This window comes from Rhodococcus sp. 008, assembly GCF_001682295.1.
GTDB lineage: Bacteria > Actinomycetota > Actinomycetes > Mycobacteriales > Mycobacteriaceae > Rhodococcus_F > Rhodococcus_F qingshengii.
Window position 1 is genome coordinate 287763 of record NZ_CP015203.1, and the last position, 57671, is coordinate 345433.

At 61.8% G+C, this 57671-nt stretch carries 54 protein-coding genes and 2 pseudogenes (2 of these 56 cut by a window edge); 29 read left to right on the forward strand and 27 right to left on the reverse strand.

All coding sequences use genetic code 11. The features are described 5' to 3' along the window. Nucleotides 1–182: the end of a LacI family DNA-binding transcriptional regulator gene (locus tag AOT96_RS31730; RefSeq protein ID WP_058227845.1), read on the forward strand. 856 nt of this gene lie to the left of the window's left edge; only the last 182 of its 1038 coding nucleotides appear in the window; the start codon falls outside the window, past its left edge; it ends in the stop codon at nt 180–182. A gap of 1230 nt (nt 183–1412) precedes the next feature. Here AOT96_RS31730 and AOT96_RS31735 read toward each other — a convergent pair. Then, nucleotides 1413–1619, reverse strand: a complete 207-nt coding sequence (locus tag AOT96_RS31735) for a hypothetical protein (RefSeq protein WP_058227847.1) — start codon at nt 1617–1619, stop codon at nt 1413–1415. Nucleotides 1620–2029: 410 nt separating this feature from the next. Between AOT96_RS31735 and AOT96_RS35535 the strand changes: the two genes are divergently transcribed. The 6 genes and pseudogenes from AOT96_RS35535 (at nt 2030) to AOT96_RS36675 (ending at nt 5686) form a co-directional block, all read left to right on the forward strand. Beyond that, nucleotides 2030–2188: a hypothetical protein gene (locus AOT96_RS35535; RefSeq protein WP_156779013.1), complete on the forward strand. Its 159-nt coding sequence runs from the start codon at nt 2030–2032 to the stop codon at nt 2186–2188. Next, nucleotides 2185–2337, forward strand: a complete 153-nt coding sequence (locus tag AOT96_RS35540; RefSeq protein ID WP_156779014.1) for a hypothetical protein — start codon at nt 2185–2187, stop codon at nt 2335–2337. Before AOT96_RS35535 ends, AOT96_RS35540 begins: the two co-directional genes overlap by 4 nt. After that, complete coding sequence (locus tag AOT96_RS31740) at nt 2334–2900, forward strand: STAS domain-containing protein (RefSeq protein WP_058227848.1); 567 nt, start codon at nt 2334–2336, stop codon at nt 2898–2900. Before AOT96_RS35540 ends, AOT96_RS31740 begins: the two co-directional genes overlap by 4 nt. Nucleotides 2901–2976: 76 nt before the next feature. Continuing rightward, nucleotides 2977–4401: a WS/DGAT/MGAT family O-acyltransferase gene (locus tag AOT96_RS31745; RefSeq protein WP_058227849.1), complete on the forward strand. Its 1425-nt coding sequence runs from the start codon at nt 2977–2979 to the stop codon at nt 4399–4401. Between the two features lie 794 nt (nt 4402–5195). After that, a pseudogene (locus tag AOT96_RS36670) lies at nt 5196–5342 on the forward strand (hypothetical protein); the annotation flags it as partial. A gap of 155 nt (nt 5343–5497) precedes the next feature. Beyond that, complete coding sequence (locus tag AOT96_RS36675) at nt 5498–5686, forward strand: putative Ig domain-containing protein (RefSeq protein WP_412778655.1); 189 nt, start codon at nt 5498–5500, stop codon at nt 5684–5686. Nucleotides 5687–6101: 415 nt separating this feature from the next. On the opposite strand, the gene AOT96_RS31760 is transcribed toward AOT96_RS36675, so the two are convergent. From AOT96_RS31760 to AOT96_RS31775, 4 genes are all read right to left on the reverse strand, one after another. Next, nucleotides 6102–6401: a chorismate mutase gene (locus AOT96_RS31760; RefSeq protein ID WP_058227920.1), complete on the reverse strand. Its 300-nt coding sequence runs from the start codon at nt 6399–6401 to the stop codon at nt 6102–6104. 423 nt (nt 6402–6824) lie between these two features. Continuing rightward, on the reverse strand, nt 6825–7571 hold the full coding sequence (locus AOT96_RS31765; RefSeq protein WP_058227853.1) for an SDR family NAD(P)-dependent oxidoreductase: 747 nt from the start codon (nt 7569–7571) through the stop codon (nt 6825–6827). A 107-nt stretch (nt 7572–7678) separates the two neighbouring features. Further along, nucleotides 7679–8848, reverse strand: coding sequence for an acyl-CoA dehydrogenase family protein (locus AOT96_RS31770; protein WP_442978626.1), 1170 nt, complete (start codon nt 8846–8848; stop codon nt 7679–7681). A 52-nt stretch (nt 8849–8900) separates the two neighbouring features. Beyond that, a complete protein-coding gene (locus tag AOT96_RS31775) occupies nt 8901–9581 on the reverse strand; it encodes a TetR/AcrR family transcriptional regulator (protein WP_058227855.1) in 681 nt (226 codons plus the stop codon). Between the two features lie 118 nt (nt 9582–9699). Here AOT96_RS31775 and AOT96_RS31780 point away from each other — a divergent pair, with 118 nt between their 5' ends. The 9 genes from AOT96_RS31780 to AOT96_RS31820 all read left to right on the forward strand — a co-directional run bounded on the left by AOT96_RS31780 (nt 9700) and on the right by AOT96_RS31820 (nt 20313). Further along, nucleotides 9700–10491, forward strand: coding sequence for an enoyl-CoA hydratase/isomerase family protein (locus AOT96_RS31780; protein ID WP_063892142.1), 792 nt, complete (start codon nt 9700–9702; stop codon nt 10489–10491). Beyond that, a complete protein-coding gene (locus tag AOT96_RS31785) occupies nt 10488–11351 on the forward strand; it encodes a cyclase family protein (protein ID WP_058227857.1) in 864 nt (287 codons plus the stop codon). Before AOT96_RS31780 ends, AOT96_RS31785 begins: the two co-directional genes overlap by 4 nt. A gap of 26 nt (nt 11352–11377) precedes the next feature. After that, entirely contained in the window at nt 11378–12385 is a 1008-nt protein-coding gene (locus AOT96_RS31790) for a hypothetical protein (RefSeq protein ID WP_058227858.1), read from the forward strand. A gap of 1 nt (nt 12386) precedes the next feature. Next, on the forward strand, nt 12387–13145 hold the full coding sequence (locus AOT96_RS31795; RefSeq protein ID WP_058227859.1) for an enoyl-CoA hydratase/isomerase family protein: 759 nt from the start codon (nt 12387–12389) through the stop codon (nt 13143–13145). Continuing rightward, nucleotides 13142–14311: a CaiB/BaiF CoA transferase family protein gene (locus AOT96_RS31800; RefSeq protein WP_058227860.1), complete on the forward strand. Its 1170-nt coding sequence runs from the start codon at nt 13142–13144 to the stop codon at nt 14309–14311. The genes AOT96_RS31795 and AOT96_RS31800 overlap by 4 nt, the downstream gene beginning before the upstream one ends. Next, entirely contained in the window at nt 14308–16275 is a 1968-nt protein-coding gene (locus tag AOT96_RS31805; RefSeq protein ID WP_214516667.1) for an acetoacetate--CoA ligase, read from the forward strand. The genes AOT96_RS31800 and AOT96_RS31805 overlap by 4 nt, the downstream gene beginning before the upstream one ends. Nucleotides 16276–16314: 39 nt before the next feature. Then, nucleotides 16315–17970 carry an AMP-binding protein gene (locus AOT96_RS31810; RefSeq protein ID WP_058227861.1) on the forward strand — a complete coding sequence of 552 codons (1656 nt, stop codon included), beginning with the start codon at nt 16315–16317 and terminating at the stop codon, nt 17968–17970. Nucleotides 17971–17998: 28 nt separating this feature from the next. After that, entirely contained in the window at nt 17999–18577 is a 579-nt protein-coding gene (locus AOT96_RS36680) for a DUF2889 domain-containing protein (protein ID WP_058227862.1), read from the forward strand. Nucleotides 18578–18957: 380 nt separating this feature from the next. Then, the gene (locus tag AOT96_RS31820) at nt 18958–20313 is read left to right on the forward strand and encodes an MFS transporter (protein WP_058227863.1); all 1356 of its coding nucleotides are present in this window, start codon (nt 18958–18960) and stop codon (nt 20311–20313) included. Between the two features lie 131 nt (nt 20314–20444). On the opposite strand, the gene AOT96_RS31825 is transcribed toward AOT96_RS31820, so the two are convergent. Continuing rightward, complete coding sequence (locus AOT96_RS31825) at nt 20445–21635, reverse strand: MFS transporter (protein ID WP_058227864.1); 1191 nt, start codon at nt 21633–21635, stop codon at nt 20445–20447. A gap of 183 nt (nt 21636–21818) precedes the next feature. On the opposite strand from AOT96_RS31825, the gene AOT96_RS31830 reads away from it, so the two are divergent. From AOT96_RS31830 to AOT96_RS31840, 3 genes are all read left to right on the forward strand, one after another. Continuing rightward, entirely contained in the window at nt 21819–23606 is a 1788-nt protein-coding gene (locus AOT96_RS31830) for a flavin-containing monooxygenase (RefSeq protein ID WP_058227865.1), read from the forward strand. A gap of 244 nt (nt 23607–23850) precedes the next feature. Further along, entirely contained in the window at nt 23851–25326 is a 1476-nt protein-coding gene (locus AOT96_RS31835; protein WP_058227866.1) for an aldehyde dehydrogenase, read from the forward strand. 306 nt (nt 25327–25632) lie between these two features. Then, nucleotides 25633–26442: a mycofactocin-coupled SDR family oxidoreductase gene (locus tag AOT96_RS31840; RefSeq protein WP_065352990.1), complete on the forward strand. Its 810-nt coding sequence runs from the start codon at nt 25633–25635 to the stop codon at nt 26440–26442. A gap of 1551 nt (nt 26443–27993) precedes the next feature. Here AOT96_RS31840 and AOT96_RS31855 read toward each other — a convergent pair. The 8 genes from AOT96_RS31855 to AOT96_RS31890 form a co-directional block, all read right to left on the reverse strand. Continuing rightward, the gene (locus tag AOT96_RS31855) at nt 27994–28599 is read right to left on the reverse strand and encodes a hypothetical protein (RefSeq protein ID WP_058227870.1); all 606 of its coding nucleotides are present in this window, start codon (nt 28597–28599) and stop codon (nt 27994–27996) included. Nucleotides 28600–28642: 43 nt separating this feature from the next. Further along, nucleotides 28643–30049, reverse strand: coding sequence for an MFS transporter (locus AOT96_RS31860; protein ID WP_231917500.1), 1407 nt, complete (start codon nt 30047–30049; stop codon nt 28643–28645). A gap of 176 nt (nt 30050–30225) precedes the next feature. Further along, complete coding sequence (locus tag AOT96_RS31865) at nt 30226–31827, reverse strand: FAD-dependent oxidoreductase (RefSeq protein ID WP_058227871.1); 1602 nt, start codon at nt 31825–31827, stop codon at nt 30226–30228. 89 nt (nt 31828–31916) lie between these two features. Further along, nucleotides 31917–32885, reverse strand: a complete 969-nt coding sequence (locus tag AOT96_RS31870) for an alcohol dehydrogenase catalytic domain-containing protein (RefSeq protein ID WP_058227872.1) — start codon at nt 32883–32885, stop codon at nt 31917–31919. A gap of 2 nt (nt 32886–32887) precedes the next feature. Then, a complete protein-coding gene (locus AOT96_RS31875) occupies nt 32888–33502 on the reverse strand; it encodes a nuclear transport factor 2 family protein (RefSeq protein ID WP_058227873.1) in 615 nt (204 codons plus the stop codon). Next, the gene (locus AOT96_RS31880; RefSeq protein WP_058227874.1) at nt 33499–34464 is read right to left on the reverse strand and encodes an SMP-30/gluconolactonase/LRE family protein; all 966 of its coding nucleotides are present in this window, start codon (nt 34462–34464) and stop codon (nt 33499–33501) included. The genes AOT96_RS31875 and AOT96_RS31880 overlap by 4 nt, the downstream gene beginning before the upstream one ends. A gap of 37 nt (nt 34465–34501) precedes the next feature. Beyond that, nucleotides 34502–35245 (reverse strand): SDR family NAD(P)-dependent oxidoreductase, encoded by a 744-nt coding sequence (locus tag AOT96_RS31885; protein WP_058227875.1) that lies wholly within the window; start codon nt 35243–35245, stop codon nt 34502–34504. Between the two features lie 75 nt (nt 35246–35320). Next, nucleotides 35321–36958 (reverse strand): flavin-containing monooxygenase, encoded by a 1638-nt coding sequence (locus tag AOT96_RS31890; protein ID WP_058227876.1) that lies wholly within the window; start codon nt 36956–36958, stop codon nt 35321–35323. Nucleotides 36959–37221: 263 nt separating this feature from the next. On the opposite strand from AOT96_RS31890, the gene AOT96_RS31895 reads away from it, so the two are divergent. The 3 genes from AOT96_RS31895 to AOT96_RS31905 are packed head-to-tail and all read left to right on the forward strand — an operon-like array spanning nt 37222 to nt 41359. Continuing rightward, nucleotides 37222–38427, forward strand: coding sequence for a CaiB/BaiF CoA transferase family protein (locus tag AOT96_RS31895; RefSeq protein ID WP_058227877.1), 1206 nt, complete (start codon nt 37222–37224; stop codon nt 38425–38427). Beyond that, entirely contained in the window at nt 38427–40175 is a 1749-nt protein-coding gene (locus AOT96_RS31900) for a class I adenylate-forming enzyme family protein (protein ID WP_082654913.1), read from the forward strand. The genes AOT96_RS31895 and AOT96_RS31900 overlap by 1 nt, the downstream gene beginning before the upstream one ends. Further along, nucleotides 40172–41359 carry an NAD(P)/FAD-dependent oxidoreductase gene (locus tag AOT96_RS31905; RefSeq protein ID WP_058227878.1) on the forward strand — a complete coding sequence of 396 codons (1188 nt, stop codon included), beginning with the start codon at nt 40172–40174 and terminating at the stop codon, nt 41357–41359. Before AOT96_RS31900 ends, AOT96_RS31905 begins: the two co-directional genes overlap by 4 nt. Before the next feature lie 18 nt (nt 41360–41377). Here AOT96_RS31905 and AOT96_RS31910 read toward each other — a convergent pair whose 3' ends face one another. The 3 genes from AOT96_RS31910 to AOT96_RS31920 all read right to left on the reverse strand — a co-directional run bounded on the left by AOT96_RS31910 (nt 41378) and on the right by AOT96_RS31920 (nt 43837). Continuing rightward, nucleotides 41378–41974: a TetR/AcrR family transcriptional regulator gene (locus AOT96_RS31910; protein WP_058227879.1), complete on the reverse strand. Its 597-nt coding sequence runs from the start codon at nt 41972–41974 to the stop codon at nt 41378–41380. Nucleotides 41975–42109: 135 nt separating this feature from the next. Beyond that, nucleotides 42110–42622: a VOC family protein gene (locus tag AOT96_RS31915; RefSeq protein ID WP_058227880.1), complete on the reverse strand. Its 513-nt coding sequence runs from the start codon at nt 42620–42622 to the stop codon at nt 42110–42112. A 3-nt stretch (nt 42623–42625) separates the two neighbouring features. Beyond that, complete coding sequence (locus AOT96_RS31920; RefSeq protein WP_058227881.1) at nt 42626–43837, reverse strand: thiolase family protein; 1212 nt, start codon at nt 43835–43837, stop codon at nt 42626–42628. Between the two features lie 151 nt (nt 43838–43988). Between AOT96_RS31920 and AOT96_RS31925 the strand changes: the two genes are divergently transcribed. Continuing rightward, complete coding sequence (locus tag AOT96_RS31925; RefSeq protein ID WP_082654914.1) at nt 43989–44603, forward strand: TetR/AcrR family transcriptional regulator; 615 nt, start codon at nt 43989–43991, stop codon at nt 44601–44603. 71 nt (nt 44604–44674) lie between these two features. Here the strand turns inward: AOT96_RS31925 and AOT96_RS31930 are convergent, their stop codons facing one another. The 8 genes from AOT96_RS31930 to AOT96_RS31965 form a co-directional block, all read right to left on the reverse strand. Next, nucleotides 44675–44890: a ferredoxin gene (locus AOT96_RS31930; RefSeq protein ID WP_231917501.1), complete on the reverse strand. Its 216-nt coding sequence runs from the start codon at nt 44888–44890 to the stop codon at nt 44675–44677. 38 nt (nt 44891–44928) lie between these two features. Then, nucleotides 44929–46173, reverse strand: a complete 1245-nt coding sequence (locus AOT96_RS31935) for a cytochrome P450 (protein ID WP_058227882.1) — start codon at nt 46171–46173, stop codon at nt 44929–44931. Between the two features lie 67 nt (nt 46174–46240). After that, nucleotides 46241–46981, reverse strand: coding sequence for an SDR family NAD(P)-dependent oxidoreductase (locus tag AOT96_RS31940; RefSeq protein WP_058227883.1), 741 nt, complete (start codon nt 46979–46981; stop codon nt 46241–46243). 184 nt (nt 46982–47165) lie between these two features. Further along, a complete protein-coding gene (locus AOT96_RS31945) occupies nt 47166–47999 on the reverse strand; it encodes an enoyl-CoA hydratase/isomerase family protein (protein ID WP_058227926.1) in 834 nt (277 codons plus the stop codon). Further along, the gene (locus tag AOT96_RS31950; RefSeq protein WP_174519515.1) at nt 47996–48412 is read right to left on the reverse strand and encodes a Zn-ribbon domain-containing OB-fold protein; all 417 of its coding nucleotides are present in this window, start codon (nt 48410–48412) and stop codon (nt 47996–47998) included. Before AOT96_RS31950 ends, AOT96_RS31945 begins: the two co-directional genes overlap by 4 nt. Beyond that, complete coding sequence (locus AOT96_RS31955) at nt 48409–49635, reverse strand: thiolase family protein (RefSeq protein ID WP_058227884.1); 1227 nt, start codon at nt 49633–49635, stop codon at nt 48409–48411. Before AOT96_RS31955 ends, AOT96_RS31950 begins: the two co-directional genes overlap by 4 nt. Continuing rightward, entirely contained in the window at nt 49635–50114 is a 480-nt protein-coding gene (locus AOT96_RS31960) for a MaoC family dehydratase (RefSeq protein ID WP_058227885.1), read from the reverse strand. Before AOT96_RS31960 ends, AOT96_RS31955 begins: the two co-directional genes overlap by 1 nt. Further along, nucleotides 50111–51247: an acyl-CoA dehydrogenase family protein gene (locus AOT96_RS31965; protein ID WP_058227928.1), complete on the reverse strand. Its 1137-nt coding sequence runs from the start codon at nt 51245–51247 to the stop codon at nt 50111–50113. Before AOT96_RS31965 ends, AOT96_RS31960 begins: the two co-directional genes overlap by 4 nt. 189 nt (nt 51248–51436) lie before the next feature. Here AOT96_RS31965 and AOT96_RS31970 point away from each other — a divergent pair, with 189 nt between their 5' ends. The 4 genes from AOT96_RS31970 to AOT96_RS31985 all read left to right on the forward strand — a co-directional run bounded on the left by AOT96_RS31970 (nt 51437) and on the right by AOT96_RS31985 (nt 55210). Next, the gene (locus AOT96_RS31970; protein WP_058227886.1) at nt 51437–52198 is read left to right on the forward strand and encodes an enoyl-CoA hydratase/isomerase family protein; all 762 of its coding nucleotides are present in this window, start codon (nt 51437–51439) and stop codon (nt 52196–52198) included. 81 nt (nt 52199–52279) lie between these two features. Next, nucleotides 52280–53830, forward strand: a complete 1551-nt coding sequence (locus tag AOT96_RS31975; protein ID WP_058227887.1) for a class I adenylate-forming enzyme family protein — start codon at nt 52280–52282, stop codon at nt 53828–53830. Then, nucleotides 53823–54158 (forward strand): hypothetical protein, encoded by a 336-nt coding sequence (locus tag AOT96_RS31980; protein ID WP_058227888.1) that lies wholly within the window; start codon nt 53823–53825, stop codon nt 54156–54158. The genes AOT96_RS31975 and AOT96_RS31980 overlap by 8 nt, the downstream gene beginning before the upstream one ends. Before the next feature lie 275 nt (nt 54159–54433). After that, complete coding sequence (locus AOT96_RS31985; protein WP_058227929.1) at nt 54434–55210, forward strand: enoyl-CoA hydratase-related protein; 777 nt, start codon at nt 54434–54436, stop codon at nt 55208–55210. A 147-nt stretch (nt 55211–55357) separates the two neighbouring features. Here AOT96_RS31985 and AOT96_RS31990 read toward each other — a convergent pair whose 3' ends face one another. Next, on the reverse strand, nt 55358–55966 hold the full coding sequence (locus AOT96_RS31990; protein WP_058227889.1) for an acyl-CoA-like ligand-binding transcription factor: 609 nt from the start codon (nt 55964–55966) through the stop codon (nt 55358–55360). 159 nt (nt 55967–56125) lie between these two features. Between AOT96_RS31990 and AOT96_RS31995 the strand changes: the two genes are divergently transcribed. Beyond that, entirely contained in the window at nt 56126–56872 is a 747-nt protein-coding gene (locus AOT96_RS31995) for a glucose 1-dehydrogenase (protein ID WP_058227890.1), read from the forward strand. A 546-nt stretch (nt 56873–57418) separates the two neighbouring features. On the opposite strand, the gene AOT96_RS35555 is transcribed toward AOT96_RS31995, so the two are convergent. Beyond that, on the reverse strand, nt 57419–57571 hold the full coding sequence (locus AOT96_RS35555; protein ID WP_156779015.1) for a hypothetical protein: 153 nt from the start codon (nt 57569–57571) through the stop codon (nt 57419–57421). A gap of 57 nt (nt 57572–57628) precedes the next feature. On the opposite strand from AOT96_RS35555, the pseudogene AOT96_RS32005 reads away from it, so the two are divergent. Next, nucleotides 57629–57671 (forward strand): annotated as a pseudogene (locus AOT96_RS32005) (IS6 family transposase) (it continues 687 nt past the right edge of the window).

Genomic DNA, 57671 nt, shown 5'->3' on the forward strand with positions numbered 1-57671 from the left:
ACCGCGACGAACCCGCCCTGCTGACGTCCGCTCCTCCGATCACCGCCGTCGATTTCTTCCCCGCAGAGCAAGCGACCACAGCCGTGCAGAGACTGCTGAACCTGATCAACGGCGACACCCCCGCTACGCTGAGCCACTCTCGCAGTGAACTACGCATCCGGGCCAGCACCGCACCTGTGTGAACCCCACGACCGTCGTTCAGTACAGATCTCACCGTCCACTGAGTCCCTGTTCGAGCCTTCACTCCGGAATCGAATGCCCACGCAGGTAATCCATGGGGAAACCGGCCGAGTTGGGAGTGCCTACTATGCGATTCACGCTACGCATCCTTCAGATGCCCAGCCCGCGGCTTGTCTCCAACATCGCTTGGCACCATATGGATTCGTCGTCTGTTCCGCGGCCCGGACCTTCTGGAGGACCGAAGGGCAGCGCGGCTCGCGCGGCGGCCTGGCACAGTACCGTCCCGGCGAGCCTCTGCAACGGCGCCGCGACCACGAACCGCCCTCCGTTGGCGATCTCACCGTGCAAACACCACATCGCACCCAACCAGTAACACAACCGTGAACTAGTTTCGCGTACAGTCGGGCGGCAGCCTGCGGGATGGGCGCTACTTCAAATCCTGTCGGTCCACCGTCGACGTCGACGCATTCACTTCGCAGGCTGCACGGCACTTCTCGCAGAACCGCACCTCGATCGCCGACTCGTTGCCGAACCCCACATCCAAACCTCTCACCTGTTCGAGTGCTCATTCCTTGCCCAGTATGGGCACACGGCTCATCGGCGCGGCACTTGCACGCCACCCGATGAGCCACCCCACACCACCCACCAGCCCGGCTACAGGATCCCCCCGAATCGGCATCCCCGCCCCGCCTCTGAACTCAAGCGCCGCAACCCAACGCAACACGGCCGCGGTGCCCATGCCCCGGGGGGGCACACCGCTGTCCGGCCGACTCCTCCGATTAGCGAAACCTCCCCACTCCGCGAGCAAAGTGGACCCCGGGGCGCGTCGCCCTGTCCCCTACCCAGAGCACTGACCCTCCAGTAGACAGACAATCGTCTGAGCGGCCGAAGTCCGGGCCCTGCGCCCCCGAGCACGTCCGACAAGGCGAGCTGCCGGCGGACGCGAACCCGACATCGCCCTGCCCTCGACGAATAGCACCCGATCCCACCCGCCGATGAAGGTTCTCCCTGTAAACACCGAACAGTGTGGCCCCGGCACACGGCGCGGCGGAAAATCAAGCCCAGCAGCACAACCAATCGCCGCAGCAATCGCCAGCGGTATCTGATCAGTAACTCGTGAACGCCCACCGATGCCTGTTCCACCCTCATGGCGGGTCGTCGCCGGCACATCCCCGGCGCCTCTTCCTTACACGACCGGGGATGCTGCCCGAAGCGTCAGAGGCACTCCAGCGTTAGGCGGCGTCCACCGCGCGCCGACGGGGACGCCGGCGCGCGCGGAGCTGCGCATCGCGGGATTGGTCGCCGGCGGCGGGCAATTCCCACTCCTCCCCGGCCATACACGAGGCCGCGACCGCGATACCCAACACCTCACACCACCACGCGTGACGCTCCTGGGACTCGGTCCACACCACTACGTCCATGTCGGATGGATCCATCATCACTCCCTCGAATCGCCCCCAATTACCCTCTTGGCTTGTTACCCAGGTCACACACTCCGAAACACGGTGGGCGCGAAAAGGTTCCAACACTCCCGACCGCGGTGCCCGGGGAATCCACCCCGGCGCAACACACCCCACACCGGCACGCTCGAAAGTAACTGTGAGGCACACCCTCTCGACGACAATCTGCAACTTCGCACCGACCGGTCACTCCGACACCCCCAGGCCGCTGTTCATGGACATTCGACCAGTGGCGAGGACCGCCGGAGGTGATGTACAACTATCCACATGCGCGAAATACCGTGACGCACATCACAATTGCTTGTGACGGTCGAACACACATAAACCCGGAACGCCACCGCGCCAGACCACCGTGCCGGCTTCGACTCCACGCAGACAGGAACAAGCACATGACCACACCGACCACGGACACCAAACAGGGCTCGTCCATGAGTACCGCCGAGATCAAAGCTCACATCGCGGCCATGTTCTCCGACGACCGACACGAAGCACCCACAGCACCCCGCACCACCCGACACCGATCCCCCGGTCCGCGGATATCGGCGTGAACGCCAACCTCGCACTGCTCCTGGCAGTGATCGGCGCAGGCCCCGCAAGCCCCACGGCTTTGCGCGCAATGCCCGCCCGCGCCCAGACTGATCGGGTGGCCTTACCTGCCCACACTGCTGACGTCACCGCAGCGGTGCAACCCGGGTGAACACCCCACCGCCCGATCCCACCGAACGACAACCCGCGAACTCATCCCGACGAGCGGCACCGCTCAGCGGCCGGCACCGGCCCAGATACGACACCCCGCATTCCGCTCGAGCACCCGAGGACACACACACGCGTGCAGCCACAGCTGCCTCAGTCGCGTTCACCGCGATCCCTGCCGCCCACGACATCGTCCGCTACGCCGTATCGGGAACAATCGACGCCACCACCTGCGGAACCTTCGGCGCCCATCTCGACGAGATCACCGCAGCCGGCGGACCGTTCGTCCTCGACCTGACCGGCGTCCCCTTCGTCTCCGTCGGAGGCCTCACCCTCATCGAGGCACTCGCAGACACCACCGCCCGACTCGACATCCCTTGGACATTGGCCGCGCAGTACTCACTGCACCGGTTCCTCACCCTGCTGAACATGAACACACACATTCCCAGCTTCGACACCGACGAGGCAGCACTCGCGCACCTGATGGACACCCTGGGTCACTGCCGACCCTCGGGGACCCGGCCGGGAGCTGGGAAGAACAGCGAATCCAATCCCCCTTCCCCCTGAATCACCCTTTCGCCCAAAAACTATCGGCCGCCCGGGTCCGCACCGACTCGGCAAACCGGAACACGTGAGGACACACATGCTGTTACCGATGGCACCCACCGATTCACTGTTCCTCCACGGCGAATCCCCCGGCCATCCGATGCACGTCGGCGGTCTGGCCATCTTCACCCCCGCCGAAGGCGCAACCGCGGCGGACATGCGCACACTCCTCGAAACCGCTGTGAACCACAGCAACATCCACGCTGTCTTCCGCACCCGGGCGCGCCGCTCCCTCACTTCCCTCGGACAGTGGGGATGGGAAACCCTCACCGACGACGAAATCGACCTCGAGCATCACCTTCGCCGTGACGCTCTCCCCACTCCCGGCGGGATGAACGAACTACACGCGTTGGTATCGAGATTGCACAGCACACTGCTCGACCGCAACCACCCCTTGTGGGAAATGCACCTCATCGAAGGCCTCACCGACGGCCGCTACGCCGTCTACACCAAAATTCATCATGCACTCGCCGACGGAGCCAGTGCCATGCGATTGCTGCGCGAAAGCATGAGCGAGGACTCCGACCGCCGGAACATGCCCGCGCCCTGGCAAATTCCGCAGCCACCCACACCCCCGGCAACCCCCCAACCACGCAGCGCAGACCCAGACTCAACCCGTCAGGAATCGTTTCGACCCGAATTCTGGTGGAACACCGCTCGGACGGCCGCCGGTGAGATAGCCGGGCTCATCCCCGCGACGGTGAACACCCTCGGCCGAGCACTACGTGGCAAAGGCGGCGCTATATCACTCGCCGCACCACACACCCTGTTCAACGTTCCCATCGGCAGCACCCGCCAGATAGCCGCACTATCCTTCCCACTCGAACGAATCCGGCTGCTGGCCAAGCACTCCGACGCCACCATCAACGACATCGTCCTGACAATGTGCGCAGGCGCCCTCCGCAACTACCTCCACGAACGCGGCGCCTTACCCACCGCTCCCCTGATCGCAATGGCCCCCGTCTCACTACGCGCAACCGATGACCCCACCGACCGCACTGGCAACCGGGTCGGGGTACTCATGTGCAATCTGGCAACCCACCTCACCGACCCTGCACAGCGCCTCGAGACGATCCGCACCTGCATGAACGAAGGCAAAGACTCACTGCACGCGATGAGCCGAGCTCACGTACTCGCAATGAGTGCGCTCGGCGTCGCACCCCTCGGAATGGAAATGCTTCTCGGCCGCCGCGGCCCACAACGCCCACCGTTCAATATCGTCATCTCCAGCCTCGCCGGCCCCAATACACCGCTGTACTGGAACGGTTTCCGGCTCGATACCCTCCACCCCGTCTCGATCCCCACAACAGGACAAGCACTCAACATCACCTGCACCAGCAACGACGACCGCATCGTGTTCGGCCTCACCAGCTGCCGGCGCACCATCCCGGACCTTAACCCGTTACTCGACCACCTCGAGAACGAGCTCGACCTCCTGGAAACCTGCAGCGCCAGCAAGTAGGACAGGGTAGGACCTCACCGACCCATTTTCCACATCTACCTCAACACCCACGGTGCAGTCGGACCGAGATCGGCGCCTCGAAAAAGTAGCTGCTGGCAAACCGATGTCTGGAGAATCACGTTCATCTTCTGGGATTCGATCCGTCGCGCGGCCGATCTGTCCTGCCTGGTGCCATGTCCGGCAACCCCGTCATTGGCAGACGAAGTGTGACAACTGATCAGCGCTTGTCTCAACAGCCGACGTGCAGAAGAGCTGTTCAGCTGCCCAGACAGTGTCGGATCGACGCATCGAAACACGGTGAGAACACCGACATTCCGCCGGCCACCCGCCCCGTGATCCCGAGATGAAGGTGCCAGGCCGATTTGAGGCGAGCGTGAACGCTGGCCAATGCAACATCGAAACATTCTGCAAGAAAACCAACTCGAAACACACGGCACAGTCCTCCACAATCGCGTTCGCGCGAACGAAACGAAACGGAACGGAACGACATACTCGAAGCGACGAAGACGCCGGCCGAGAAAACCCCGTGGCGTGACCAATGAGGCCAACTGCACCGTAACCTCGTCGACGTCATCCTTGACCTTCCTTCCCCGGCCCATTGGTGTGTTCCGTAATGTCCCGGCTCGTTGGAACGAAGGCCCCGACCCATGCATCCGAGAGCGGGCGCTCAAGAACACAGGGACAAGGGCGATTGAACGAGCACAAGAATTTCAGACACCGGCGCCCATGCCTACAGAGGTACACGCCTGCGCACCCGAGGGAGATTTTGACCAGGCCTCACCCCGAACGGTTCCCGCGCATACGCCACCAGCCAGGATGCCAGCACGGTGTCGGTGATCGATATCGCCACCACCACGGTCGTCGAGGACCCCGTCACGGTCGGCAGGAATCCGGTCGCGGTTAGCGATCACCCCCGACGGTGGGCGCGCGTACGTCGCTAACATCTTCGGTAGTTCGGTGTCGGTGATCGCGGTCGAGGTATCACCGACTCTGACCGGCATCCCGCCATCCGGGGTTCTCGGCCAGCCCTACAGTCACGCCTTCACCAGGGCCGGGCAACCCGATTCCACCCTCACCGTCACCGCCGGGGCCTTGCCTGCAGGACTGGCTCTCACCGAGGGGGGCGCTCTCCGGAACCCCTACCACCGCCGGATCATTCACCTTCACCGTCACCGCGTCGAACGGTACCGGTGCAGCCGCCGTCTTGCCGGTCACTCTCATGATCATCGCCAGCACACCGCCTACGACCGGATCACTCGGATCGTTGGAGGGCTTCGGATCCTGACCGCGAGGCCGTGGCTTCGCGGCACCCTACATGCCAAACGTGGCCGTCCCCCCATCTCCGGAATGGACGGCGACGTTCCTGCATTCGGCAGATTGATCAGGGCCGGGCAGCAGTGTCGTCGTTGCCCCATTCGCCAAACCGTTTCCGCGACAGTCGAGTCCACCTGAGATGCCGACCGTTTTCTTCATCAACGAATTCGTTTCCGAATCGCAAATCAAGTGAAAGTCACTGCTCACTTGTCTTGACAAAGAGTGAACCGATACGGGTTCCACACCGCCGAGGCGCTCACGTATGCTGTCCCCACCGCATGGGGATGGCAGCTCTCCCCCTCGATACTCATGTCCGTTTTCTCCGACCGCCATGGTTTAAACGACCCAGCCGGTTCTGTGGCGGTCGAGGTCGACCATTTAGCTACTCATTCTTCCCTCGCGGCGATGATTTCGTGATGACTCACCACCTCAGAAACGACGAGCTTGAACCACTTTTCGGTAAATTCTGGGTCGAGGTTGGCATCAATCGCTAGTGCTCGAAGCCGAGCGGTCTGGCGGATCTCGCGGTCCGGATCCGTGGGAGGAAGCCCGTTCCGGGCCTTTAGAAGGCCGATTTCTTGTGTGAGCTTGAACCGCTCTGCCAGCAAATGTACGAGTGCGCTGTCTAGGTTATCGATCGATTCGCGTAGTGAGAGAAATCGGTCGAGCTCGTCGCAATCAACTATGGTTTGCTGCCCGTTTCGGTGACCGTCCTCCAACGCTCATTGCCTTTCATCCTTGTCTTGGCCGACAGAAGACCACAACCAAGTCGTGCCATCGCCAATTTTTCAATGAACGTATTCAACGGCCGTAACTGAGGATCGGAGCACCAAGGACCACGAATCGCCAACAGACGTGGTAGGTCAACTACGAAAGTCGTACGCCCTCCCCGCATCCATTGGGACCACTTCTGAGCTCGAAACTGCGTGAACTCATGTCAAGCGGCACCACTGGCACTAGATCCCAGTCATCGACAATTGGCAGCACCCGGTATCGCGGCACTGCGGTCCCATGATGCGTCGGACAAGATAATTGCTCACTCCGCAGCGCGGCTCAAGTAACGAAGTGTACGACAGCGATATCTCGTCGGTTCGGAATATGACTGAAAACTACTGTGCAGTTAGCCCAGCGTCGATCACGTGCTCCATACCGCTGATGTATGAGGAATCTTCAGAGGCCAAGAACAGTACGAGCTTTGCAACTTCTTCGGGTTCAGCCATTCGGCGCAGCGGGATATCGGCAGTGATTCCGCCTCCGTCGGCGCCACTGGCGGCTGCCATCATCGGGGTCTTGATGTAACCGGGATGGACAGAATTCACTCGAATGTTGTCCGGGCCGTACTGGACTGCAACATGTTTGGTCATTCCGCGTGACGCAAACTTACTTCCGACGTAGGCAACATTCGGAGACCCGACGATGGAGACCATGCCGGCAGTGGAGGAGATATTGACAATGGAGCCACCGCCGGCCTTCTGCATGGACGGTATGACCGTCTTCATTCCGAAGAACTGCGAGTGCTGGTTTACCGCAACCACTTTCAGGTAATCTTCTTCACTCAAGTCGAGTGTCGGGACGACGGGGCCGATGATGCCGGCATTGTTCACGAGAATAGTGACGGGCCCGAATGTCGATTCCGTTTCCTCTAGAACGCTCTGCCATCCGGCCAGTGAAGTCACATCCTGCCGGATGAAGTGCGCGTTCTCGCCCAGCTCTTCCGCGATCGCCTGCCCCCGCTCTTCGTTGAGATCGGTGAAGACCACTTTTGCGCCCTCTTTCACGAAGAGCCTTGCGTGTGCTTCTCCCATTCCCTGGGCCGCACCGGTGATGATGGCAACTCGCCCGTCTAGCTTTCCCATGTTCTTCTCCTTCTGCTGCGATCGGTATGGCTTCGTACACTGATCTTTAGATGTGAGCTGCAGTCAAATTGGATCGATATCCGGACGGATCGACGGAAAGCGAACGGTCAGTACGACCTCGGCAAGTGCAACTCGTGCTCTGCGATGTAGTTCATGATCTGTTCTTCACTGACCGGCGTGATCCGCAGCATGCGTGATTCCCGGAAGAAGCGCTCCACTTGGTACTCGACGGCATAGCCCATGCCGCCGTGCGTCTGGACCGCACGGTCGCAGGCGTAGAAGGCGGCGCGGCCGGCCAGGAACTTGGCAGTGTTTGCCTCGACGGCACATTGCTGTCCGTTGTCGTAGAGGCGGGCTGCCTGTTGGACCAACGCGGCCGCGCCTCGTAGCTGCATGTAGGCGTCGGCCAAGGGATGCTGAATGCCCTGGTTCTTACCGATGGGACGACCGAATACGATGCGCTCGTTCGCGTAATTCGTCGCGCGATCGAGCGCTACCTGCCCCAGGCCGACAGCTTCGGCAGCAACGAGTATGCGTTCGGGATTCAAGCCGTCGAGGATGGTGTAAAAACCTTTGCCGAGTTCGCCGACCAGGTTTTCCCTCGGAATCGGCAGGTCGTCGAACACCACCTCACAACTCGACACCGCATTCCTGCCCATCTTGGCGATCGGGTTGATCGTCACGTATTCGGGGTCCAGGTCCACAACGAAGAGGGACAGTCCATCGATCGGGCGCTTGCCTTCCTCGACCGGCGAGGTGCGTGCGAGAACGAGCGCCGCCGACGACTGCTGAGCCTTGGTCATCCAAACCTTGCGCCCACGCAATCGCCACCCGTCTTCTGTCTCGTGGGCGCGGGTCGAAATCCGCCCTGTATCGCTACCTGCATCCGGTTCGGTCACACTGAACGACACGTGAATTTCGCCGGACGCTACCCGTGGCAGGTACTTTTTCTGCAGTTCTGCAGACGCGTGCAGTACTACCGGGTGGAAACCAAACATCGACAGGTGAACTGCAGAGCACCCGTTGATTCCCGCACCACTCGCTGCAATTGTTTGCAGCGCCAATGCCGCATCCTCGATGGAGGCCCCCGCGCCGCCGTACTCCGGCTGCGCGAGCATCCCTACAACGCCGACCTCGACCATAGCTTCGAAAAATGCGTCGGGAAACTTGTGGTTCTGATCGTGGTCAGTCCAGTAGCTGTCGTCGAATTTGCGGCATACGTTGCTGATCGACTCGACGAACGCTTGTTGCTCCGGGGTCATCTCAAGCTGAAACACGGGTTACCACCTCACTGTTCACTAGGTGGTATCAACGTATTCGTTGACCGGGCTAGATGTCAACAGATTCGTTGACGAATCCGGCTCCGCTTTTCAGTCCAGAAATGATGAGATCCGAAACTCCGGTCCCGATCTCCTCGGCGTCCATCAGGCCTCCCGGGCGGAACCACTGATTCGAGTAGTTCAGCATTCCGATGATGCAGTTCGCCACCACACCGGCCGGTAAAGCCGTGCGGAACTGCCCTGTCGTCAGTCCCTCGCTGATCGTTGAGCGGACCAGACGGAAGTAGCGTCGGTTCCACTCCTCCACCGTGGTGATCCACGCCGCATCGGGAGACTTCCCCGAGAGCTTGGTTACGTCCTCCTGCATGAATACATACAGGTAGGGATAGTATTCCTCGAACGACCCCATGAGCGTTCTGATCATCTGGGACAGCTTCTCTGTTACGTCGAGGTCGGCTGCGGCAATTGCCTCCGCGGACGCAATGTTGGCGGCGACGGCCTCGGATACCACGTCGCGAAACAGCTGCTCTTTCGAGCCTACGTAGTAGTAAAGGGACGCTCGGTCGACACCGGCTTCCGCGGCGATGTCGTTGAGTTTGGTGCCACGAAATCCTTGCTCGTGAAATACCTTGCCTGCAGCACGTCGGATCATCTTGACGCGTTCTTGATACGCCGGATTGTTTTCCGCGGACGCGGCCGCAGCTGCACGCCTTCTGGCGATGTCACTCATTCGTTGCCTCCTGGTCGCGATCATGCTACCAATCTTGTTTATCAACACATATGTTGATAGTTTTCACGGAGTGAGTCATCCAGTGTTGACTGACTCGATCGAGAAGGGACACGTCGGAATGAGTGAAGTTCTGTACGACGTACGCGATGGCGCAGCTTTCGTGACTATCAATCGACCGGAGGCGCGCAACGCTCTGTCGAACCAGGTGATCGCGCAGTTGATCGAAGGTCTTCGACGGGCCAAGACGGACAACGCCGTACGAGTCGTCGTGCTCGCTGGCGCCGGCGACCGTGCGTTCTGCGCCGGCGGAGACTTGATGCAGATGGCCGAAGATGGCGGTGAACTCGAGGCCCACCTGGGCCGATCTCAGCTGGCAGCGATCTTCACCGAACTCTGGGGTCTCGGCAAGCCCACGATCGCCCGAGTGCAGGGATACGCGCTCGCAGGAGGTTGTGGTCTTGCGGCGGCCTGCGATTTCCTCGTGGCAAGCGACGATGCCGTTTTCGGTATTCCAGAGGTGAATGTCGGATTGTGGCCGTACATGATCACCGTGCCGCTTCTTCACGCACTATCCCCGAAGCAGGTCCTCCAGCTCATGCTGACGGGACGGCGATTCGGCGCCTCCGAGGCTCAGAGCATGGGACTCGCCACCACTGTGGTAGAGGCATCGAAACTCGATGAGACCGTGGCCACGCTTGTCCGTGATCTGAGCAAGGCTTCGCCGCAGGCGGTCGCTCTGGGCCGAACAGCATTCTATGCGGCGGTCAATACCGGATTGGAAGTCAAGCTGCAGATGCTCCAAGGCATGCTCACCGTCGGACTTGGAATGCCCGATGCCCGTGAGGGTCTCGCCGCGTTCTCCGAAAAACGCCCAGCACGATGGGCCCCAGCGGCAGAGGAAAACGCATGACAAGTCCAGCATGGGGCCGTTGGGGCGACGACGACGAGCGAGGTGCGCTCAACCGCATCACCGACGAGTCGGTTCGCAGAGCAGTCGCCGCCGTGACCACGGGTGAGGTCGTCTCACTTGCGGTGAAGATGAAGACCGGCGGAGGTCCGCACTTCAAGGGACGTGCTCCGCTGCAACACTTTATGACCAGACACGGCGGAGACTACGCTGCCGGACTCGAAGAGCGCGGCTTCGGATTCGCCGACGACTACGTTCTGATGTCCACCCACGGGACAACGCACATGGACGCACTCTCCCACGTCTGGAAAGACGGATTGATGTGGAACGGATACTCTGCGAATTCGGTAACTAGCCGTGGCGCTTTCAAGTTGGGCATCGAACATGTAGGCCCCATCGTCGCCCGAGCAGTGTTCGTCGACCTTGGCAACGAGTGCGCCGACGGGGAACGACCAATTCACGTCGACGAACTTCGTCGTGCAGTCGCCGACACCGGGGTGACACCCGAATCCGGTGATTCACTTCTGATTCGAACCGGATGGTTGCAACGCTGGCGCGATGGATCTGCCTCGGAAGACCACTGGTCAGGTCTTGCACCGGACTGCGCAGAGTGGATCGATGAACAGGGCTTCGTCTACGTCGGCGCGGACAACATTGCGGTGGAGTACGGACCTTGGCCCGATCCGATGGATGCAGCACCTCTGCACGTCGAGCTGATCCGCAATCGCGGAATCTATCTGGTGGAGCTGCTCGATCTCGAAGGCCTGGCCGGCCGATCACGTGATCAGTTCATGGTCACCCTCGCACCGATGCCGTTGATCGGCGGCGTCGGTAGCCCGGTGCATCCGATCGCCATCGTCTGACCCGTAAAGAGAGGAAACCCGACACCATGACGCAACACCCGGCTGAACGTCCTGCGGACGCCGATGCGGCAGGTCCGGAGGCGGTGACGGCGCTGAGCGAGGTCGACGTTGTCGTGTGCGAGGCCTGGTTGCGTGACGGCATCCAGGGATGGAACGAATTCGTTCCGACTGCAGCAAAGGTCGAACTTCTCGAAGCGGTCGCGGCAAGTGGCATTCGCGAGATCGATGTGACTTCGTTTGTTCCGACGAGCGTTGTACCCCAGTTCGCGGATGCGATAGACGTTTTAGGCGCTGTTCCCGCTGACGTGTTAACCCGCGTGCTCACTGTCAACGTCAAAGGAGCGCTTCGAGTTGTCGAGGCCCACAAACAGATACGGCGAATCGACCGTTGCGGCATCCCGTTCTCGGTCAGCGAGAAACACAACCTGGCCAACCTGCGCCGTGACCATCAAGCCCACCGACGCGAAGTCAGCGCAATGGTCGAATGCTTGCGCAACGACGGGATCGACACATTGCTCGGCGTCGCTACCGCATACGGCTGTCCCATTCAAGGCGAAGTACCTCGCGACGATGTATTCGCCGTCGTCGACTGGGCCCACAGCATCGGTATCCGCTCGATGATGTTCGGCGACACAACGGGCATGGCAGACCCTCGAACCGTACGCGAACTCTTCTCCCTCGCTGTAAAGCGTTGGCCCGACGTCGAATTCATTGCTCATTTTCACGACAACCGTGGTTGCGGAATAGCGAACACGATCGCAGCCATCGAGTCCGGGGCCCGCACGGTCGACGCCAGTCTCGGAGGTGTCGGGGGAGAACCTGCCGCGGTGGATCAAGGATTCGTCGGAGAAAGCGGAAACGTTGCCACCGAAGATCTGGTCGCTGCTCTGAAGCAGATGGGCATCTCCACCGGTATCGACACGGCATCCCTCCTGGACGCCGGCGCGATAGCCGAACGCACGCTGGGACGCCCACTGCACAGCCGAATTCAACGTGCGGGCGTCATTCCATTCACCCCGACCCGGAAGAATTGACATGGGATCCACCGATCTGAGTATTGACCGACACGTCGCCACCATCACGCTCAGTAATCCGACTCGCAAGAATGCGGTCGATGCCCCGATGCGTGAGGGTTTGACCGCAGCCTATGAACGCGTCGAAGAAGATGATGACATCCGCGTCGCCATCATCCGCGGTGAGGGCGAGACCTTCTGCGCGGGAGGAGACATTAACGGCTATCAAGCGGCCAACGCGTTTGGCCCGGACGGCGGCGGGCCACCTGCCATTCCGCGGCCGTGGCCAGCGCGGAAGCCGTACATCGCTGCGATCCAAGGTTACGCCGTCGGTGGCGGATTTGCACTCGCACTGACCTGTGACCTGCGAATCGTAGGCCGCGGATCCCACATCGGTCCATCCGGTCTCAAACGTGGCGCAGTGCAAGGCGCCGGGCAAAGTCAACGACTGCCCAGGCTGATCGGTGCCAGCAAAGCCCTCGAACTGCTGTTGCTGTCGAAGTACGTCTCCGGCGAGGAAGCTGCAGCAATGGGCCTCGCCAACGTCGTCGTCGACGACGATCAGGTGATGAACACAGCTACAGAATGGGCGCAGACCATCGCCGGGCACAGTCCCTGGGCTGTGGCGCGGACCAAGGAACTGACGTGGGCTGCGTTCGACCGTGGCCTCGACGCCGGTCTCGCCGAGGAGGCAGAGGTAGCTCTTCAGGGGTACCGCACCCCGGAGGCGCAGGCAGGCTTTGCGGCGTTCCTCGACCAACCGAACCGACGTCGATCATGACCGGCTCGCAACCTGCAACTACAGGTCCTCTCCATGGGATACGCGTCGTCCATCTGTCGTCCCTAGGACCCGGCCCCTACGCCGCTATGCTGCTTGCCGACATGGGTGCAGATGTCGTGGTGGTCGACCGCGTCCCGACCCTCGCCGGGTCGATGCCTCCCGAAGGCGATCCCCGCCGGCGCGGTCAGCGCAGTATCGCAGTCAACCTTCGCGACGAACGGGGGCACACAATCGTCACCGACCTCATTCGAGGTGCAGACGTGCTGATCGAGGGCATGCGCCCCGGCGTCGCCGAGCGCCTCGGCGTCGGGCCCGAAGACTCACATGCTCTCAACGAGCGCCTTGTCTACGCCCGCATGACCGGGTGGGGCCAAAACGGGCCGCTGGCGAAGACTGCTGGTCACGACATCAACTACGTCGCTGCAACGGGCGCACTGTACGCCATGGGTAACCCGTCCGACCCGCCACCGATACCGTTGAACTTGCTCGGAGACTACGCCGGAGGAGGCGTGTTTCTGGTACTCGGCGTCCTCGCCGCGCTACACGAACGCGACCACACCGGAATCGGAACGGTGGTGGACTCTGCAATCGTCGACGGCGTCGCTTCCCTGAACACGGCAACCCTCGGAATGGCGGCAGCCGGACTGTGGCACGACCGAGGACAGAATACGTTCGACGGCAGCCGCCCGTGGTACCGCACCTACGAAACACGCGACGGTGGCTACATGGCCGTCGGTGCAATCGAACCGCAATTCTACGACGCCATGCTGCGCACCCTCGGCCTCGATCAAGACCTGTGGCAGCGCAACGACGCCCTCGACATCGCCGCACTCACGGCCGAACTGACTGCAGTCTTCAGAAGCAAAAACCGAGACGAGTGGACAACCGCATTCTCCGGCGTCGACGCCTGCGTCAGCCCGGTTCTCACATTCGACGAAGCCATACAATCTCCCGAATCCGAGGAGCGCGGAGCGTACATCGGCATCGCGGGCGTGGTTCAGCCGGCCCCGCTGCCCAGATTCCAGAATCGGCCCGCTCCGGTGCCGCATCAACCGCCCGCTGCGGGACGCGACACTGCCACAATCTTGGAAGAGTTGGGCCGAGGCGAGGACGAGATCGAACTCCTGGAACGAGAAGGCTGTGTCATGATCGGAGGGAACCGGTGAGCGCGCACGAATCCGACTCGCAGGTGAGGGGTGAGTTGCTCTATGAGCCCACCTCGCAGGCATTCGAGAATTCACGTATGGGCCAGTTTCTGAGGCGCGCGGAGAAAGATCACGGTCTTCAGTTGGCGCACTACCGGGCCTTGTGGGAATGGTCCGTCGAACGTCCATCAGACTTCTGGACCTCGGTGATCGATTTCTTCGACCTTGACATCGACAACCGCACTGTTGTGCTCGGAGATCGTGAACCTCCTCGCGCGGAATGGATGCCCGGTTCGCGGCTCTCGTACGCCGAACATGCGCTGCGCCAAGACATCGACGGACCGGCCTTGGTCGGGATCTCGCAGACACGCCAGCGGGTCGCACTGACGATGGATGAGCTGCGCGATGCCGTGGCGCGCTGCCGCGCCGGGTTGCTCGCACTCGGCGTACGACGCGATGACCGAGTCGCAGCCTATCTACCGAACATCCCGGAAACCGTGGTCGCAATGTTGGCCACCGCCTCTCTCGGTGCCGTGTGGGCGAGTTGCCCACCGGAATTCGGCGCCAAAGCCGTGATAGATCGTTTCTCTCAGATCGAGCCGACCGTTCTCCTTGCGGTCGATGGCTATCGGTACGGCTCCAAGGCAATCGACCGTCGTCAGATCGTGGAAGCGATCCGCGCCGGCCTGCCCACACTGCAGCACACCGTGCTGCTCGACTACCTGCACGACGCTGGCTCAACCACAGGTATCACTTCCTGGGAGGCTTTGCTCAGCGAGCACGCCGATCTCGAATTCGAGCGCGTCAGTTTCGATCATCCCCTGTATGTGCTCTTCAGCTCCGGAACGACCGGCCTTCCCAAGGCCATCGTCCATGGGCACGGCGGCATTCTGCTCGAGCATGCCAAAGCCCTGGGTCTGCACAACGATGTCAGTGCCGGAGACCGGTACTTCTGGCATTCCACGACAGGGTGGATGGTGTGGAATTACGCAGTGTCCGCACTGATGCATGGAGCGTCGTTGGTGTGTTTCGACGGGGACCCTGCGTTTCCCCGGGCCGACGCGTTGTGGCAGTTGGTCGCGGACGAGCGGGTCACCTACTTCGGCACCTCGGCCGGTCACATCGGCAACTCGGCAGATGCGGAACTGACCCCTGGGCGTGATCTCGACTTGAGCGCGCTTCGAGGGGTCGGATCGACGGGTTCGCCGCTATCGGCAGCAGGCTACCGGTGGATCTACGAGGCAGTGGGCGACGATATCGTTCTGAGCTCCGTTTCGGGTGGAACCGACATCTGTTCGGCATTTGTCGGGGGTTCACCGCTCTCCCCGGTGCGCGCAGGTGAAATAGCTGCGCCCACCCTGGGCGCGAATGTGGCGGCGCTCGACAAAGACGGTCGCCGCTTGTTCGGCGAATTCGGCGAGCTTTCGATCCTCTCCCCCATGCCGTCCATGCCTGTTGCTCTCTGGGGGGATGATGGGACTCGCCTCATGGAGACGTACTTCTCGAAACATCAGGGTGTGTGGTCGCACGGCGATTGGGCATTGTTTCGCGAGGACCTTTCCTGCGTCATCACCGGACGCTCCGACGCCACTTTGAATCGAGGCGGGGTAAGACTCGGCACCTCGGACTTCTACTCGGTGCTCGACAAGTTTCCCGATGTCGAGGACTCGTTGGTCGTGCACCTCGAGGACCCTGACGCGGGTCCGGGTGAGCTCGTGCTGTTGGTTGCGCTTGCCGAGTCGGTCGACGAAGTCGAGTTCACCACGCGAGTTCGGGCCGCGCTGCGCGAAGAGATGTCGCCGAGACATGTTCCCGATCGACTCATCAGGTTGAACCATCTACCGCGCACTCTCACTGGGAAACGACTCGAGAAGCCGGTCAAGAAGATCCTTCTCGGCGCCGATCCGGACTCGGTCGTGAGCCGAGGCAGCATCACATTTCCCGACGCGCTCGATATTCTTCGCGCACAATCGCTTTCGAACTAGCGCAGCACCTCTGACACGCACTGAGATCAGGAGCACGACATGAACGGACGCTATCTCAGCGAGCTCGACACCGAGAACGTCACGATCGTCAGGATTCTCGAAGAACGAGCCTCACGGAGCGATGGAGATGTCTTCTTCAGCTGGGGCGACACCGAAACCACTGTTGGCGACTTCAACCGGCGCGTGAATACCGTTGCACGAAACCTGGCAGCGCTCGGGGTCGGTTCCGATACCCATGTATTAGTAATGATGGACACCTCGCCCGATTATCTGGCGGCGTGGTTCGCTCTCGCGAAGCTCGGCGCTGTCGAAGTGCCCGTGAACACCGCGTACCACGGGGCAATGCTGGTCCATCAGATCAAAACCGGTGAGGTGACCTTTGCGATGGTGGACGAGGGCTACGCTTCGCGCCTCGCCGATTTACCCGACGGCGAAGTCTCCATCGCAGACGTGGTGGTCCGGGGTACATCGGCGCCCTCGACGGACGGCACTCGGTGGCATGATTTTGCGGCACTGCTCGAGCCGAATGACGATTCGAATCTCGGTATCGACGTGACCTTCGACAGCGTCGCCGGCATCGTCTTCACCTCCGGTACGACCGGGCCGTCCAAAGGCGTGATCTTGACCCATCACTACCTAGCCGCATACGGCCTCATGTACGCCGAGGTCAACCAGCTGAAGCGCGACGACGTCCTCCTGAATTTCTTGCCGTTCTTTCATATGAGCGGAAAATTCCTCACCATTGCGACACTGGCGATGAATGCTCGCATGCGACTACAGCCGCGACTGAGTGTGACCACCTTCTGGGAGGAAGTCCGGCGCTACGGAGTGACAAACTTCATCGGTGTCGGCGGGGTCTGCAACATGTTGCTGGCTCAGCCGGAGAAACCGGACGACAAGAACACCAGTATCCGCACGGTGTACGCGGTGCCGGACCCCGCAGAAATTCACGAAGAGTTCGAGCGGCGGTTCGGATGCCACATGACCACGGTATTCGGATCGACCGAAGTGGGACTGCCTATCTTCCGCAGTCCATCGGAGGACTACATGCCCGGCTCATGTGGGCGTCAAAGCCCGTATTACGAGGTTCGGATCGTCGACGCTCACGACCGTGAAGTTCCGGTCGGGCAATCCGGCGAGATCGCCGTCCGCCCGAAACTGCCGTTCCTCCTCGGCGCCGGATACATCGGCATGCCGGATCAGACCGTCAAGGCGTGGCGGAATCTGTGGTTCCACTCCGGCGATCGCGGGCGAGTCGACCCTGACGGGTGGTTCTGGTTCGAGGACCGTGCCTCTGACTCACTCCGCCGGCGGGGCGAGAACATCTCGTCCTACGAGGTGGAAAACCTGCTTTGTCGACACCCCGCCGTCGCGGAAGCTGTTGCTATTCCGGGCCCGTCGAGTGTCGGAGAAGACGAAGTGTGGGTTCTGGCCAAGCTGAAGGAGGGTGAGGCACTCACTCCAGAACAACTGCTCAGGCATTGCGCCCAGGTCATGCCCTATTTCATGATCCCCCGGTACTTCGACATCGTGACCGATTTCCCGCGAACTCCCACAGCCAAGATCGAAAAGTACAAACTCCGTAAGTCAGGTCCGGGCGCCGACACATGGGACCGCGAGGCGCACGGGTGGCACCTGCGGCAACGCGCACTCGTATTCGAACCCGCCAGTTCCACAGGAGTAACTCACGCCTGAGGCGAATAACCGAAAGGGGTTGTGTGTGATGACAGACGATGGTCCGCGACGACGAAGCAGGCGGACGAAGTGTCTCGAAGTAGAGCCGGAAGGCGGAGACTCATTCACCTTCACAGCGTCATTACTGGACGAGTCGTTCCACGGCGATTATGAAGTACCCGGCGATTCCCGCATAATCCACCACTTCGGTATCTCCGGCCGTATCAACGGCAACGACCTTCACCTGACCGCCCTAGACGTGGAGGCGAAGACACACCCGTTCCCTCAGTGTCCCTTCATAATCCCCGCTTCGATGGATTTGATCGGCCATAGTCTGATGTCGGGGTGGCGTCGTCGGGTCTTGGATCGACTCGGCGGATCGGCTGGATGTACGCATGTCACCACGTTGCTCCTCGGTTTGTCGGAGGTGACTACTTTGATCTACTTCCAGCGGATGAACAGGACCGCAACCTACGGACCGGACAGTCGGGCAAGCGGTGAATGGATCGGAGCCAGTTTGGATTTTGCTCCGCAACTCGGAGGCGCGTGTCATGCATTGGCTCCCGAGGGTGCGGTGATTCGCCAGGCCGAGCGTTTCAGGAGCGGCAGGGACACGCCAGCGACGTGAACATGAATACCAATGGCAGCATAAGTCTCTGTCGCACAGCGTTTTTCAGATCCGATCCTTTAGGCTGAGAGTGCAGAGTTCCACCGCTAGGCCTGTACGAGCACATAGCCGTACAGGCCTAGCCGTCGTGCACATGCGATGTCATCTCACCCGATGCCGGCTGATCGCAATGATCAGGTCCATCGGTCCGCTTATTCAAACAAGCCTCTGTACACAGGGGTTGTCAATCAACACGCCCGTTGATACATTTGCGTGACGCAGCACACATCACTCCCAGTGGACGTATTCGGTTAACGATCGCAACTACCTGCGTCGCCGTGAATGCCGATCATCACTACACCTCCGCTTCCCGAGCGACCTTTTGGCCGAAAGAAGGAAAAATGACCGGTGCCACCTCCCCCGGAAAACAACGAATGCCGTTACGCAAGATCGTAATATCGAGCACCTTGAGTTCCGCCATCGAATGGTATGATTTCTTTATATACGGTACTGCGGCCGCATTAGTTTTCAACAAGATCTTCTTTCCCAGTGTTGACCCGCTGATGGGCACACTACTGTCCTTCGCGACCTTCGGTGTCGGCTTTCTGGCCCGCCCTCTCGGCGGTATCGTATTCGGACACTTCGGCGACCGTCTCGGGCGTAAAAGGATGCTTGTGATCGCCATCTTCATGATGGCTGCGGCGACAACCTTCATCGGACTCCTTCCGACTTATTCCTCGATCGGCGCGCTAGCCCCTATTCTGCTGGTAGCCCTTCGGCTGTTCCAGGGGATTGCAGTTGGTGGCCAATTCGGCGGAGCCGTGCTGATCGCGACCGAAAACGCTACGGAAAACCGCCGCGGCTTTTACGGGAGTCTGGCCCAACTGGGCCCACCCGTGGGGCTCATCGCATCTACCAGCATCTTCTTGCTGATTACCGAATACACGACGTCCGATCAGCTCGAGTCATGGGGGTGGCGCATTCCGTTTCTCCTGAGCATTTCGCTCGCGGGCGTGGGCTTGTACGCACACTTTCGCATCGAAGATACCACTGCCGCCGAGAAAGCCTCGAAGAGTGACGCTGCAGATTCGAAGTTCCCCATCGTGGACGTACTGCGCAGACATCCCTTCAATGTCGTGGTTGGCGCCGGAACAGTCCTGACTACCGGCGTCGGATTCTATCTATTCTCCGTATACGTTCTCTCTTACGGAAAAACACAGGGGATTTCATATAATCTCTTGTTGTCAGCCGTTATTTTGAGTGCGTGCATTCAAGTTCCTGCCATCATCTTCTTCGGCAAGTTGTCGGACAAGCTGGGACGGCCAACCGTTTTCTTGGCTGGCGTAGCCGGGCTTGCGCTATGGGCATTCCCGGTTTTCGTTTTGGTCAATATCGGAAACGCGGTTTCGATCATCATTGCCATTGTTGTCGCTCAACTGTCGGTGGCAGCTATTCAAGGGCCGCTGCCTGCGTTGATGCACGAACTTTTTCCTGCACACCTCAGATATTCCGGTGTTTCCCTCGGATATCAGATCGGCGCGACAATAGGAGGTGGACTGGCCCCGCTTGCCGCAGCAGCCCTGTACGGTCGCTTCGACTCGTTCGTCCCAATTTCGTTGTTGCTCATCGGTTCTGCCACGGTCACAGCCGTTTGCATCCTGGCGGGAAGATCGAAAATGAACCGTGGCACCACGGCGCAGTCCGCACCCCCAGTAGAGGTCGAATCCAGAAACCGGTCATCCGAACACGCGGTCTGAAGCATCACGTGATGTAGCTCAGAAATGCCCAGAACCGTTTCGGCTCTGGGCATTTTGCATGCCAAGACAACAGTCTGAGCAACGACTCTTGCGCGCCAACTACTTCGGTTCGTTCGTCGGCAACCTGACTGTCAGGTTGAAGCCCCTTCCATTCCGCGTGCCACCACTATTCCGGCGACCAGAATTGCGATACCAATGCCGATCCACCCAACAGACATTCCGAGCCACTCCGCCATCAGCGCCATAAGCACAGGACCGCATGCCGAGCCGAGCATGCCGCCCGCTTGAATCACCGCGCCTGTGGATCCGGGATTGCCGGGAGCGGAAGCCAACACCAATGCGTAGGTGAGACCTGACCAGCCCCACCCTATTCCGAATGCCAACAAGGTGCCGACAATGGTGAGAATGAGGACACCACTTGACAGAAGAAAGGCACCCACAGCTCCGGCAACCATCATCGCCGAGACCGGAAGCCAGCTCGTCAACCGATAGTGCTGTGCGAGAGCGCCGCTCACGACTCGCATCGCGATCCCGCAGGCGTTCGCCACGGCAAGTACAAGCACTGCTGCTCCGATGGATGATCCGGCTCCGACAAGAGACAAGGCTGCGAAGCCGGTCAATGCACCCGGTAAGAGGGATGCCAGCATTGTGGCTACACCGAAACGCGCAACCGCTCTTTGCGCCTGACGCCCCGTTATCTCTCCCCCGTCTACAGGTAGTCGCGAGCGGGGGACGACGAAACGGGTGCACCGAGCGAAAATCGGAACAACCGAGACGGTCACGAAAGCGGCCAGGACATAGCCGGCTCGCCACCCTCCCTTACCGCCGAGCAGGGGAACGGCGAGTGTGGCAACTATGAGCGCTGCCGGCACTGCCGACTGCTTCACACACACGGCTAGCGTGCGGTATTTCGCTGTCACCGCCGCACCCAACACTGCGTTCGTCGCGGGCATCGTCAAGGAGAAGGCTGCCCCGGCAAGCGCGCTGGCTGCGACAACCATCAAAGGCGAATAGCCCGAGAGTCCTACCACGCAATTTGCCACAGCGGTCGTTGCGCCTGCAATGACCGCCACCCTCCGTGGTCCGTAAGCATCGATGCTCGTTCCAATCGTCAGGGCGGTGAGGCTACCGAAGAAAAAGAACGCGGCGACGGCCAGCCCGATGAAGGTTGAATCGACTCGCAAATCCGACTGCAGATCGACAGCGAAAGCGCCCAGGAAGCCCACGGGCAACAGCGCACACGAATCCAGTGCGATCCCGCAGCCGAGAACCGCCCAAGGTTTGGGTCCTGTGATACCGCGAGCGTTTGGTGGTGGAGCCATGCCAACTTCCCTAGGTCTCTAGTCAACAGCTTGGTTGAAACTCTCGCATCTGAGCACTGCAAGGTAAATGCACGGCCAAGATCCTTCTTGCCTTGAAATTAATCAACACGTATGTTGACAGAGTATTGGGGGGGTCAGAGTCACCTCACCGAAAGCGCCCACACAGGACGAAAGGGATGTGTCATGACATCGACCGAACTGCTCGACGTTCAGGCCGCGGAGATCTTCAATCGATGGCTCACTCGCTGTGGCGAGTCCTTCGAAAGTGGGACAGCCGACGAGGTGGCGGCGTTGTTCGCGGAGGACGGATACTGGAAGGACATTCTGGCGTTCACCGGCGCGTACCGCACCTACTCGGGCACGGCTGAGATTTCAACAGCCTTCGGCGCCACACTCCACGATGTGCGGCCGACGCGGTTCAGGCCGGCGGAGGGGCGGACACCTGCGCGCTTCGTCCGTCGATCCGCGCGCGATCTTATCGAGGCGTACTTCGACTTCGACACTGCCATCGGTCGGGCTACAGGGTTCGTTCGGTTGTCCCCCGACGCTCAGAATCCGCGCGAGAGCAAAGTCTGGATCCTTTTGACCACGCTCCAGGAACTCGAGGGCCATGAGGAGCGAATCGGCGAGCATCGCCCCACCGGCGTCGACTACTCGCACAACTTCGCGGGAGACAACTGGCTCGACGAGCGCAGGTCCGAAGCCACATTCGAGGATCGTGATCCGGAGGTGATCGTGGTAGGAGGTGGGCAATCGGGGCTGATCATCGGCGCCCGTCTCCGCCAAATGGGTGTAGATGCGCTCATCGTGGAGAAGAACGATCGTGTCGGCGACAACTGGCGGCATCGCTACCATTCGCTGACCCTACACAACGAAGCCTGGGCAAACAGCTTGCCGTACATGCCATTCCCGCCGACCTGGCCAACATTCATCCCCAAGGACAAATTGGCCGGATGGCTCGAAGCTTACGCCGAGGCAATGGAATTGAACGTCTGGACCTCGACCGAAGTTGTGAACGCCGATTACGACGAAACGACTTCACGATGGACAGTTCAACTACGCACGGGCGTCGGCGAAATCCGTACGATGCAGGCACCTCACCTCATCGTCGCAGTCGGCGGATCCAGCAGTGTGCCCAACAAGCCCGACCTTCCCGGACTGGACAATTTCAGCGGCGAGGTCATTCACTCGAGCGAGTTCGGCAGTGGGCTCGCCCACAGGGGCAAACGCGCGATCGTGATCGGAACCGGAAACAGTGGACACGACGTCGCCCAAGACTTGTACGCCAACGGAGCAGGCGCGGTCACGATGATGCAGCGCAATCCCACCTGCGTCGTGAGCTTGGTTCCCAGTGGCACCCTCGTATATTCCCTCTATTCAGAGGGCCCCTCGGTCGACGACATCGATCTCATAACCGCAGCGATTCCCTACGAGGTGCTTCGGGAGACCTACCAATGGCTCACGAAGAAGACCTGCCGGCTCGACGCGGATCTGATCAAGAGCCTCAACGACGTCGGGTTCGAGACCGCCTACGGAGAAGACGGCACGGGATTTCACATGAAGTACCTGCGCACCGGTGGTGGCTACTACATCAATGTGGGGTGCTCGGACCTGATTGCCGACCGCAAGATCGGCCTCGTTCAATCTCGCGACATGACCGAGTTCGTTCCGGAAGGCCTACGGATGTCCGACGGCACCGTCATCGAAGCCGATCTGGTGGTCCTCGCCACCGGTTACCGCAATCTTCAACGCGGCATCAGTGCGTTGGTAGGACAGGACATCGCCGACAAAGTGGGACCCATCTGGGGATTCGACGAAAACCACATCATGCGCAACATGTGGCAACGCACCGCGCAGCCCGGGCTGTGGATCATGGGCGGCTCGCTCATCGATGCCCGGCTGTATTCCAAGTTCCTCGCACTGCAAGTAACTGCTGATCTGAACGGGATAGCACTACCCGCAGGTCGGTAGCCACACGGGACTCCTACCCTCGGGTTGTCAACGTTGACGTTGCACACTCGACGCGAGCGATTGTTCTACATCTTCAGATACCTATATGTGCGCAGCATTGGCTCGAGAAGTTTATTCAACACAAGTGTTGACAAAACGATCACTCGGCCTGAAGATCAATCCAGTGTGAAACAAGACACAACAGATCTCGGCGAGGTGGATCTCCGTTTCCGAGACTTAAGCAGCAAAATTTCTGGAGGATTCTATGAGCAACAGTGCAGAAGGTCGGCTCTTCGTAGGCGGCAAGTGGATCAAATCGCACGGTTCGGACTGGATCATCGCCACGAACCCCGCGACTGAAGAAACGACGGGCCGCGTTCAGGCCGGCGACCATGTCGACATCGACAATGCCGTCGCGGCCGCGCGCGAAGCATTCGACCGCGGCCCGTGGCCGAAAATGAGCCATCAGGAGCGTGCAACGATCATCCGCAATGCTGCCCGGTACCTACGCGACGCCACCGACGAAATCGCCACGACCATCACCTCCGAGATGGGATCGCCGATCTCGCAGTCCCTGGGAGTCCAGGTTCCCCGCGCTTATCAGATCTGGGAGTATTTCGCAGATCTCGCCGAAACGTTCCCCTGGAGTGAACGACGTCCGACCTACGACGCGGTCAACGCCGATCTCGATTTGATCATCGAGCATGAACCGATCGGAGTGGTCGCCGCAATCGTCCCTTGGAACGGACCTCAAATCGTGGCCGCCATGAAGCTGGCTCCAGCTCTGATGTCCGGGTGTACCGCTGTCCTCAAGCCTTCCGAAGAAGCGGCAATGAGCTTCGACTTCCTCGCTGAAGCGTTCAGTCGAGCGGGTCTACCTGATGGCGTGTTGAATATCGTGCCAGCTGATCGCACGGTGAGTGAATACCTCGTGTCGCACCCAGGAGTGGATAAAGTCTCGCTTACCGGCAGTACCACCGCAGGTCGTCGGGTCGCGGCGATCTGCGCGGAATCCGTCCGACGCTGCACCTTGGAATTGGGCGGCAAAGGCGCCGCTCTACTACTCGACGACATCGATCTGAGTTCGGTTCTCACCGGGCTCACCGCTCCGATGGCATTCATCAACGGCCAGGCGTGCAACGCTCCTACCCGCCTACTCGTCCCCCGCACCCGCTACGACGAAGTGGTAGACGGTTTCGTCGATGCGATCCGACAATTGCCGTTCGGTGACCCGATGGACCCGCAAACGTTCATCGGGCCGGTCGCATCACGTCGTGCACACGAGCGCGTCGGCAGTTACCTCGACCTCGGCGTCAAGGAGGGGGCAAAAGCTGCAATCGGGGGCGGTCGTCCAGCGGACAAGCCGGTCGGTTACTTCATCGAGCCGACTCTGTTCGTGAACGTGGACAATTCGATGCGGATCGCGCAAGAAGAGATCTTCGGGCCTGTCTACTGCGTCATTCCTTACGACAACGTCGAAGAGGGCGTCCGTATCGCCAACGATTCACCTTACGGTCTCGAAGCGAGCGTCTGGACGAGTGATCAGGATCGAGGCGTAGGTGTCGCACGATCCATCCGCTCCGGAACAGTAGGAGTGAACTCGCACAACATGGACATGGCCGGCCCTTTCGGCGGTTTCCGGCAGTCCGGCATCGGCAGGGAATGCGGTCCGGAGGGTATTGCAGACTACACAGAACTCAAGTGCATCATGCCGCCGATCGGCGCAGGAACCAATCACTAGTTCCCATCCGATGGAGCCGGGAAACGCCTCGATTTCGGAGCCGACCAGCCTGGTCGAACCACCAATTAAACAGAGGCGCATCATGATTGGACGCAGACCGCCAAACAGGCAGGTCCGCGCCTTCACTAAGCGCTCCTGCCCAGGCACCGGCCACGGTGCGTAAAGAGTCCACCCCCTTGACTGATCGCGTTCCAAAACCAGAACCACAGTGTCAACGTTCATGTTGACAAAGTTGTTTGCCCTTCTTCGCTCCGCAGGATCGGAGAAGCACCCCACCCCCCGCACCAAAACTCAGGAGAGCCAAAAATGACCGGAAAACTAGCAGGTAAAGTCGCATTTATCACCGGCGCAGCCCGAGGACAGGGTCGGAGCCATGCTGTCCGACTGGCCGAAGAAGGCGCGGACATCATCGCGATAGACGCATGCGTGGACTACGCAACCGTCACGACTGAGATGGCTTCAGAGGAGGATCTCGCTCAGACAGTGAAGGAAGTCGAAGCCCTGGACAGACGCATCGTATCCCGCGTCGCCGATGTTCGCGACCCTGCAGCCTTGACCGCCGCGGTCAACGAAGGTGTCGCAGAACTCGGGCGCCTCGATATTGTGTGCGCAAACGCCGGAATTTGCACGGTGCAGACCTGGGACCAGGTCACACCCGAGCTTTGGCAGGACACCCTCGATGTCAATCTCACAGGTGTCTGGAATACGGTAGTCGCCGCTATTCCCCACCTGATCACCGCGGGGTCAGGGTCGGTCATCATCACCAGCTCGACAGGCGGCATCAAGGGCCAGCCCTTCCTCACTCCGTACATCGCCGCCAAACACGGCGTCGTCGGAATTATGAAGTCACTGGCCAACGAACTCGCACAACAGAATATCCGCGTTAACACTGTGCACCCGACAGGTGTAAACACACCGCTACTGTCCGGCTTGGGTGGGATGGACGAACTCATCGGCCTCGACCCGACCACTGCCGGAATTTTCGTCAACACGCTACCAATCGAACTCGTCGAGCCCCGCGACATCAGCAACGCAGTCCTATTCCTCGCCTCCGATGAAGCTCGATATGTGACCGGACTTCAGATGACGGTCGATGCAGGGTGCACCAACCGATAGAGAATCTGAAACCCACTTTCGATCCGTCCAACAGTTTCATGCCACAGCGGACAACCACCTTACGAGTTCGCAAAGTCTCACATCGCAAAGAGTCTCATCCCGACGGCGCGCATTCAGCGAATGCGCGCCGTCTCAACGAACCAGTAACCGGAGCGGCACTCGGGCGCAGCAGCTCGGGGAACGGTCCCTTGGGTGAGCATGACATAGCAGGCAACGACCCGCTCCTGACGCTTGGCCGCCCCCGCTGCCCTTGCAATCCGTCAGCTACTGCGATCACTACCTGCAATCGTGCATCCAAACGCAGCGACTACGCCCAAGTCCCTCCTGGGTCCCCGCAACCGGCTGAACCCGCCACCCCGCAACTCGCTCAACGGACACTTGACCATACTGATGAGCGAAATATGTTACACGACAACGAGATAGAGAAAACAATCACACCAGAGGGCACCACCCACATGAACGAAGGACACTACCGAACACACTGCCGCCGATGCACGAGCATGTCTATGACGGACCGTGGATCCCGCCACAGCGACACCACCACCTCCACCTCCACCAACACCACCGGAGCACCTGCACCGCCGCCGCAACCCCTCCGACGATCGCCGACCGCCGCACTTTTTCTCGTCGCGATCTCACGCACTCCGCAACTTCGTGCTGCCCGACCCGTCGACAGGTCAATTCTCGCACCGACTATTTCCTGCTAGTCCCGAAACATTCAGGCGTGCAGTTCCGTTGCGTTGTGCTCGCCCAGCCCCGGCAATCAGGTGATCGTTGCCGCGGTCTTGGCGATCTGTCCCGGCACTTCCGCGGACCACCCCGTCTGCCTCCACGTGCCGATGCCTGCACCACTGGACCGAACAAAGTCTCCACATACGAGCTGCGGCCATACGTGTGACGCGGAATCGGTGTGCCGGGACGGAGTCTCGCGCGCTCACTGGGGGCACGCAACGACGTCGTTGTTGTTCTTGTCCTCGCTCAAACTGCAGCATCAGCACTGCCCACAACGCGAAAATGATCCTGTCCGGAACCCCTCGGATCACCATGCGCAACCGATGGCCGTCCTGTGGAAGTCTCTGTCGCAGGAATCCAGTAGGCCCGATATACCTTGAGAAACTGATACTGGTTGGTCGAAATCGACCGGAGAGCGAAAAGGAGTGCGGCGATGCCGGAGGCAAACGAGGGAGAACAAGAACCGATAGCGAAAGCCGTTGCCCCACATCGAGTCGGAGGCTTCCGCTACCACCTCGACTACGATCGAGCCCGCTCGCGAATTCATCGGCCCCGCAGACGAAGCAGCCCGCAGGCGACGGGATGAGGGATGTAACAAGGGAGAGTATCTGAACGCGAGTGCGCCGCGTGCGGTCGAGCTCCCGACGGGGACGTACCACGCCCGTGTGATCCGCACAGCTGCCAAACCTGGTTTCTCCGCGCGAGGAAGAACCATGGCGAGCATCCCGGTGATGAAGAGGAAGAACATCGGGACCGTCTCACTGGAGGCTCCTCCCCCCGCATAGCGTTCGTGCCTGAAGGACCGCCACAGTCGGGAAGCTACGCAGACACGTCGAACATCTCGTCGACTGTTTTGTAGTCTCCTTCAACTATCACCGCGTTCGGGTACTGCGCTGCGATCCAGCGCGCGGGATCTACAGCGGACCACCCCATCGGCCTGCATCCAAGGTCGCTCACGATCGAAGAGACTCCCGATGCAACCATGTCCGGCGAGGCAATCTGGTTCTGGCGGCCATCATGTTGCGTCCCGCCGAGGATGAACTCATTCGCACTACCGACCAGCAGTCCCCGCTTATTGTGCGACCGCAGACCGGGGCGGATGAATGTGCTCAGTAGATGTGGCGCGTCGAACGCGTAGACAACGGCGTCGTATCGAGCCGACAGATCGAAACGGTCGACGTGGTCGTTCGCACCGAAGCCGCCGATGAGACGGATATTGTTCCCGGGCTTCGAGACGCCACCATCGAGCCGATCATCCACGGCGAGTATGTCGAGCGCGATTGGCACTCGTAGCGCCAAGAGCGCATCACAGACGGCATGCGACACATGCCGGCTGCCGACGACGGCAACGCGTCGAACCGACGTGGCGGCTCGACTAATGCCGTTTCGTTCGGTCGTGTCGGCATCGTCTACCTTTCGCTGCATCGGATAACTAGACGCGTGGTCAGCCCGCGTAGAGCTCTGCGTGTCATGCCCGTTCGGTCCGCGCTACCGGCGTTGTGTCTGCGGCCGCGAAGGTTGAATTCGCATCCACAGCCGCGTCCGCGAACTCGCGGTCGAAATCCTTGCGGGTGAGCGACCACAAACGGAAGGCTGCGACCGCTGCGATGATCAACGGAACCGACACGGCCAGAAAAATGCTGTTGGCGGAGAACGATCCGGCGGCGTATCCGGCAAGGATGGGTGTGATGACCGCACCGATTCGGCTGATGCCGACCATCAGTCCGTAGCCTCGGGCTCGAACGGTCACCGGGTACATCGGCGGTGCCATGGCGGTGAACGACGAGACGGAAACGAACACTGCCAAACCCAGCGCCCCTGCCATGATCAGAGCGAGCGGTCCCTGCATCGTCATCGTGAACAGAACTAGGCTGACAACCGCCAAACTCAGTGCCACCCAGGCGATTCGCGTCGCGAGTAACTTCAAGCCGATGATGCCGAACACGATCGAGCCCGCCAGGCTCCCGACACTGATGATTGTTCCCGCGACGGCACCGTCCTGGGTGCTCCCACTGGCGTCGGCTATGAGCTGCGGCGTCCAGGTACCGACGAAGTAATACGCAGCAGTGAGGAATGTGTAACCGATCCACAGTAAAATGGTTCGCTCGCGCAGCCGCGGGCTGAGCACGCCCTCGCGAGCAGAGTACGAGCTGCTGGAGTCGTTTTCAACGGATACGTTTCGCTGTTTGTCACTCGGGCGTTCATACGCAATTCCGATCCTCGCCGCGATCCGACCGATCTTGACGTACGATTTTGGTGTGTCGGACGCGACCAGGAATGAGAGAGTTTCCGGCAGGAGAGCGGATACGAGAACGAGGCCTACGGCGCTGACGCTCATCCCCACCCAGAACATCGCCTGCCAGGCCCCGTCGAAAAGCCCCAGAATCGAAACACCGGTCAGCCCCGCCAATGTGCTACCCAGGGGAAAGCCGACCGTGACAATACCGACGGCGAAATTGCGCCGCGCCACCGATGCGAACTCCTGCGCGACGACGATCATGGTCGCGCTGATCACGCCGACGCCGATACCGGTCAGAAACCGGCCTGCCAGCATGATCGACGCAGCGGGAGCCAGGGCAGTCAAGATCATTGCCAGTATGTTCGTCGTGAGTCCGGCGAGGATGAGAGGCCGCCGGCCGTACCGATCCGCCAATGGGGCAACGAACATTGCTCCACACGCCATACCGACCAGGCCGGCGCTGATCAGGTAGCCTTTCACGCTCGGCGACGCGAAACCCTCCGGCAGATGCGGCAGGACGAACCCCATCGCGAAGAAATCGAACCCGTCGACCATGTTGCAGAACATGCACAGAAAGATGATCAGCCACTGATAGGGGCGCATCTTCGATGACTTGACCGTACCGACTACGTCCATTGATCGACTTTCTTCGAGGAGGGGAGATTCTTCCCATCATTTAAAACAAGTGATTGTTTTTGTAACTGTGTCCCATATCCCATTCGCTGTCAAGGAGAAATCCCTGACCACGCGGCAACCGAACATCTGGACACCGCCCGTCTACACGGTTCGAGCAGCGTTCAGTCCAAAAGTGCTCAGGCAGAAGATGATCGAGAAAAGGCGAGCATGTCCTCGACGCTGACGAATTTCACACGCGAGCGCCCGTTCGCGCGTCCGCGCGCCTTCTCCTCGTCGTCTATTCGTCGCCACGCGTCGTAGTCGAGTACGTCGTTCTTGCGGGAGCGGACGAGGACCGAGAATTCCTCCGGTGCCCGCCGGGGTTCGTCGAGCTTGCCGGTGACGAAGTCGTCGACCAACGACGCAACAGTTTCCATCGCATCGGTCTTGTTCGTGCCGATGACCCCCGTCGCGCCCCGCTTGATCCACCCGGAGCAGTACAGACCGATCACCGGCTCACCGTTCTCCACGACGCGCCCCTGCTCGTGGGGAATCGTGCCGCTGGACTCGTCGAACGGGAGGCCGACACTCGCACGGCCGCGGTAGCCGATCGCCCGGAGCACCAGCGGAGTGTCGATGGTCTCGGTAGTGCCATCCCACCGCGCGAATGTTATCGACTCGACACGGCCCTCACCTTGGATGGACAGCGGAGACATCTTGTACCGCAACACGATTCGCCGAGCGTTCTCGGACTGCTTCCGCTCGGAAGCGGAGATGAGCGCGGCGTCGCGGCGGTCGTCGGGATCGAGCTGCGAGGACAGCTCGTCCGCGTGAGCTACGAGGTCGACGCCGTCGAGTCGCTCCAAGGAGGTGAGTTCACCGGTGGTATACGCCGCGTGTTCCGGTCCTCGACGTGCCGCGACGATCACCTGCCTCACCCCGCTGTCTGCGAGAACACTCAGTGCGTGATCGGCAATGTCGGAGGTACCGAAGTGGTCTGGAGATCCGGTCAGTGCTCGCGCGACGTCCAGGGCGACATTGCCGTTCCCGATCAGAACGACGGTTTCGCCGGTGAGGTCGAAGTCTCTATCCGCGTGATCGGGGTGGCCGTTGTACCACGCCACGATTTCGCGGGCGGAGTACGAACCCGGCAGATCCTCGCCGGGGATTCCGAGCTTGCGGTCGTCGTCGGCACCGGCTGCCCATACGACGGCGTGGTGATGTTCCATGAGTTCGTCGACCGAGACGTCGGCGCCCACCTCGACATTGAAGTAACACGACACCGTCTTTTTCGACAGCGTCTTCCTGAAGAGTTCGGTGATGCGCTTCGTCTGGTCATGGTCCGGGGCAACCCCGGATCTCACCAGTCCGAACGGGGTCGGGAGCCGCTCGATCACAGAGACGTCCACTCCCCTAATTTCGGACAGCGCGGCCACCGCGTAACACGCCGCCGGTCCGGTACCGACTACGGCGACTCTCAGGCTGGGCCGAGTCTCGGGGAGTTTCGGCCGGATGTGGCGGGGCGGGGTGGCGTCGACGATCGGCGCGGCTTTGAAGTAGTCGGCGTTGATCTTGAGCAGGTCACCGAACGCGTCGGGCATGTCGTAGTCCGGATGAACGGCGTCGATCGGGCATTCGTCCATGCACGCCTGGCAGTCGATACATGTTGCCGGGTCGATGTAGAGCTGTTCCGTCGACAAGAAGTCCGGATCGCCCGGGCGAGGCCTGATGCACTGTACGGGGCAGACCGCGACGCATGACGCGTCGCTGCAGCAACCTGGGGTGATCACGAAGACCATGGGGCACCTTCATTCCGTGTAGATGTGGTCCTGGTCACGTCTTGGCAATCAAACCACGTCAACGGTCGAGTTGCAAGCAAACGTTCGTTTTATTGCCACGGGCAAAAGTCGAGCACCGCACGTCCCCGCATACCGCCGGCGGCGAGCAGGGTGTGGGCGTCAGCGGCCTGGCCCGGGGTGAACACCCGCGCGACGCGCGCTGTGATCGCGCCGGACTCGGCGAGCGCGGCAAGTTCCGCCAGCCCCCCGGTGTCCGAGAGTTCTTCGGGCACGAACACCTTGCGCTGAACAACCCCGCGCTCCATCATGACCTGGTCGTGCGACCGCAGGGTTGCCAATGTTCCGCCGTCTCGCACCAGATCCACGGCGGGTTGTCCGATCACCGCGGCGTCGATGACGCCGTGGGCTCCTCGAGGCACATTCCGACGAACCTCGTCGAACCATCCGTCTCCGCGTGGAACCACGTGGTCCGCTCCGAGCTCACGAACACGATGCTCGTCGGCCGCGGACGCGACTGCGACGACCTTCAGTCCGCGCACCTTCGCGATCTCGATCGCAAGGCCACCGACAGCACCCGCCGCCCCCAGTACGACCACAGTGTCACCGGCATGCACCCGCAAACCGTCCACGGAGGCCATTGCGGTCAACCCGTTCATCGGTAGCGTGCTGGTCTCGATGTCGCTGAGACCGGCCGGTGAGGTCGCCAAGGACTCGACGGGCACGCCGACCAACTCCGCTTGCGCCCCGCCGCCGGCGCGCCACGCCGACACGGCAGCCATGACGCGTGTACCGACAGGCCATCGTTGATCGGTAGAGCTGTGAACGGTGCCGGCCAGGTCCATTCCTGGCACGTACGGAAAGGGAAGTCCGGTCACGAAATGCTTTTGTAGACCTGCTCTGAGCAGAAGGTCTGCGTTGTTCACCGCAGCCGCACGGACGTGGACGACCACGCGTCCCGACTCGACCTCGGGCGCGGGCACCTCGCCGACTCTCAGCACCTCTGGGCCACCGTAGGTGGGGATGGTGACGGCTCGTATGACACTTCCGTCGGGTGCCATCGTCAACTTTCGTTCGCTCGGGCGCCCTCGGCGATGCGATCGGGATCGGTCACGAACGGACGCGCATAGGACGGATCGGATCTGTCGCGGGCAGACAGCGCAGCAGTGACCATCAGTGACGCCATAGCCGGCGGCAGTCCGTCCTTGACTGCGGTGAACGCAAACGGATCGCTGGGGTCCGGGACGCTATCGAGCGGGATCCAATCACGCAGACATACTCGGTGAGCAATGGCCCACACCCCATCTCTTTTCTCGAAACGGTCGACGTATCGACCGCCGCTCATGGCCAATGGCGGTCCCTCGCGGTTCATCCCGACGAACATGTAGTAGGTCTCGGTATGCGCGACATCGCCGTCCAGTTCACACGTGTGGTTGAACAAGCAGTGCTGCTGGCTCATGTGCAACGTGCTGTGCATGCCGATGACCCAATCGGCGAATTCCTCTCGTCCGCCCACGAACATTCCGTGGTCGTCGATCGCGTCGTCGTGATAGACGGACAGCAGAATGTCGCGATCCAGGCGGTCGACCCCGCGGCTGTAGCGCATGAGGCAGTCGAGAATGGCCTGACGATCCGCGAGGGTGCGAACGAGAGTGTCGATGTCGGCTCGGTCGCTCATCGCCAGTGCTCCATCGGCTGGCCGGCCACCGGCGATGGCAGCACCTGGATGTCGTTCATACCAAGCCCGCCGAGGTAGATGGTTCTCAGATCGGGGCCGCCGAAGGCGATGCTGGACAGGTTCGACAATCGTGAACCGCGACTTCGTGAAATCTGTTGCCACGTCAGGCTTCCGGACGCGTGCGCCGACGCGACCGCTTCGAGGTCTCGGGTGTCGGCGTCCTCGAACAGTACTGACCAGGATAAATCCGGTTCGATACGGATGATGCGGTTGGAGATGACACAGACGACCCACAGTGCGCCCTCTGCGTCGAACGCCATCCCGTCTGGATACGTATCACCCGGGTAGTCGATCCGGAGGCGATTGCTCAACGTGCCGTCCGCGGCGACGTCGAAACGCGTTGTACGGCAGGCGAAGGTCTCGTTGACGAACAGGTGTGCGCCGTCGGGAGACAACCTGACCTCGTTGGTCCAGTTGAGCCCGTCTGCGGCGACGCTGGCCACGCCGTCGCGAACCAAGAGGATTTGTCCGGTGTCCTCGTCGGCGGTGAAGTGCTCGTGCTTGCGTCCCCGCGAGCTGATGGTGATCCATGTGCGGTCACCGTCGACGAGCACGAAGTTGGTGCGTGGGATCGGCTGTCCGTCGAGATCGGTCGCGAAAGGTCGTGCCTCCCCGCGCCGACCGACCCGCCACACACCTCCTGCTCGGCCCATATTTGCGAACAGGAAGTCCCCGTCGACCGTCATCGCGATACCGTTCGGGCGAAAACCGTTGCTGACCAGATCCGCCTCCACCGCAGACTCGGTGCGACCGTCCGGGTCGATCTGCGCGATACCCAACGTCCAGTCGCCGGTATACAAAGACCCGTCGGGTGCCGCAAGCACACATTCCGGGCGGTTGAGCCCGAACCCCACGCGACCGAGGTCTTCGGGTCGAAACGGCTCGATCTCCGTCAGTGTCATATGGCTCCCTTCGTGGATCTGCGTCGGTGACATCGCATCAGAGCGCCAGGTATCCGCCATCGACAGGGATGGTCGTCCCCGTCACGTAGGACGATTCGTTGGACGCGAGAAAGACTGCCGGACCGGCAATTTCGTCGGTCTCGCCGACTCGACCGAGGGGAACCCGCTGCAGGAATTTAGCGTTTCCCTCTCCAGTGACTGTCATCAGGCCGCTCTTCATCCGCCCGGGTGCCAAGCCGTTGGCCCGGCCACCGGTGGGACCGAGCGTGCGTGAGAAGTACTGGACCAGGGATCGGACGCCTGCCTTGGTCGCACCGTATGCAGCACTCGAGCGCGGCGCGGTGAACCCTGCAATCGACGACAGGAAAATAACGCTCACACCCTGATGCTTCAGAGCGGGCAGAAGCGCAACGGTCAGGTCCCATTGTCCGGTGAGATTGACGCTGACGATCTGGTCCCATTTCTCGGCCTGATCGTCATCGCCGGGTCTGCTGCGAGGCGAGATCCCGGCATTGTTCACCAAGATGTCGATCTCGGGGTACGCCTCGACCACTCGGACACCGAAGTCCGCCACTGCCTGACGGTCTCCAATGTCGAGTATTTCGGCCGTGGCCGAGCCACCTGCCGCCACGATGCGGTCGACGATCTCACTGGCAGGCTCCGCATTTCGGTCGACCACCACGACGTGCGCACCTTCGGCGGCCATGGCAGTCGAGATCGAGGCACCCAGCCCGCCCCCTCCCCCGGTTACCACAGCTGTCTTTCCGGCAAGTCGGCTCATCTGGACACTCTTTTCATCTGGACACTCTTTTCATCTCTGAACTCTTTACTTCGTTCGTACCGGATACGGCGCGACTCAAGACATGACGTAGCCCTTGTAGTCGTGTTCCTTCACGTCGTCGCAGTACGCACGGAATCGTGGATTGCCGCCGACGAACAGCAGCACCTCACGCTTGTCGCGGCCCGGAATGTTCTGGTTGATACCCGTGAACCATGAATTCGTCTGACCGAGCAGCAGTTTGCCCTGCAGCTTCGACGCGTAGGTCGTGAAGCTTTCCGCAGCCTCGAGCTCGGGTTCGATGCGTGTGACGCCATCCTCTTTCGCTTTGATCATCATGTCGCTGAGCCAGTCGATGGCCATCGCCGAACACCGCGGGATGTTGCAGAACGTGGCGCCGCTCTGCGGTCCGACGAGCATGAAGAAGTTCGGGAAACCGGGGCACTGCATTCCCATGTACGTCTTGAGGCCGTTGTTCCATTCGTCCTTGAGCGCGATGCCATCGACGCCGCGGATGTCGATTCGATTCCACGAGCCCTTGACTGCGTCGAAGCCGGTCGCGTAGACGATGACGTCGAGTTCGTGCAGTCCCTCCGGGGTCTCGATGCCCTGGGGCGTCACGCGAGTGATCGAGGTCGAGTGGAGGTCGACGAGCGAGACGTTCTCCTGGTTGTATACCTCGTAATATTTGGTCTCAAGCGGAATTCGCTTCGTCCCGAAGCCGTGGTCCTTGGGAATCAGGGCTTCGGCCGTGCGGGGGTCCTTCACGCGGTCACGAATCTTCTGAGCCACGAAATCCGACACATACTTGTTCGCCTCCGGGTCCGTCAGCACGTCCTGGTACGCGCCCAGCCACAGCGAGAAGCCGGGTCCCTGGTACAGCTCTTCGAGCTTCGCGTCGCGTTCTTCCTTCGGCACATCGAAAAGGTTCTTCTCGATGAACTCGTGCGGGAAACCTGCCAGAGACGCGTCGCACTTGGCCGTGAACTCGTGGTAATTGGACTTGATGTAGTCCATGCGCTCCTGAGTCATCGGGCCGTTGCCCAACGGGGTGCACCAGTTCGGGTCACGGAGGAACACGGTGAGGTGATCTGCCACCTTCGCCATCTCCTGGATCATCTGCACGCCGGTCGACCCGACGCCGATGACACCGACTCGCTTGCCGGTGAAGTCCATCTTCGCCGGACCGAAGCCCTCGGGATCGCGCGGCCAGTTCGCTGTGTGGTAGCTCTCGCCCTTGAAGGTGTTGATGCCGGGGAGGTTCGGCATCTGCGGTGTGGACAGGGGTCCGAGCGCAGAGAAAACGAAACGTGCGGTCACCGGCGCCCGCCACGCCTGCTGGAAACCGACCGTATAGAGGTTGTTCTCCTCGTCGAACACAGCCTTGTCGACCTTGGCGTTGAAGATGAAGTCCTTACGAATGTCCATGATCTCGGCGGCGCGGTGGATGTAGCTCAAGACCTCCGGCTGCGCTGCGAACCGCTCCGACCAGTTCCATTCCTGCATCAGCTCGTCGTTCCAGAAGTAGCCGTAGACCTCACTCTCGGAGTCGATACGGCATCCCGGGTAGCGATTGTGGTGCCAGACGCCCCCGATGTCATCTGCCCCTTCGACGCCCAACACCTTGTAGCCCATCTCCCGCAGCCGGTACGCCTGGTAAAGACCGCTCAGGCCTGCTCCGATCACGAGGACATCGAAGTCGGGTTCTTTTGTCATGTCACATTTCCTCTCCATGGACCCCGCTTCGAGGTCGCGCTGCACCGTGTCTCGGATGTCCAGAGGGGCAGCCCACGCCTTCCGTACAAACGATTGTTTGTTTACTGTGACACGAGGGCGTGGCTGCGTCAACATCACGTCCGGACGGACCGAAGTCTGTGTCGGCGAAGTCAGGTCGGGTAACAATGAGACCTTGACCACACGACCGTCCTCGTGTAAACAAACAAGTGATTGTTAGTAAATTGACGGAAAGGATATGCCTGGTGCACTTCCACGAGACTTACGCCGGGTTGCGGGTTCTCGATCTCAGCGAGAACATCGCCGGGCCCCTGGCGTGCTTGATCCTCGCCGATATGGGTGCCGACGTCGTCAAGATCGAGCGTCCCGTCCACGGCGACGCCACCCGTTCCCTTCCTCCTTACTGGGCGGGCGAAGCGACGGTGTTCCACACCGTCAACCGCAACAAGCGCAGTGCCGCGATCGATTTGAAATCCGGAGCCGGCCGCGACGCCGTCTTGCGGTTGGCCGCGTCTGCGGATGTGGTGGTGGAGTCCTTCCGTCCGGGCGTGGCGTCGCGCCTCGGCCTGGGGTTCGAGGAGATGACGAACGCCAACCCGACGCTCGTCCATGTCTCGGTCAACGCTTTCGGCACCGGCCCGCTGGGACACGACCGCCCCGGCTACGACGCTCTGGTGCAAGCCTTCACGGGTATCATGGAAATGACCGGAGAGCCGGACGGCGAGCCCGTCCGAGCCGCACCGTCGGTCATCGACATCTCGACGGGTCTGTGGGCAGCGCTCGCCGTCCAGGGCGCCTTGGTCAGGCGCGACAAGTCGGGCGAGGCGCAGAAGGTCGAGGCGACTCTCATCGACACCGGACTCTTCATGATGTGCCACCAGATCATCGGATACCTGGGCACGGGCACGTTTCCGGGGCGCCTCGGGTCCGCGGCTCCCAGCGCGGCTCCGTACCAGATCTTCAGCACCTCGGATCGGCCGATCATGATCGCTACCTCCACGGACCGGATGTTCACCACGCTCTGCCGCACGCTCGGACCGGTCGAGCTCGCCACCGACGCGCGGTTCGTCACGATGGACCGGAGACTTGCGAACCGCGACGAACTCGCCGCTCTGCTACAAGACATTCTCGTGACCAAGGGTTCCGGGGAGTGGCTCGACATCATCTCCGCAGCCGGTATTCCGGTCGGCCCTGTCAACGACCTGGCCGAGACTCTCGCACACCCACTCACACTGGAACGCAACATGATTGCACCGGCGGAAGAGGGCAGGATTGCCGACCTTGTGCAGATCCACCTCCCCATGGACGGCGAACGCTCCGCGTCTCGCCGCCAGGCACCCTCCCTCGGCGAACACACGGAAACCGTTCTCGCCGAGGCCGGATTCACCCCCGACGAAGTAGCCGCCGTCATTCAAGCGTCGGCGCGCACGAAAGGACCCGAACTCGCGTGATGACCATGGACGCCCTGCCGGGCCAGACAGAGCAATGGCGAGAAGAACTCGAGCAGCGGTGGCAGACCTGGACCCCTCGCTCACTCGCGCAAGTGTTGGATCACGTCGCGGGGGCTCATCCTGACCGGCCGATGATCGTGACAGACGAGCGTACCTACACCTACGCCGATGTCACCGAGCTCTCCACTCGATTGGCAGCGGGCTTACATTCCATCGGTATCCGGACCGGCGATCATGTCGCCGTCGTGATGGCGAATTACCCCCATGCCGTGGCGCTGAAATTTGCTGTGGCACGCCTCGGTGCTGTATCGGTGAGCGTCAACTTCATGCTGCGGCACCGAGAGCTCGGCTACGTTCTGGGCCAGTCACGCTCCAAGGTCCTGATCACGATGGACGAGTTCCGCGGCCTCGACTACACATCCGAGCTGGATCAGTTGATCCCCGGGTGGGTGAACTGCGGTGGCGGCGATGTACTCACGGAGCTTCGCGACGTGTTCGTCTTCGGAACCAGCAGTACGCAGCCGAGTCGCGGGCGCTCCGTGGAAGATCTGATCGCGCTCGGTGCAGACGTGAGCAACGAGACCATTGCGGCACTGACCGCCTCGGTCGATCCCGACACCACCTCGGACCTGCTCTACACATCCGGGACGACCGGCAAGGCCAAGGGCGTGACTCTGAGCCACGACGGCATCCTGCGTACCGCCTACTCCAGCGCGTACACACGGGCCTTGAGCGACGGCTACCGGATCATGTACGCCTTGCCGCTCTACCACGTGTTCGGATACGTGGAAGCTACGGTCGCAACGATGTTCGTCGGCGGCTCGACCGTCCCCAAGTGCTCGTTCAGCGCCGCCGACATGCTCGCCGCCGTCGCGAAGCACAAGACGGACGAGATCATGTGCGTGCCTGCCATGACCAGCGTGCTGCTCGAGGAAGCAAGTACCTCGTCGTACGACCTTTCCAGCCTTACGACAGTGTTCTCCTCCGGTTCCGTTCACGCCCCCGGCATGTTCGATCGCATCCGGGAGACCCTCGGTGTGGAGCGGATCTTCACGGCCTATGGTCAGACCGAGACCACGGCGTCGACGATGTGCACACGTCCGGATGATTCGATAGAACGTCTCAACCACACCAATGGAGCCGTCAAACCGGCAGGGATTGCCGGTGACCCGGAACTCGGCGGGACGCTCGCCGTCTACAAGGTCGTGGATCCGGTGACGGGCGTGGGTCTCCCTGCCGGCGAGGTCGGAGAACTGCTCGTACGAGGGCCGATCATCACCCGCGGGTACTACGACATGCCGGAGCAGACCGCGGACTTGTTCACCGAGGGCGGGTGGATGCGGACGGGCGACCTCGGTCGCCTGTCGGAGGACGGCTATCTCACGCTCACGGGTCGCCAGAAGGAGTCGTACCGTTTCGGCGGAGAGCTGGTCATCCCCAGCGACATCGAGGGCGTCCTGATCGATCATCCCGGTGTCCTCGAGGCGCATGTCGTAGGTCTCCCGCACGAACGGTGGGGCGAGGTGGGCTGCGCGTGGGTCGTCGCGAACCCGGAGGCAGTCCCCGAAGCGGCCGAATTGATCGACTACTGCTCCTCGCGCCTGGCTCGGTTCAAGGTCCCGGCGGTCGTGTACTTCGTCGACGCAGCAGATTTGCCTCGCACGGTCACCGGTCGCGTGCAGAAGTTCCGCCTCGTCGAGCGCGCAGCGCAGTACGCGGCCCTGCGTGACACAGCGCCGACCTCATGAGCGGCGAACACGACGTCGTCATCGTGGGCGGCGGGATCGCCGCCGTCCGCTGCGCCCAGGGCCTCCGAGAGAACGGGCACGCAGGACGGATCACGCTCCTGACGGAGGAATCGCATTACCCTTACGACCGGCCTCCCCTCTCGAAGGACATGTTGCGCCCCCAGAATCCTTCCGAGCCGACGTGGCTCCTCGATCCCGAGGAGGCTGTCGCGCTTGACGTGGACGTACGGACCCGACAGGAGGTTGTCAGCGTCGACGTGCACGGGCGAACAGTGTCGACGGCAGGGGGTAGCGAACCGATCGGCTACGACAGTCTCGTCGTCGCAACGGGAACCCGCGCCAGACGGTTGCCGGTCTTGGCCGGAGTCGAGGGCGTTCACTACCTCCGCACTGCGGACGACGCCCAGTCGATTCGCGACGCCCTGCGCCCCGGTAGCTCGGTGACCATCGTCGGAGGCGGATTCATCGGGCTCGAAATTGCCGCGATGGCCCGGGCCCGCGGCTGCGAGGTGACGATAGTGGAGGCCGCCGAACACCCATTGGCGCTCGCTCTGGGCGCAGAGCTCGCGGCGTGGCTGCAGCAGTGGCACACCGGGCACGGCGTGCGTTTCAGGTGCGGTGTGGGGGTGAAGCGCGCCTCCAGGTGGGCGGGTCAGGTGATCGTGACACTCGACGACGGATCCGACGTGCTCTCCGATTCGGTCGTAGTCGGCGTCGGTGTTCATCGGGACCTCGACTGGCTCTCTGCGTCCGGCATCCGCACCCACGTCGGTCTGGTGTGCGACGTCGACGGACGCACCGATGTCGAGGGTGTCTTCGGCGCCGGCGACGTGGTCTGCACTCATGTCGACGAGACATGCGCGCCGGTCCAACACTGGACGGCCGCGGGTGAGTCGGGGCAACGTGTCGCGCGCACGATACTGGGTCAAGGGCCCGAGGAATGGGTCGACGAGCACTACTTCTGGTCGAATCAGGGCGCTCTGCGGCTGATGTCGGTGGGAGGGCGGACACCCGAGGCCGAGCTCGAGATCGTCGCGGGCGACCTGGAATCCGGGAAGTTCGTGGCGCACTGGACCGAAAACGGCCGCGTTGTCGGTGTGCTCGGAGCCAACAGCGCTCGAGGTTTCCTGCAGGGCAGGGCCGCATTCGTCGCTGGGCTCGATCGAGCCGGCCCACGTCGCTGAACCACACACGGGGCGCGATCAGCGGCCGAGGACGCCCTTCATCATGGCGTCGGAAAGTCGCACGCTCAGTTCCTCGACCGATGTCGGCCCATCCGAGGACAGCCACTCAGGGGTCCAGTTGAGCGAACCGAGGATGCTGAGCACTGTCACCTTCACATCGATGTCGGCGGCGAAGCTTCCCTCGGCGACGCCCTCCTCCAGGACCAGCGTGAAGAGTGACTCGTAGTCACCGCGCCGTTCGCGAACGCGACGCTGGTTCTCCTCACCGAGGTAGCGCCACTGATGGAACACGATCTGTGTGCGCTGCGGCTGCTTGGCGACGACCTTGACGTGGGCCAGGATCATCGCCCTCAGTTTGGCGTCCGCGAACTCCTCGGACTTGTACGCACGCGTCACCTCGTCGTAGAACTCTTCGATGCCCTGTTCGATGATCTCGAGCAGGAGCTCCTCTTTGCCTGCGATGTGCGCGTACAGGCTGCCGGCGAGAACTCCTACCTCGCCCGCGATGTCTCGCACGGAAGTTGCGGGATAGCTCTTACGGCCGAAGAGTTCTGTGGCGGCGCGTACGATTGCCTCGCGAGGCGTCAGATCGGCCGCCGCTGCAATCTTTGTCATCGTCGCACCGCTTTTTCTACTCGTGCCCAGGACAAGAAGACGACCTACCCCGGAACATGACCTTTGCTGGAATCACTGTACTGGTCGGGGGCATGGCCTGTGTCAGGCAAGTGCCCGAGGATGAGAGCACGGCACTCAACGTAGGCACGCGACCTGGTTGATCCACACCACACGCCCCGCGAGGACATCGGCGAGCGTGTACTCGTCATTGCTCACGCCGAAGGTGTCATCGGCGCGAGCGAACTGCAGCAGCGCGCCGAACGTGTCGCGTGGTGACAGAAATGTCTCGGACCAGAGGTTGGAGGAGGTGTCCGTTCCCACTGCTGCGAGGCCGACATCGCCGAGGTCTGTCACAGTCTGTGCCACGTCATCCACCATGACGGTCAGGTGGTGGAAGCCCTCGCCGCGGCGGTCGAGATGGCGCGCCAGCACACTGTTTTCACGCAGCGGCTGCATGAGCTCGATGTTGAATCCCGCCAGTGCAAGTTTCAGGATGCGTACGCCGGTGACGTCGTTGTCGCCGCCGAACACCATCGTCGCTCCGAGTACATCTGCGAACAATCGCGCGGCGGGCGCCATATCGCGCACCGCGAGGGCGATGTGGTCCACCGACCTCACCTGTGATGCCGTTCCGAGGCCGGTGGACATCGATCAGTCCTTCAGCGTCAGGATCGTCACCGCAGCGACGGCCTCGTCGAGATCGTCGAGTATCCCTCCGCTGTTCTGCGCCAGACCGACACGCGCGCCGACGACCTGGCGAGCGCCGCCACGACCTCGAAGCTGATCGGCGAGTTCGATGAGCTGAGCGCAGCCCGTCGCACCCAGGGGGTGGCCGCGACCCAGGAGTCCTCCACCGACGTTCACCGGTAGACGACCACCCAGGCGCGTGGCACCCGTTCTGATCAGGTCGGCGGCACCGTCGGCCTTGCACAGGCCCAGTTCTTCGTACAGCCAGAGCTCTGCCGGCGCGCAGGCGTCGTGCACTTCCGCGACGTCGATGTCGTCGACGGACAGCTGCGCTCGGGTCAGCGCGATATCCATGGCCCGCGCCACGGGCTGCGCCGCCCGAGGGTCGGCGCCGTTCGAGGTCAGCGCCCACCCCGCCACTCGCACGTCGGGCTTCCCGGCGCGCTTGACGTAGTCACTGGACGCCACGATGACAGCTGCTGCGCCGTCTCCGATCGGAGAGCACATGAGCATTCGGAGCGGGTCGGAGATCATTCGGCTCTCCATGACTTCCTCGACCTCGACCGGCGTCTGGAACTGCGCCTTCGGATTGAGGGAGCCGTGGAACCGGTTCTTGACCGACACAAGGGCCAGATCCTCGGCCGTCACCCCGGAGCGCTCCATGAACGAACGGGCCTTGGCTGCATAGAGATCCATGAGAGGCGAATGGGAGGATCCCTCCACCTCTGGCGGGGCACCGGTGGCACCGACGGTCGATGCGAGCGCCGTGTGTTCGTGGAGGTCGACCGCTGTTGCCAGCGCGTCGAAGCTGCGCCGTTTCGTCGGGTGCGTGAGCCGCTCGACTCCCATGACCAGCACCACGTCCGCGGCACCCGAAGCTACGGCCATGCAGGCGACCTCGAAGGCCGAGGACGACGATGCGCACGCGTTCTCGACGTTGATCATCGGCACTCCGGTGAGCCCGGCATGTCTCAGCGCGACCTCCGACCGGATCATCTCCTGGCCATGGAGGAAACCGTCGGCTGCGTTGCCGAATACCACCATGTTCAGGTCGGATGCGGTGATACCCGCATCGGCGAGCGCCAAGCCGAGTGCCTCTTCCGACAGCGAACGCATATTGTCGTAGGGTCGGCGGCCGAACGAGGTGATGCCGGTTCCGAGAATGGACACACTCATCGGTGGGCCTCGCTCGAGGCGGTCGAGTTCGACATAGTGACCCTTTCGGAGAAAACAAACGTGTGTTTGTAGACTAGACTCAGGACTGGGGGATTGACAATCACCCCCCCCGGTCGTCGGCAATTCATGAAATTCGGTGAGAGGACAGCACATGGGTAGGAAGGCGGCTGCTTCGCAGCCCACAGGCCAGTCCACCCCCGTAACACCCGACATCATCAAGCTCGAGGCCATACGGCTGTTCAGCGAACGCGGCTACCCGGTGATCGGTATGCGCGATCTGAGCGAGGCGGTGGGCATTCTGCCCGGCAGTCTCTATGCTCACATCGCCAGTAAAGAGAAGCTGCTACTCGACATCGTCGCGTCCGGGGTTCGGAACTTCACCGAGGTCATCGCCCCGATCGTCGAGAGCGACGGGTCGGCCGACAAACGTCTGCGCGAGGCGATTCGAGCTCATATGCGCGTTCTTGCCGTGACACTCGATCAGACACGAGTGACATTCCATCAGTGGCATTACCTGACCAACGAGAATCTCGATCAGATGGTCGCCGTCCGGCGCGACTACGAGATGTTGTTCAAACGTCTTGTCGCCGAGGGCATCGAAGACGGCACGCTCCTGGGAACGTCACGTCCGAAGGTTGCCACGTTGTCCATCATCGGCGTGTTGGGCTCGGCCACCGAATGGTTCTCCCCCACCGGATCCGCATCGGCCGACGAGATCGGCGATGCGATTGCGGATGTTCTCACTCTGGGGCTCGGTACTCGCTGACCTCCCGGCCTGTCCGGGCATTCGGCGCCGCCCGCAGTGCTGCGAGCGGCGCCGAAACACCACCGAAGATGTCAGTCCTCAATTCTGATGGCTCGCTCGGGGCATACCTTGGCGCCGTACCGTGCCGACTCCTCGAGCCCGGGCGGAACATCGATCGAAGTGCCTCGAAAGATGTTGTATCCGTTGTCGTCTACTTCGTAGACGTCGCCGGCAAGAGCCTCGCACCGCGCGTGACCGGTACAACCCTGCTGGCCACCGTCGACGCCCTCGCTGATGTAAGCCTTCACGGCGTACTCCTTTCCTTCGTGTCCTCGCTCGGGAAGATTCAGAACTTCAGCTTCAGCGTGCGCATCGACCGCAGGTAGCCGGTCATGTAGACGGGTGGCTCGACGACGGTGTACTCGGGAACGCGTCGCAGCCACTCCTCGAACGTCGCACGAAGCTCGAGACGAGCCAAGTTCGATCCGATGCAGCGATGGATACCGACTCCGAAGGCAGAATGCAGCACAGTTTCGCGCGTGATGTCAATTGTCTTCGGGTCTTCGACGACCTCCGGGTCACGTGATGCGCCCGCGTAGACCATCATCACGAAATCGCCCTTTTCCAACTGCTGACCGCCCAGCTCCACGTCCCTGGTGCAGGTGCGACCGAGTGCCACGACCGGTGCGAACACGCGGGCGAACTCCTCGATGGCGCGGGGAATGTAGGTGTCGGGATCGTCGATCAGGAGCTGACGGGCCTCCGGGTTCGCTGCGAGCCAGTTGATCGCCGACGCCATCACATAGGTGGAGGTCGCGATGCCACCGAACGTCATGTCCACCAGGACCGAGACGCGATCTTCCCAGGACGACTCCGTTCCGTCCTCGTACTGCACACCGGCAGCGATCATGTCGACCATGTCGCCGCGCGGTGGCTGCTCGGACCGTTCCTTGAGGTACTTGCCGAGGTACTCGAACACGAAGGCGAACTTGGCGCCACGCTCTTCGAGATCAGCAGCGAACGTCCCCTGCTCGACCCCGTCGACAAGCTTGTCGAGGTCCTCGACAGGGACGCCGAGAACGTTCTTGAAGAATGCCCAGCCCGGAAGGAGCGCAGCGAACTCGCTGACGAATTCGCACTCGCCCTTCTCGATGAACGCGTCGATGAGGGTGTTCGCGTCCTCACGGATCGTTGTCTCGTACTCCGCGATAGCCCCGGGTCCCATGAACGGGTTCAGCGCCTGGCGCCACGCCGTATGCAAAGGCGGGTCCGACTCTTCCGGGTACAGGAACGGCAGTCCGTCCGGGCGATTCGGCATGTACCCACCGGCTGCCGAGAACGTCTTCCAGTTCTGTCCCACCTCGCGCACGAGCTGATTTTGCGACACGAGATAGTAGCCGCTGCCGACCTTGCTGTGCGCTACAGGGCATTTGGCAACCAGGTCGTCGATGATGTCGACATGCTTGTCGTTGAACGCCGGGTCGTCCAGATCGAAGTCGTTGTAGATATCGCGCCCGTACTTGCGGATCGACTCGTCGATATCGGCCCGGGTAGGCGCCGTGTAGGAACGTGCCTGAATATCAGAAGTCATGCTGTGCCCTCATTTCGAATGTGTGCGAAGTCGGTGGGGTCGGACGAGGTGGGGTTCACGGCGGTGGTCAGAGGAGCGTGTATCCACCGTCGATGAGGTGGTCTGCGCCCGTGATGAAGCTCGACTCGTCACTGGCCAGAAATACTGCGAGGGAGGCGACTTCACTCGGGTCGGCGATACGGCCGACAGGGTTGCGGCCGATGATGGCCTTGATCATGTCCTGCGGGAGGCTGTCGGTGATGGCGGTCTGGATGGTGCCGGGACTGATCGTGTTGACCCTGATGCCCTGCGCTGCGTACTCGGCAGCGGCGGTTTTGGTCAGCATGATGACGCCTCCCTTGGCGGCGCAGTAGCTGGCCATGGACGGAAACGCGACCGTGGCGGCCATGGAAGCGGTGTTGATGATCGACCCACCGCCACCCTTCAGCATCTCGGGAATGGCGTGGTGGATGCCCAGGAACACCCCTCGCAGGTTGATGGCCTGCACCTTGTCCCAAGCCTCCTCGCTCATGTCGCCCACCATCGCGATTTCGCCGTCGATGCCGGCGTTGTTGTAGAGGATGTCCAGCTTGCCGAATGTGTCGACCGCCGCGGCGACGACTGCTCGGACGCTCTCACCGCTGGTCACGTCCGTGGACACGCCAAGGGCGCCGTCGCCGAGTTCCTTGGCCAGAACGTCCTGCGCGCCGGAGATGTCGGCGAGCACTACCTTGGCGCCTTCCTCGTGGAATCGACGCGCCGTTGCTGCGCCGATCCCCGAACCTGCGCCGGTGACGATCGCGACCTTGTCTGCCAGGCGTCCGGTCATAGGAATTCCCTTCATCGTGATTACAGCGGCCTATCAGCCGTGCGGGTCAAAAAAACAAGTGGTTGTTTTATCGAGGTTAGTGTCCGGCATCACATTCGTCAAGCGTTGAGAGCCATCCCTCTCGACATGACGAAGGGCTGCTTCCCACGCGGAAGCAGCCCCTATGTCGCAGTGCCCGTGTAACTCAACTGCCTTGTGCCACATCCTTGTTGAAGACCGGCGTGCGTTTCTCCACGAACGCGTCGACCGCCTCGTGCAGATCGTCCGTGTGGTGCAGAGCCGACGTCGTCCAGAAGCTCGTCGCCATCGAGGACGTCAAATCTGCTTGCCAGGACGCACGCAGCGCCTGCTTGGTCGCGTCGAGGGCGCGCCACGGTTTGCCGGCTACCTGCGCGGCGACGCGGATCGCCACCGGGATGAGGTCCTCGTGCGGAACGACGCGTCCGACCAGGCCGATCTCCAGGGCGCGATCGGCGTCCACGACCTCACCAGTGAGAGCCAGCTCGGCTGCCATGCCCGAGCCGACGAGCTTGGGCAGGAACCACGAGCCCCCGTTGCCCGGAGCGAGACCCATGTTGATGTAGGTCTCCCCCAGCTTGGCGCGCTCCGATGCCACCCGTATGTCGCAGGCCAGCGCGAAGTCGAGGCCACCTGCCGTAGCTCCACCGTTGATGGCCGCGATGAAGATGAGCCGCGATGTCGTCAGACGCTGTGTGATCGGGTGCAGGACTCGGGCGTTGTACGGCTCCTTCGTGACGGGGAGTTCATCGCGCAGATAGTCGCGCATGGCGATCAGGTCGGCGCCGGCCGAGAACTGCTTGCCAGCCCCTGTCAGAACGACGGCTCGGACCGAGTGATCCGGTTCGAGTGTCTCGAGGACGGTCAGCAGATCGCGGGCCAACTCGGGTACAACGCCGTTGCCGCGGTCCGGACGGTTCAGCGTCAGGACGACAACGCCGTCGACGACCCGCTCGTAGTAGCAGGTCTCGAGGTCGGTACGCGCGGCGTCAGCGCTCATGCCGGCGCCGTGACGAACCACGCCGCCGGATGCTGCGCGATCTCGTCGGAGTCGGCCGACTTGAACACGACCCGATCATCGCATCTGTAGTGATCCCACGTCCCGTCCTCGTTCGGCCAGAGTCTGCCGAGCATCTGCGGCCCGGAGTCCAGCTTGACGATCCCGATGGCGTAGGGCCCGTCGGCCCCGAAATCGGTGGGAGCTCCCAGCCTTTGGATCGTGAAGCTGTGCAGGATGCCCTCGCCCGTGTCGTTCGCCCAATCGAGATTGGAGGAGAAGCAACTGGTGCACCGGTACCGCGGGTACATGATCTTGTGTCCGCAGTCACCGCACTGCTGCACAGTCAGGCGACCGTCGGCCAGACTCGCGTAGTAGTCGACGGTCAGGTCGTGCATGATCGGTTCGTTGGTCATCGGGTCACCCTCTCGAGGAGCATCACTTGGCTGTCCATGTATGTGCCGCCGGTCCCCCCGATCGCCGCGCGCGTGGCGCCTTCGACCTGACGCGGACCTTCGGCGTGCCAGAGGAGCTGTCGAACCCCTTCGGCAAGAAGCGCTGTTCCACCGCCGACGCCGGTGTGCCCGGCCGAGAGAAGACCGCCGTTGGTGTTGGTCGGCAACGCACCACCCGGGGAGAACTTTCCTGCGGCGAATTGTCGAGCAGCCTCACCGACGGGGGCGAGGCCGAGCCCTTCGAGCCCCTGTGCCAGCACGGCAGCGTAAGAGTCGTAGACCTGCGCGATGTCGACATCCTCAGGGCCCCACCCGGCCTGCTCGTAGGCCTCGCGGCTGGCGCGTGGCCAGTTCATCACAGCGAGATCCGTTTCCTGTCCGAGGCTGTAGTGCGAGACGGTGCCGCCGGAGCCGGCGATGCGTACCCACGCGTCCTTGGTGCGACGCGCCTCGGTTGCACTGGTCATCACCAACGCCACCGCTCCGTCCGCCAGCATCGGGCACTCCATGGCGTGGATCGGGTCGGCGATCATCTTGGACGAGAGAACCCTCTCGACCGTCAGTTCCTTGTCCTTGAACATTGCGTTCGGATTCAGGCGCGCCCAGTCGCGTAGCGCGACGCAAATCGATGCCATCTCCTCGGGAGTGGACTGGCTGGCGTGCATGTAGCGCTGCGTGATCAACGCGCCGACGGCGTTGAACGTGACACCGGCCGGAACTTCCCATTCGCGCGGGATACCGAATCCGCTGAGCATGTCGACCATGTCGGTGACGGGGGCTGAACCCCAGCGGTCGGCCTGTGCGATGAGGACGTTGCGGGCTTGCCCCGATGCAATGAGACCAGCTGCGACGCGGGTGGCGCTGTCGCTGGTGGACCCTCCCGAATGAATCATCATGCTGCTCTTGGCTCGTCCGTTGAGGCCGAGCTCTTCGACGAGACGCGAAAAGATCAGGTCGGCTTGGTCGCGGCCGCCGTGCAGGCATGGGATCAGAAGGATCGTGTCGATGTCACGCGGGCCCAATCCAGCGTCGATGATCGCCCGAGCCGACACCTCGACGAGCGCTCCCATGAACGTGCGGTCGGCGAACTTGCCCGTCGGCAGCTCCCCGATGCCGATGAAGGCGGCATCGGCCGCGCTACCGGACTCCGGGTAAGGAAGGTCGTACTCGATGGTTTCTGTCATCACTTACTCTCCAAAGGGGTCCGGCGGCGAGCCAGCATGATCCAGTGAAAGGTCATGACCGTCTCGTCCTGCTGATTGAGCACGACGTAGTCGACGTGCAGGGTTCCATTTTTGGGACTTTTGGCGTCCGCGAGTTCGGTGACCGTCGCACGAACGCGAATGGTGTCGCCCGGACGGACCGGTGCGGTTGCCCGCATTGACTGACACTCCACCAACGCGAGGATCGCATTTCCGTACCAGCCCGTCAGTGCGATCTGGCCGACTGCGAACGAGAAAGTCAAGGGTCCGTGTGCGATACGACCGCCGAAGAGCGTGTTCCTGGCGTATTCCTCGTTCACATGAAGTGGATAGTTGTCACCCGTCAATCCGGCGAATTGGAGGATGTCGGACATCTCGACCGTCCGACCGGCCGACTCCACGGTCTCGCCCAGTTCGAAATCTTCGAAGGCGCGATCTCCCACGGCGTCCTGCCAGGTCACAAGCCCATCTCCCGGGCGATGATGGTGCGTTGAATCTCGTTGGCACCGCCGCCGACCATGCCGTGCTTGGCCTCGCGGAAGTATCGCTCCATGTCGTACTCGGGGAGTTGGGAGTAGCCACCCAGCGCCTGCATTCCGTTGAAGGCGATCTTGTACGCCACGTCGGCGGCGAACACCTTGGCCATCGAAACCTCTTGCACGGCGCGTTCGCCGCGGGCCATCTTGGTGGCCGCCTGATAGACGAGAAGCCGTGCCGCCTGCAGCTCGCACTCGTTCTCGGCCATGCGGTGCTTGAGCACCTGGAAGGACGACAGAGACCGTCCGAACTGTGTGCGCTGCTTGGTGTATGCGATCGTGTCGTCGAGGGCCGTCCGTGCATTGCCGACGTAGGAGGCAGCAAGGCCGAGGCGCTCGTACTCGAGGTGCCCGTTGATGAACTCCCAGCCTTGCCCGGGCTCGCCGAGGATGTTCTCCTTCGGCACTCGGACGTCTGTCATGAAGTACTCGGTGGTGCCCAGACTGCGTCGTACGATCGTGGGCATCTTCTGGATGTCCAGGCCGGGAGTGTCGTTGGGCACCAGAATCAGGCTCATGCCCCTGTGACGGTCCTCGCTCGTTCTGGCCAGGACGGTGATGACGGCACCGGGAAGATGCGCCCCCGAACACCAGATCTTGTTGCCGTTCAGTACCCACTCGTCACCGTCGAGAACGGCCTTGGTCTTCACTGCGGCCGCATCGGAACCTGCTTCCGGTTCGCTGATCGAGACGCTGAACTTGCGCTCCCCAGCGAGGTAGGGGGGCAGGTGCTCCGCCTTTTGAGCATCGGAGCCGTGACGGACGATGTTGGTGGCGGTGAACATCGAAGTCATGACACACGCAGCCGTGTCGAGGCTGTACTTAGCCATTGCCTCGCAGAAGATCGCGTAGAACACCGGGTCCGCCGAAAGGCCCCCGAGTTCTTCGGGGACAAGGAGACCTAACCACCCCTGATCTGCGATCTTCTTGTATGCCTCATCCGGGAACTGACGGTTCTCGTCGTGTTCGCGGGTGTACTCGCGACCCACCTCCTTCTCCATGAAGGAGTGAAGCATCTCTTTCCATGCCCGCTGCTCGTCGGTATGACGAAAATCCATTGCGACCCACATCCCATCTACGAACGATCGTTTGTTTCATCACTGTAGACGGAGCTGGCGCAAACGGCTAGAGCCGCTCTAGACAATCGTTTGTTTGCATGCCACGATCCTGTATGTCGGCGGTCACGCCGCCACCTGTCAGCGCCACGATCGTGGCGGAGCACCAGGATTCGTCGAGAGGAACCCACCATGGCCCGCCGCATCGCACCGCTCTTCGCGGACTACCAGAACCGATTCGAGAACATCCACCTCGAACGATCCGACAACGGGGTCCTCGAGGTAACCCTGCATACCGACGGGGCCCCACTCGTCTGGACCACCACGGCTCACGACGAATTGGCCTACGCGTTCGAGCAGATCTCGTGCGATCCCGACAATGCCGTCGTCATCCTCACCGGAGCCGGCGACGCATTCTGCCCCGACATCGACTTCTCCACCTTCAACCTCGGCACACCCCATGACTGGGCCGAGATCATCTTCGAGGGCCAGCGACTGCTCAACAACCTGTTGGCGATCCAAGTACCGGTCATCTCCGCCATCAACGGTCCCGCGCTGGTGCACCCCGAGATCGTGATCATCAACGACATCATCATCGCCTCGGAGACAGTCAAGTTCTCGGATTCGCCCCACTTCGCCTCGGGCATTGTTCCCGGCGACGGCGCCCACATCGCCTGGACCCACGCGCTCGGCGACACCCGCGGAAAATACTTCCTACTGACAGGCCAGGAGTTGAACGCCCAGCAAGCCCTGGACTACGGCGTTGTCAACGAGGTGCTCCCCGCGGACCAGGTGCTCTCCCGGGCCCGCGAATTGGCAGCCGGCATCGCGGCCAAGCCGATGATGGCGCGGCGCTATGCACGTTCGATACTCACTCGGCCGCTCAAGAAACTCATGCACGACAACCTCGGATACGGCCTCACTCACGAGGCGCTGGCAGCACTCGACCTCTGAGCCCCTCTCGTCCTCACCGAAGGCCGCCCGCGGACTCGCGCGGGCGGCTCGGCGGACAATCCAGGCAGAACGGACCATCTCATGACCAGACCCAACGCCAACATCGCCGTGACCCTTTGGGAGACAGCAGCTCTCGCACCTGACAGCGTCGCCGTGCGCGACCTCACCGCTGGATGCGAGTTGACGTACGCCGCGCTGCGAGACGCAGCCGGACAACTCGCGGCGGGGCTGGTCGAGGAGGGGCTACGCCCGGGTGACCGCGTGGCCCTGCTTCTGCACAACTCTTGCGACTACGTGGTCGCCTTCATGGGCGCCCTCACCGCCGGTGCCGTCGTGGTACCCCTCAACACCCGGCTCACGATCGGCGACTTCGACTACATGCTGAAGGACGCCGGGGCCACTCTCCTCGTCACCGAGCCCACGTTCCTCGAGGCTCTCCGAGCGGACACATCGATCACACTGCCGCGGGTTGTGGATGTGACCGGTGAAACCGACGGCGTCCCGACGCTCGACAGTATTTCTCGTGAGTCGTTCATCGCGCCGCACGTGCAGGATGCGAGGGACCTGTGCTCGCTCATGTACACCAGCGGCACTACCGGCGCGCCGAAGGCGGTCATGCTCAGTCATGGGGCATGGAACAGCGTCAGCGACACGTGCGTCGAACTGCTCGACTTCGAAGATGGAATTTCGGTGATGCATCCGGCACCCCTCACTCATGGTGCTGGGTTCCTATTACTTCCCACGCTACGACATGCCGGCATCAATCTACTGGTTCGAAACTTCAACGCCGATCAGACTGCAGCGCTCATTCGCGACGGAGACGCTGAGGGAATGTTCCTGGTTCCGTCCATGATCCGGATGCTGCTCGACGCATTGCCTACCGATTGGGCCCCAGCCGAAAAATTCCGATGGATCTACTACGCCGGGTCCCCCATCGACGTTCCGACGTTCCGCGAAGCAACCGAACGCTTCGACGCGCGACTGGTGCAGTCCTTCGCGCAGATGGAGGCGCCTATGTTCCTGACTTCCCTCGGCGCCGACGACCACCGCCGTGCAGACACGGACGAGCACGTGCTCGCGAAGTCGGCTGGTCGGCTCATCCCGGGCCGCGAAATCCGGGTGGTGGACCCCGAAGGCAAGAACGTGCCTGTTGGTGAGGTCGGCGAAATCTGGGGCAAAGCACCCCAGGTGATGCTCGGATACTGGAACCGGCCCGAGGAAACCGCCAAGACCCTCGATCAGGGCTGGCTGCATACCGGTGACATGGGCCGACTCGACAGTGACGGTTACCTCTTTCTCGTCGATCGAGTCAAGGACATGATCGTCACCGGCGGGTCGAACGTCTACGCCCGTGAGGTCGAAGAAGTACTCATCGACGCACCGGGAGTGGCGCGAGCAGCCGTCATCGGTCTGCCGCACCGCATTTGGGGTGAAGAGGTGACCGCGATCCTCGTGGCCGCAGACGGAGTCGACCCATCGGCCGAAGCCGTGCAGGCATTCTGTCGCCCGCGGCTCGCCGGATACAAAATGCCGAAACGAGTCATCTGGGTCGATGATTTACCGACCAACGCCTATGGCAAGGTACTGAAGCGACAGCTGCGCAGCGAACTAGGGAGTCTCTGGCATGAGTAGCTCACTGTTCGTGCACACCAGCCCGGCCTCCCGCGCAGCCGAGAACGAATTCGACCGCTGGTACGACACGGTGCACATTCCTCAAGTGGTCGCCCGAGTCGCGGGCGTGGTACGTGGCACGCGTTACATCGAACTCCCAACGTCCGGTGAATCCCTGACGGCGGAGGCTGTCCGGCGTCGTCTGACCATCTACGAGTTGGACAACGATGACGTCGTCGCGACAATGGCTTCGCTCGGACAAGCGATGAGCGACGGGAGCCTGGAGTCCTCGCCGCTCGTCGATCGAAAGGTCAACCCGCCGCAGATCAGTGCCTGGCAGGTCGGGTGACCTTCGGTTTGCACTCTGCGCCGAACTGGCCTGAACGAGACGAGGAATGGCGGGAGGCCGCAGGGCGCTCGAGACGCTGATCCATGTAGCCCCCGCTCGACGAATGCCCGGCATTCTTGGTTCAGCCCCGCGGCACACCGCGCCGGACGACCACACCCGCAAGGCCAATGTTGCGTGATGACATCGAGGTCCATGGCACTCACGGGTGCGCCTGAGCCTGCGCCTGCGTTCACGTGGTCGTCGACTACGACAATGCAGTGAACAGGAAAGATTCGATGAGCGACGAACTACTGTACTCCGTCAACAACCACATCGCCCATGTCATTCTGAATCGGCCGAGCAAACTGAATGCGATCAACACCGCCGTCGACGAACAATTGGCTCGGCGGTGGGAAGAAATCGATTCGGACCCCGAGATATGGGCCGCCGTCCTTACCGGCGCTGGTGACCGTGCGTTCTGCTCTGGCGGCGACATCAGCGCCGGCACCGACGTCGCACCAGCTCGCATCGGGCTCGGAGGCGGGCTCACCGGAATAGGAGGTCCGCTGCGGCAACTACGCAAACCGCTTGTGGCGCTCGTCCACGGGTACGTCCTCGGGGGCGGATTCGAACTGGCGATGTGCGCCGACATCATCGTCGCTGCCGACGATGCCAGCTTCGGGTTGCCGGAAGTACGTTCCGGCATCATCGGCGAAGCCGGCATGGTCCACCGAGCCGTCCGCCAACTCCCACACCGGATTGCGATGGCAATGATCCTCACCGGCGAGCAACTCCCCGCCGACCGCGCACTTCATTTCGGACTCGTCAACGAGGTCGTCCCGCGTCGAGACTTGCCAGAGGCAGGACGCTTGTGGGCCGAACGACTAACTGCCGCCTCACCTCTCGCTCAACAAGCCGCCAAGCAGGCCGTTCTCTCGCGAGCGAACCATCCACTGGAGATTGCGTTGTCCACCAGACACGAGGCCATAGAGGCCTATGCACGCAGTGATGACGTGAAAGAAGGACGCCGGGCTTACATGGAGAAGCGTCCGCCGCGGTGGGCAGGTCGTTGACCTTTGCTACTGCTACTCCGAGGGCCGCACACGCTTCGTGACGCGGCCTGAGACCGCATAGCGCTAAAGGTGCGAGGGCACTGAGCCGATTCGCGGCGAATTGGTTCGGGGGACAACCGATTGCAGCAGCATTAGGCCAACCCGCATCTATCGTTGCGTTACCACGCCCTCGAACAGGGCGAGCAGCTCGCACAGACCGTCGTCGAGGCGAGCGAGCAAATCGTCTCGTTTGTCATCACTGTTCCTCCAGTCTCGCAATGCGGATACGAAAACGGCCTGACACGTGGCCGCAATTGCCATGGGCACACGATCGCCGGCTTCCGTACCCATCCGCGCTGCGACGAACGCCGCTACCGGCCGCTTCCATTGCTCCCAGTGTAGATAAGTACCGGCTTGTAACTCCGGACTGGTGTCGAGAAGGCGAAAGCGTTCCAGCCACACATCGCTGTCGTACACCGCAGCACGCGTCGACTCCACAACAGCTCTGCGAACACCACCGAGGACACCACTCGCCGCGCGTACCGCCAACTCTTGGTCAAGCCGCTCGATCGTGGCATCGAAAGACCCCCACACCACCCCCGGTTTCGAACCGAAGTACCGGAAGTACGTCGTCCTGCTTATTGCCGAGGCCGCCGCGATCTCCTCCACACTGACGCTCTCGTAGCCGCGCTCGAGCATCAACGCGAGTGCAATCTCCTCGACATCAGCTTTGGATGCAGCGCGTGGACGACCTACCTGTCCTCGTTCCGTCGCCATCGGACGAACCTACGAGCCGATGGAGCAAATCACAATTTCGAGAAAACCGATACAATAGTGGTACTGAGTACCACAATAGAAAAAGCAAGCCCACACAGCGAATACCACTATTCGCTCCAGGGGATCCGACAAACACGGCAACGAGAGAGAGTCCAGGACATGGGAAAACTTGACGGCAGAGTCGCCATCATCACGGGGGCCGCACAGGGAATGGGGGCCGCCCACGTACGCCGCTTCGTCGCCGAAGGGGCTCGCGTGGTCTTTACCGACATCAACGCGGAGGGCGGACGCGAACTCGCCGACCAGATCGGCGATGGATGCCACTTCATCGAACATGACGTCACGTCTCTCGAGCAGTGGCGAGACGTCGTCGCCGAGACCGAGGCGATATACGGCCCGGTCAACATCCTGGTGAACAACGCGGGCATCATCGGCCCCATTGAGGACGTCGTCGAAATCGACCCGGAAGCGTATCTACAGGTCGTCGCGGTGAACCAACATTCTCAGGTGTGGGGCATGAAAGCCGTCATTCCCTCCATGCGAAAGGTAGGCGGAGGTGCGATCGTCAACATATCGTCCACCGCGGGAATGGTGGCAATTGTCGGTGCCCCCAATATCGGCTATGTGGGAAGCAAATTCGCTTCGCGTGGCATGACCAAGCAGGTGGCAGTCCAGTTCGGGCCTGAACAAATCCGGGTCAACTCGGTTCACCCGGGATACATCAAGACCCCAATGATGGCAGCCGCCACGGATTCCGACGGCGGAGGTATCGCGTCAACCGTTCCGATCCGGCGCATGGCCGAGCCTGACGAAGTGTCGAGCCTGGTCTTGTTCTTGGCATCCGACGATTCTTCATACATCAGCGGAATGGAACACGTGATCGACGGCGGCCTCACAGCTTCCTGACTTTGTACATTCCCGCGATCGGCCACTGAGCACAGTCTCACGAACTGAGGCCGCGAGACAGCACGGCTTGCGGCCTCAGTTTCATGTGAGGATTACCCACGAAGAAATCACGCAGCGCTGACCGAACTTCCTGCCAGACCGCGAATCGGTCGGCCATCTCAGTGCGCCACTCGGGCGCGGTCAGTCGGTGTCGGCGGGCACCGCCACGGCGACCGATGGGAATGGTCCGACACCGTAGCCCGCATGCAAGGATACGACCCCGCCGCCGTCACACCGACCACCGAACTGCTTCTCTCCCACAAACACCCCGACGACAGAGCCCACGTCCCCCACACCTTGCACACGATCCGACCTCCGGCGGAGCGTTCAGCAGCCGCCACCGCATCATCGACACCCACCAAATCACCCGCTCGGTCGTCGTCGGCGATCGCCTCCTCGAACACGGCGACATCGTCGGCAGCTCCGGCTTCTACATCGACATCACCGACACCGTCGACACCACCGTCTCCCGCGGCGCGATCGAACAGGCCAAAGGCATGCTCCTGCTCATCTACCGCATCCCGCCGACCGCGCCTTCGATGCCCTCGTCTGGCGCTCCCAACAAACCAACACCAACTCCGCGACATCGCCGAAGGGCTCCTCACCCGAGTAGCCGCCGACCTCGACGTCCCCGCCGCTGTGCGTGCCCGCTTCGATCATCTCCGTCTCCACGGCTCTGTCAACTTAACTGGGCCGTGAGTCAGGGATGATCACCGGATGAGTCGTGAAGACGAGACACGGGTGGATTCGGCGCGGTCGC

Excerpts from the sequence above, each read along its gene's own strand:
- AOT96_RS31735 (WP_058227847.1), bottom strand. The coding sequence starts at position 1,619 with ATGATGGATCCATCCGACATGGACGTAGTGGTGTGGACCGAGTCCCAG.
- AOT96_RS35535 (WP_156779013.1), top strand. The coding sequence starts at position 2,030 with ATGACCACACCGACCACGGACACCAAACAGGGCTCGTCCATGAGTACC.
- AOT96_RS31745 (WP_058227849.1), top strand. The coding sequence starts at position 2,977 with ATGCTGTTACCGATGGCACCCACCGATTCACTGTTCCTCCACGGCGAA.
- AOT96_RS31765 (WP_058227853.1), bottom strand. The coding sequence starts at position 7,571 with ATGGGAAAGCTAGACGGGCGAGTTGCCATCATCACCGGTGCGGCCCAG.
- AOT96_RS31775 (WP_058227855.1), bottom strand. The coding sequence starts at position 9,581 with ATGAGTGACATCGCCAGAAGGCGTGCAGCTGCGGCCGCGTCCGCGGAA.
- AOT96_RS31780 (WP_063892142.1), top strand. The coding sequence starts at position 9,700 with ATGAGTGAAGTTCTGTACGACGTACGCGATGGCGCAGCTTTCGTGACT.
- AOT96_RS31785 (WP_058227857.1), top strand. The coding sequence starts at position 10,488 with ATGACAAGTCCAGCATGGGGCCGTTGGGGCGACGACGACGAGCGAGGT.
- AOT96_RS31790 (WP_058227858.1), top strand. The coding sequence starts at position 11,378 with ATGACGCAACACCCGGCTGAACGTCCTGCGGACGCCGATGCGGCAGGT.
- AOT96_RS31795 (WP_058227859.1), top strand. The coding sequence starts at position 12,387 with ATGGGATCCACCGATCTGAGTATTGACCGACACGTCGCCACCATCACG.
- AOT96_RS31800 (WP_058227860.1), top strand. The coding sequence starts at position 13,142 with ATGACCGGCTCGCAACCTGCAACTACAGGTCCTCTCCATGGGATACGC.
- AOT96_RS31810 (WP_058227861.1), top strand. The coding sequence starts at position 16,315 with ATGAACGGACGCTATCTCAGCGAGCTCGACACCGAGAACGTCACGATC.
- AOT96_RS36680 (WP_058227862.1), top strand. The coding sequence starts at position 17,999 with ATGACAGACGATGGTCCGCGACGACGAAGCAGGCGGACGAAGTGTCTC.
- AOT96_RS31820 (WP_058227863.1), top strand. The coding sequence starts at position 18,958 with ATGACCGGTGCCACCTCCCCCGGAAAACAACGAATGCCGTTACGCAAG.
- AOT96_RS31825 (WP_058227864.1), bottom strand. The coding sequence starts at position 21,635 with ATGGCTCCACCACCAAACGCTCGCGGTATCACAGGACCCAAACCTTGG.
- AOT96_RS31830 (WP_058227865.1), top strand. The coding sequence starts at position 21,819 with ATGACATCGACCGAACTGCTCGACGTTCAGGCCGCGGAGATCTTCAAT.
- AOT96_RS31835 (WP_058227866.1), top strand. The coding sequence starts at position 23,851 with ATGAGCAACAGTGCAGAAGGTCGGCTCTTCGTAGGCGGCAAGTGGATC.
- AOT96_RS31840 (WP_065352990.1), top strand. The coding sequence starts at position 25,633 with ATGACCGGAAAACTAGCAGGTAAAGTCGCATTTATCACCGGCGCAGCC.
- AOT96_RS31855 (WP_058227870.1), bottom strand. The coding sequence starts at position 28,599 with ATGCAGCGAAAGGTAGACGATGCCGACACGACCGAACGAAACGGCATT.
- AOT96_RS31860 (WP_231917500.1), bottom strand. The coding sequence starts at position 30,049 with ATGGACGTAGTCGGTACGGTCAAGTCATCGAAGATGCGCCCCTATCAG.
- AOT96_RS31865 (WP_058227871.1), bottom strand. The coding sequence starts at position 31,827 with ATGGTCTTCGTGATCACCCCAGGTTGCTGCAGCGACGCGTCATGCGTC.
- AOT96_RS31870 (WP_058227872.1), bottom strand. The coding sequence starts at position 32,885 with ATGGCACCCGACGGAAGTGTCATACGAGCCGTCACCATCCCCACCTAC.
- AOT96_RS31875 (WP_058227873.1), bottom strand. The coding sequence starts at position 33,502 with ATGAGCGACCGAGCCGACATCGACACTCTCGTTCGCACCCTCGCGGAT.
- AOT96_RS31880 (WP_058227874.1), bottom strand. The coding sequence starts at position 34,464 with ATGACACTGACGGAGATCGAGCCGTTTCGACCCGAAGACCTCGGTCGC.
- AOT96_RS31885 (WP_058227875.1), bottom strand. The coding sequence starts at position 35,245 with ATGAGCCGACTTGCCGGAAAGACAGCTGTGGTAACCGGGGGAGGGGGC.
- AOT96_RS31890 (WP_058227876.1), bottom strand. The coding sequence starts at position 36,958 with ATGACAAAAGAACCCGACTTCGATGTCCTCGTGATCGGAGCAGGCCTG.
- AOT96_RS31900 (WP_082654913.1), top strand. The coding sequence starts at position 38,427 with ATGACCATGGACGCCCTGCCGGGCCAGACAGAGCAATGGCGAGAAGAA.
- AOT96_RS31905 (WP_058227878.1), top strand. The coding sequence starts at position 40,172 with ATGAGCGGCGAACACGACGTCGTCATCGTGGGCGGCGGGATCGCCGCC.
- AOT96_RS31910 (WP_058227879.1), bottom strand. The coding sequence starts at position 41,974 with ATGACAAAGATTGCAGCGGCGGCCGATCTGACGCCTCGCGAGGCAATC.
- AOT96_RS31915 (WP_058227880.1), bottom strand. The coding sequence starts at position 42,622 with ATGTCCACCGGCCTCGGAACGGCATCACAGGTGAGGTCGGTGGACCAC.
- AOT96_RS31920 (WP_058227881.1), bottom strand. The coding sequence starts at position 43,837 with ATGAGTGTGTCCATTCTCGGAACCGGCATCACCTCGTTCGGCCGCCGA.
- AOT96_RS31925 (WP_082654914.1), top strand. The coding sequence starts at position 43,989 with ATGGGTAGGAAGGCGGCTGCTTCGCAGCCCACAGGCCAGTCCACCCCC.
- AOT96_RS31935 (WP_058227882.1), bottom strand. The coding sequence starts at position 46,173 with ATGACTTCTGATATTCAGGCACGTTCCTACACGGCGCCTACCCGGGCC.
- AOT96_RS31940 (WP_058227883.1), bottom strand. The coding sequence starts at position 46,981 with ATGACCGGACGCCTGGCAGACAAGGTCGCGATCGTCACCGGCGCAGGT.
- AOT96_RS31945 (WP_058227926.1), bottom strand. The coding sequence starts at position 47,999 with ATGAGCGCTGACGCCGCGCGTACCGACCTCGAGACCTGCTACTACGAG.
- AOT96_RS31950 (WP_174519515.1), bottom strand. The coding sequence starts at position 48,412 with ATGACCAACGAACCGATCATGCACGACCTGACCGTCGACTACTACGCG.
- AOT96_RS31955 (WP_058227884.1), bottom strand. The coding sequence starts at position 49,635 with ATGACAGAAACCATCGAGTACGACCTTCCTTACCCGGAGTCCGGTAGC.
- AOT96_RS31965 (WP_058227928.1), bottom strand. The coding sequence starts at position 51,247 with ATGGATTTTCGTCATACCGACGAGCAGCGGGCATGGAAAGAGATGCTT.
- AOT96_RS31970 (WP_058227886.1), top strand. The coding sequence starts at position 51,437 with ATGGCCCGCCGCATCGCACCGCTCTTCGCGGACTACCAGAACCGATTC.
- AOT96_RS31975 (WP_058227887.1), top strand. The coding sequence starts at position 52,280 with ATGACCAGACCCAACGCCAACATCGCCGTGACCCTTTGGGAGACAGCA.
- AOT96_RS31980 (WP_058227888.1), top strand. The coding sequence starts at position 53,823 with ATGAGTAGCTCACTGTTCGTGCACACCAGCCCGGCCTCCCGCGCAGCC.
- AOT96_RS31985 (WP_058227929.1), top strand. The coding sequence starts at position 54,434 with ATGAGCGACGAACTACTGTACTCCGTCAACAACCACATCGCCCATGTC.
- AOT96_RS31990 (WP_058227889.1), bottom strand. The coding sequence starts at position 55,966 with ATGGCGACGGAACGAGGACAGGTAGGTCGTCCACGCGCTGCATCCAAA.
- AOT96_RS31995 (WP_058227890.1), top strand. The coding sequence starts at position 56,126 with ATGGGAAAACTTGACGGCAGAGTCGCCATCATCACGGGGGCCGCACAG.
- AOT96_RS35555 (WP_156779015.1), bottom strand. The coding sequence starts at position 57,571 with ATGATCGAAGCGGGCACGCACAGCGGCGGGGACGTCGAGGTCGGCGGC.